Here is a 41578-nt window from a genome sequence, read left to right on the forward strand (position 1 = left end):
GGTGGTGGTATGCGTCTTTTTTTTTTACCCTCCCGGCCGCCAACCCCTTGGGGCCGGTGCCCGCGGTGGCTCGGGGGGGCCACGGCCACAGAGGTTCCGCCTGTCCTGCCGGGTTCCTGTCCTACGTCCTACCGGGCCCCAGCCCTACGCGGTCCCTGTCCTTCACGGTCCCTGTCCTACACGGTCACCGGTCGGGCCTCGGCCGTCTCGGCGATCTCCTTCTCCTCGGACCTCACCGCCCGGAGCAGGACCCACGGCGTCGCGATCTTCCAGACCAAGTACGCGGCCGAGGGAAGCGCGTAGGCGAGAAGTCCGTTCCAGGCCAGCGGTCCGGTCCGGTTGAGGAAGACGAAGGCGCCCGGGACGAGGAGCACCCCCAGCACCATGCTGAGCCAGCCGTACCAGCGCGGGAAGATCGGTTCCGCACGGTCGTCGATGAACGACGCGTAGCCGATCGACCAGACCTGGAGCACGAAGATGCAGGCGTTGCCCACGAACATGAGCCAGAAGGTGTCGGTCATCGCGGACAGGACGTCTGCGGTGTGGATTCCCGGCCGGTAGGCCGCGGCGGCGAGGATCGCGAGCGGGAAGAAGAACCCCAGCGGTGCGACCACGCCCGTGGTGAGCTGGATCATGGAGAGCAGGCCCCAGCCCCCTTCGACCCGGCGGAGCTGGAGGCTCGTCACGACGACGTAGGGGTACTCGAACGGGACGAGCAGCACCATCAGCGCGACACAGGTGAGGATCCCCGTGCGGTGGTCCTCGAGGAACGTGACGATATCGTCGGGGCTCTCCGTCGGACTCATCGGCGGAGTGATGTGGCCGATGGTGAAGGCGGCGAGGAAGCCCACCATCAGGACGACCCCGCACCACACCGACACGCGTTCGAGTCTTATGTAGAGGTCTTTCTTCATCTGCGGCTCCTTGTGTCTACCGGCCTGTCTCGTCCCAGCCGACGAGCCTGTCGAGCAGCAGTGCCTCGCTCGACAGGTAGTCGCCGTATCCGCCCCGGAAGAACAGCAGCGGGGTCTTCATCGACTCGACGCGCAGGTCGCGGACCCGCCCGACAACCAGCAGGTGATCACCGATCTCGACGGCTTGCTCCACGGTGCAGTCGACCCATGCGACGACCCCGTCCAGCACGGGATCTCCCAGCGGTGACGCCCGCCAGGTCACGTCCGCGAACCGTTCCAGCGCCGGACCGGAGGCCAGCTTCCGGGACAGCCGTTCCTGGTCGCCCGCGAGCGCGTTGGCGCAGAAGCGGCCCGCGGTCCTGATCGTCCGCAGGGTCGTGGAGGACCGGTCCGCCAGGAAGGACACCAGGGGCGGGTCCAGGGACACGGAGGTGAAGGTGCCGACGATCATCCCGTGCGGCCGGGCGCCCACGTCCGTGGTGGTGATCGCGACCACGCTCGTGGGGAAGTTGCCCAGGACGTCACGGAACCACCGCCCGTCGACCGCGGCTGCGGTGGCGGCTGCGTCTACGTCTACGTCCGCGGTGGCGGCTGCGGTGGCGGTCGGGTCCGCCGTCGCGGTCGGGTCCGCCGTCCGGGAGTGGGCCGCCGTCCGGAAGTGGGCCGCCCCGTCGCTCATATCAGGATGCGCATCGACTCGGGCAGCTCAAGTCCCATCTGGGCCAGGGCGTTCGCGTGGTACGCGGCGCCGGGCACATGGATCATGTGCTGAAGCCCGACGTGCGCGTCCCGCCAGAACCGCTGGATCGGGTTGCCCCGCCGGATCGCGTTCCCGCCGGACCGCGCGAAGATCTCGTCCAGGGCGGAGACGGCCCGCCAGGCACAACGGACCTGATTGCGCCGTACGTTCGCCCGGTCCTCGAGGGTGATCGGCCGGCCTGCCTCCACCTGGTCGTACAACCGGCTGATCCCGTCGATGAGTTGCACGCGGGAGGCGGCGATCTCCGCCGCGGCCTCCCCGGCGGCGTAGAGGACGTACGGGTCGTCGCGCACCTGGACGCCGGTGACGGCCACCCGGTCGCGCTGCTGGGCCAGGTGGACCGCGAGCGCGCCCTCGCAGATGCCGATGACCGCCGCGGTGATCCCGAGCGGGAACATCGAGCTGAAGGGCAGCTTGTACAGGGTGTCGGTCAGCCCGACCGCCTCCGCGGCCGCTCCGTCCTGCACCGCCTCCTGCCTGATGACGCGGTGTCCGGGAATGAACGCCTTGTCCACGACGACGTCCTTGCTGCCGGTGCCCGACAGTCCGATGACGTCCCAGGTGCCGTCGACGATCTCGTAGTCCGAGCGGGGCAGCACCACGTGCAGCACCGTGATGGGCCCGGCGGGCTTGCCCCTGCCGTCCCCCAGGAGCGCGCCGAGGAAGTCCCAGCCGCAGTGGTCGCTGCCCGAGGAGAACGGCCAGCGTCCGCTCAGCACATAGCCGCCGTCCACCGGTTCGGCGATGCCGTTGGGCATGTAGGGCGAGGCGATCCAGGTGTCCGGGTCGTCGTCCCACACCTCGTGGGCGAGCCGGGGGTCCATCTGGGCCAGCTCCCACGGGTGGACCCCGACGACGCCGCACACCCACCCGGCGGCCCCGTCCTGCCGCGCCACGGCCATCACCGCTTCGGCGAAGTCCCGTGGATGGGCGCCGAATCCGCCGAACTCCTTGGGTTGGAGCAACCGTACGACCCCCGTGGAGCGGAGCAGTTCGACGGTCCGGTCGCTCAGCTTGCCGAGTGACTCGTTCTCGTCGGCGAGTGCGGACAGTTCGGCACCCAGCTCCTCGACACGACCGACCACTTCATGCGTCACGCCGTACACCTCCTGGTGACTGATCCATCGCGAGTGCCGCGCGTCGCCGGCGGCGGGATGGCCACAGTGTCGGGGCCCGGGACCGGCACCCGCTGCACGCTTTCCGCTGACCGGGACTGAGCCGTCGCCATGCGTGGCACAGGGCCACGGCACGGTGCCGGCGCGGCTGTTCGGGGCCCGGGATCCACACTCCGGCCCCGTGGACGAGGTCGTCGGGACGCCGGGCGACGCCGTGCCGGAGCGGGTCGCGCGCAGTGCCGTCACACTGGTGCGCAAGAACGATGTCGGCCAAAGTGACGACGCCTGCCGCAGCCGTCGCGCTGCCCTGCTCGGCCGACCGGGTGCTGCCCGGGAGCAGACGGAAGCGTCATCGGCGTACGGCTTCGGGGCGGCCGGGGTCCGTGAGGCGGCCCCTGGTGTCGCAGGTCCACGCGGTGACACGGCGAACCGTCGCGGCCACCATCGCGTCCGACGCCCGGCGGCCCTCCGCGGCCGAGGCCCCGGCGGGATCACCGAGGACCCCGGAGGGCGAGACGGCGCGGACGCCCCGGACCCTCAGCTCCGGCAGCAGCGCGGCCAGTGGCCGGGGGTCACCGGCGACGGCGGCGTCGAGTCGCACCCGCTCCGGGGCCAGATGCAGCAGCACGGAGGTCTCGGCGCGGCCGGCGTGCGCGTCCCCGCCCGGTACCTCACAGCCGGTCCAGACGGCGTCGTGGCCCTCGGCGCGCAGCAGTCCGAGGGCCGTGTCGAGGGTGGCCGTGTTGCCGCCGTGGCCGTTGACGAACACGACGCGGTCCGCCCAGCGGGCCAGCGAGCGCACAAGTTCCACGATCACCGCGCGCAGTGCCTCGTGCCCGATCGAGACGGTCCCCGGGAAGTCCGCGTGCTCGCCGCTGGCACCGTACGGGAGCGGCGGTGCCACCAGCGGTGGCCCGTACGGCCGCGTGGCGAGGGCGTCGGCCGTCCGCCGCGCCACGGCGTGGGCGATGACGGTGTCGGTGTCGAGGGGCAGGTGCGGGCCGTGCTGCTCGGTGGACCCGACCGGAACCAGGACGAGCGCGCCGGACGGGACGGCCGGCCAGGCGGCGACGGCCAGGACCCGTGGTGCGGCCTCCGGGGACCTGCTCGGGCGTCCGGGGACGGACATGCTCAGGCGACCGGGGACCCGGTGCCGGCCGGGCCCGCCACAGGAGTGGCCGGTAGGTCCGCGCCGCCCAGGGTCAGCGGGAAGCCCGGAGGTATCACCAGGTCCTCGGGCCCCAGTTCGTGGACGGAGGAGTGCCCGAGACCCAGTACGGCCGAGTCGAGCCCGCCGCGCAGGATGTCCAGCACGTTCTCGACACCGGCCTGACCGTTCGCCGCGAGGCCCCACAGGCTCGCGCGGCCGATCAGGACGGCACGGGCGCCGAGGGCGAGTGCCTTCGCCACGTCGCCGCCACGGCGCACGCCGCCGTCGAGGAGGACTTCGATCCGGTCGCCGACGGCCTCGGCGATGGAGGGGAGGATCCGGACGGTGGCGGGGGTGGTGTCCAGGTTGTTGCCGCCGTGGTTGGAGACGGACAGGGCCGACACCCCGGCGTCGACGGCCCGCTTGGCGTCGTCGACCCGGGTCACGCCCTTGAGGAGCAGGGGCCCGCCCCACTCCTCCACGAGCCATTCGACGTCCTGCCAGGTCGGGGGTGTGGTCTGCATCCACTCGCCGTAGGCGCCGAAGAAGCTGGGCGCCGTGCCGCCGGGAACGCCCATGTTGGGCACGGTGAGATCGGGGAGACGGCCGGACCTGGCGTACCGCCACAGCCACCCGGGCCGGGACAGTGCCTCGGGGGCGAACCGCAGCATGGTCCTGAGGTCGAGTCTGTCCGGGACGGCGGGGCTGCCCCAGTCGCGGCCGTGGGAGAAGGACCAGTCGAGGGTGACGATGAGTGCCTTCGCGCCGGCGGCCCTGACCCGGTCCATGCGCCGTGCCATCGCCTCGCGCGTGCCGCTCCAGTAGAGCTGGAAGAAGAGGTCCGGCCGGGCGTCGGCCACCTCCTCGACGGGCCGGCTCGCGAACGAGCTGAGACCCATGATGACGCCCCGGCTCGCGGCGGCCCGGGCCACGGCCACCTCCCCGTCCGGGTGGACGGCCTGTACCCCGGTCGGCGAGATGAGCACGGGCAGCGCGGTGGGCACGCCCAGGACCGTCGTGGTCAGGTCGCGCCGGGCGTGGTGGCCGACGACCCGTGGGGCGAAGCCCAGTTCGGCGAAGGCCGCCGCGTTGGCGTCGATCGTACGACCGCCCTCCGAGCCCGCGACGAGCGCGCCGTACACCGGCGCCGGCAGCCGCTTGCGGGCCCTGCGCCGGGCTTCGGCGACCGACTCGAACCAGGGGTTCCTAGGCATGTGCCGCGTCCTTTCCGGCCTGCTGCGGGGCATGCCCGGCCAGCGGGTTCTCGTCGCAGTCGGTGACCGGCGGCCGGCGGCCGAGCACGAGATCCACGGTCCTGCGGGAGTGGTCGCCGGACGGCTTGGGCAGCCGGGTTCCGTCGCGCCCGGCCAGCAGCGCCTCACCGTGCCCCCGCACGCACTCGGGGTCGGGGCCGTCCAGCGGCAGCCCGGTGAAGAACTTCGCGGCCATGCATCCGCCCTTGCAGATGTCGTAGAAGGCGCAGGAGGCGCAGGCTCCGCCGTGCTGCGGGGTGCGCAGCCGCCGCAGCAGCTCGGAGCCGCGCCACACCCCGCAGAAGCCGCCCGGCTCGCGTACGTTCCCGGCGAGGAACTCCTCGTGGATGGCGAACGGGCAGGCGTACACGTCGCCGACCGGATCGATCAGGCAGACGACGCGTCCCGCGCCGCACAGGTTGAGGCCGGGCAGCGCCCGGCCGTACCCGGCCAGGTGGAAGAAGGAGTCCCCCGTCAGCACGTTCTCGCCGTGCGCCAACAGCCAGTCGTACAGGGCCCGTTGCTGCGCGGCCGTCGGACGCAGGTCGTCCCAGACGTCGGCGCCGCGTCCGGAGGGGCGCAGCCGGGTCAGCCGCAGTTGGGCGCCGAAGCGGTCGGCCAGCGCCTTGAACCCGTCCAGTTGCGGGATGTTGTGCCGGGTGCAGACCACGGAGATCTTGAAGTCACTCATTCCGGCGACGGCGAGGTTCTCCATCGCCCGCAGCGCCGTGGCGTGCGAACCGGGGCCGCGTACCGCGTCGTTGACGTCGGCGGTGGCGCCGTCGAGCGAGATCTGGACGTCCACGTAGTCGTTACGGGCCAGGCGCTCGGCGGCCTCGGGGGTGATCCGGACGCCGTTGGTGGAGAACTTCACTCCCACCTGGTGTGCCGTGGCGTAGTCCAGGAGTTCCCAGAAGTCGGCGCGGACCGTGGGCTCACCGCCGCCGATGTTGACGTAGAAGACCTGCATGGCCCGCAGTTCGTCGATGACGGCCTTGGCCTCGACGGTGCTCAGCTCGCGTGGATCGCGCCGCCCGGAGCTGGACAGGCAGTGGGTGCAGGCCAGGTTGCAGGCGTAGGTGAGTTCCCAGGTGAGGCAGATCGGTGCGTCGAGCCCGTGCTCGAACAGGTCGACCAGCCGGGACGTGGTGGTCATGAGGTCCTTCCGACGACCATCGACGACCGGACGAGGACGGCGAGGGCCCGGCCGTAGCGGGGCAGTTCGTCCTCTCCGAGGCCCGCGGCCCGGCAGGCGGCACGGGCCGTGGGCGCGTGGGCGAGGCCCTGGACGACGGCCAGGAGCCGGCGGTCCTTGAGGAACGAGAGTCTGCGGGTGCCGAAGTGGTAGAGCAGCGCGCCGAACGGTTCGGGCCGCACCGAGACCTGCGGGTGCAGGTCCCAGGCGCGGTCGAGGTCCGTATCCGTCATACGGCGGCGCCTAGTAGACGCCGCACATGCCGTCGATGGAGATCTCCTCCAGAAGATCCTCGGCCTCGATCAGCGACGGCGGGGCGGCGCCCCCGTCCGCCTCGGCGTCGGCCCGCACACCGGCCCCGGCCCCGGGCCCGGTCTTGAGATCGGCCTCGGTGACGGTCTCCGTGGCGGCCGCGTTCACGGCCTCGGTGACGGCGCCGGTGACGGCCTCGGTGACGGCCACTTCGGACAGGGTGGAGCTGGGTTCGTTCATGCGACTCTCCCTAGGCAGCGCGCGGCGCCGCGGTCGTGTGCCGCGGACCACTCCCGTCGGATGCCCGGAAGGCTCTGGCACCCGGTGTCAGGACTGAAGAGGTTCACGCCGCGACCGAGGAGGTCCGCGCCGCCGACTCGTCGTGCACGTCTGACGCTAGGTCACCGCAACGCCCGGTACCCGGGACGGTCCCGGCTACCGGGACCGACCGGGTACGCCCAGACTGGGCCGATGAGCCCGATGTACAACGACGAAGGACTGATGCTCGGTTCCGACGGGCGGGTGGGGAGCCCCGTGCGGTGCCTGGTGCTGGACGACTGGCACGACGCCGCCGCGAGCCGCGTCGAGGCCGAGGCCGCCCGGCTGGCCGACTCCTTGCCGCTGACCTTCGGCATCGCGACCCGGCAGCCGCCCGACCGGCTGCGACCGCTGCTGGAGGCGGTGACACTGACCCTGGCGGGACCAGGGGTCGGCGCAGGGGCGCGGGAGCTGGTACCCGTCCCCGATCCGCTTCTTTCGTACGCCGAACTGGCACGGCTCGTCGAACGCCGTCCCCGGGCAGGCCTGGCTCTGGGCCAGTTGCTGCGCCAGACGCCACGACTCGGCACCCTCCAGGGCCTGGCGGCCGAGGCCGCGGCGTACTCGATGCTGCTCGGCGGGACGGAGTTCGCGTCCTGGCTCGCCGACCGGGGCACGGCCGAACCGCAAGCGCGCCGGGGTACGCCCCGGGCCTCTCCGGAGGACGGGCCACTGGTCCGGGTCCGGCGGGAGGACGACCGGCTGTCCGTCCTGCTCGACCGCCCGCACCGCCGCAACGCGTTCAGCTTCCGGATGCGGGAGGAACTGTTCGAGGCCCTGGAGCTCGCCCTGCTCGACGCAACGATCGACCGGGTCGAACTGGCCGGTGCCGGACCGGTGTTCTCCGGCGGCGGCGATCTGTCCGAGTTCGGGACGGCCGCGGATCTCGTCGCGGCGTATCTGGTACGGCTGGACCGGGCGCCCTGGCGGCTGATCGACCGGATGCGGGACCGGGTGACGGTCCGGGTGCGGGGCGCGGCGGTGGGCGCGGGTACGGAACTGGCGGCCTTCGCGGGACGTCTGGTCTCCTCACCCGGGGCGTTCTTCCAGTTGCCCGAGGTAGCGATGGGTCTGGTGCCGGGTGCCGGCGGCACGGTGAGCGTGCCGCGGCGGATCGGGCGGTGGCGGGCGGCGTGGATGATGCTGAGCGGCGCCCGGGTGGACGCCGCCACCGCCCGGCGGTGGGGTCTGGTCGACGAGATCGACGACGGCCATGAGGAGTGACGCACTCCCGCCCGACACCCCACCGGCCGGGGCCGCCCGCCCGCCGCTCCAATCCCCCGCGCCGACCCAGACCCACCCGGTCCGAGTCCGCCCACCACCCCAGACCCACCCGCGCCTCACGGCTCGCCCACCACCCCACGCCCGCCCACCAGTCCAGACACACCCACCGCTCCGGGCCCCGCCCGCCGGTCCAAGCCCCCCGTCGGTCCAGGCCCGGCCGTCGCCTGACGACACGCCACGGCACCCCGGCGGCCGGCTTACGGCACGTCTCAGCATCCGGCCGCCTGCTTACGGCACGCCACGGCACCCGGCCGCCGTCGAGGAGATCAAGTCGATGTCCTCCCGGGCCGGTCTCCCGAGGTCAGGCCCGGGGAGCCCGGCACCCGGCGTCACTCGTCCTGCACCGCCGCGCACAGGCCCCCGTCGACGACGATGTCGACGCCGCTCACGAAGCTCGCCCCGTCCGACACCAGGAACGCGGCGACGGCGGCGACCTCGTCGTAGCGGCCGGTGCGGCCCAGCGGCGTGCGCCCGATGAGCTGCCGTACCGACTCGTGCCGGGCCGCCTCCAGCCGGGTGCCCGGGGTGTCGATGGCACCGGGCGACAGGGAACATGCGCGAGCGCCCACCGGCCCGAGCCGCACGGCCTCGGCGCGGGCGAACCGGTGCACGCCGTACGTGGCCCACGGGTACGCCCAGGCGAGATCCTCGACGGCCGGGCCGATCGCGTCGCGGATCCGGTCGAGGAAATCCTCCTGGAGCGGATCGTCGAGAACGGCCGCGACCGCCGGATCGGGGTCGATGTGAGCGATCAGCGGGGACACCGAGGCGCAGTACACGAACGCCGTACCGGCGCCGGCCAGCGGGCGGAGCGCCTCGGCGACCAGCGCGGTTCCGACGAGGTCGACCTCGAGGATCCGGCGCCAGCCGGCCTCCTCCGGCGCGACGTCGTCGGCGTGCACGACCGCCCGCAGCGTGCCGAGCTCCGTGACCCGCTGGGCCAGCCGGGCGAGATCATCCGCGTCGGTGACGTCCGCCGCGAACGGCTCGGCGACGGCCTTCGCGCCCCGGCCGGACAGGTCCTTCGCGACCGCGGCCGCGGCCGCTTCGTTGCGGTCGGCGAGCAGCAGCACGTCCACCATGTCGGCGAGGCGCCTCGCGCACGCCTCTCCCGTCCCGCGACCCGCGCCGGTGGCGATACCTACCGTGGTCATGCGTCACTCCTCACTGGAGACACCCGTCACAGCACGAGTGTCTCGCGGGTGGCGGCGCCCGGACCCGCCCGGCCCCCGGTCGGTCAGCCGCCCCGGCCACGCCCCGGCCGGCCCACGACCACCCTGTACGGCCGCGGCACCCCGGTCCGCCCCTTTGACGTACCGTCTGGTCTAGCAAACCAAGCGATGCCCGGAGTCCGCTTCCCCCGGATCTGCCGAAAAGCCGTCCGTCGTGGTCCCGGGAGTCGCCTTCGACCGACGTCGTCACGTCATGCGGGGAGAGAAGCGATGCCACGACCGCCGGGCCATGGACCGGGCTTCGAGGTCAGACGCCAGAAGATCATCGACATCGCGGCGTCGCTGTTCGCCCAGCAGGGTTACGCGGCGACGTCCATCAACGACCTGGGCCGGGCGGTCGGCCTCGCCAAGGGAGCCCTGTACTACTACATCGGTTCCAAGGAGAACCTGCTCGTCGAGATCCAGTCGCGGGTGATGGGGCCGCTGCTCTCCCGCGCCCGCCAGATCGCGGAACTCGACACGGATCCCCTGCTGCGGCTGCGTCTGCTGTCCGAATCGCTGCTCACCATCATCTTCCGCAGGCTCGACCACATCTGGGTCTACGAGCACGACTACCGCAGTCTGAGCGGCGCGGAGTTGAAAGCTCTGCTGGGCCAGCGGGCCGACTTCGAACAGCTGATCTCGGGGCTGCTCGCGGAGGCCGTCGATCAGGGCACCTTCCGTGCGATGCCGCCACGGCTGGCCACGCTCCAGTTCCTCAATCTGCACAACCACACCTACCAATGGGTGCGGACGGACGGGAACTGGGACGCGTCGTTCCTGTCCCGTGAGTACTGCGCGACCCTGTTCCGCGGCTTCGGCGCACCCGACCACGCCCTGCCGAAGCTCGAGGAACAGGCCGAGACGTTCAAGCGCGACCGCCCCGACCTGCCGCTCGACCCCGAGGCGGGCTGGAACCTCCTCTCCCCGACCGCCTCCGAATGACGAACGGGCCCGCGACGCGCTACCGCTGCCGCGCTGGGGGCTCTTCGCCATCACGTCCGTGCTCGTGGCCGACGGCTGACACCCGGCGCGGGTTGCGTCCCGCTGGGGAAACCGGACCGACTGCCCGCAGGAGTGATGAAGAAACCAGGTGAATCGGCCGTGTGTACTTCGATTTGCCGGGCACAAGGAGCGACGGAGGTTGATAACTATGGTTCCCCTGCTTCTTGTTCTCCTGCTGGCTCTGATCCTCTTCGGCGCGGGTTTCGCACTGAAGGCACTCTGGTGGATCGCCGTCATCGTGCTGGTCGTCTGGCTGCTGGGCTTCGTCATGCGCAGTGCGGACACGGGTGGCCGCAAGGGCCGCTGGTATCGCTGGTAACACACCAGAATAAGCAGTCGGCCTGTGGGCTCCGGGAACACCCGGGGCCCACAGGCATGTCCGCTTCAGGACATCTCTCCGGGCAAATGGTGTAACCACTACCTTCACGGGCACCAGGCCTCATGACTGGGGCCCGGTGAAGCAGTGGAACCTGCGCCTCCAACCGCCGGGCTCCAGCCCCCTCCGACACCCCGCACTCGCACCTCACACCTGGCACTTCACACCTGGCACTTCACACCTGGCACCCGGCAGCCGGCACCCACAGCACACCGTTCACAACAGGCCTGGCCAGTCCCCCATGAACCACACGTCGCCGCCCGGTATCGCCGCACACGCTTCGAGAACCTCGGCAAGGTCAAGCAGTCCCGCCCTCTGCCGCTCGTCGGTACAGAAATCATGGTTGGACAGACCCTGGCGGGGCAACCGGCAGGTGCGCCGGCAACAGCCGGTGACGCCGGCCCTGACGGTCTCCGGTCCGGCGGTGCGCACCGAGTCTTGGGACACGTTTTACGCGCCACACGCAACTGCGGGCCACACCCTCGGTGTCTGACAGTGAGTCGGGCCCGTCAGGGCCGAAGAGCGAGAGAGAGCGGGGCAGGTCGTGGGACGGCGCAAGGGCGGCATAGGGATCGCACTCGTCACGGGTGTGATGCTGGTGGGCGCGAGCGCCTGCGGCGGGGGCGGCAGTGACAAGGCGAGCGGCGACGATGCAAAGGCGTCGGGGCACCCGAGTGCCAGCTCCTCGCCGTCACCGACGAAGCCCGCGGGCCCGCCGATGCTGCTGGAGACCATCACCCCGCAGACGGGAACCACGGTCGGCGTCGCCATGCCGATCTCGGTGGTCTTCACGAACCCGGTGGCGGCCAAGGCGCGGGCCACGGTCGAGAAGCACATGAAGGTGAGTGCCTCGCAACCGGTGGCCGGTGCCTGGCACTGGTTCGGCGACAAGCGCGCCGACTGGCGCCCGAAGGCGTACTGGCCCTCCGGCACGACCGTGAAGGTCGACGCTGACATGACGGGCGTCGCCAACGGCAACGGGCGCTTCGGCGTGCGCAACTACACGCACACCTTCAAGATCGGTGACGACGTCCGCGCGGAAGTGTCGGTGACCGGCCACACCATGAAGGTGACCCGGAACGGCACGGCCCTGCGCACCCTGTCGATCAACGCGGGCAGCGCCGAGTATCCGACGTGGAACGGCACGATGGCCGTCATCGACAAAGAGGAGAAGGTCCACATGACCTCCTGCAGCGTCGGTATCAGCTGCGACAAGGGCAGCCCCAACTACTACGACCTGACGCTGCCCTGGGACGTCCACCTGACCCAGTCCGGCACATACGTGCACTACTCGACCGGCGACCCGAATCCGGGCAGCGGCAGCGCCCGCGGCTCGCACGGCTGCGTCCACCTGTCCATGTCGGACGCCAAGTGGTTCTACGGCCAGGTCAAGCAGGGCGATCCCGTCACCATCAGCGGCTCGCCCCGTGCCAAGGCCCCGGCCGACAACGGCTACGCCGACTTCAACCTGGGCTGGAACGAGTGGCTCGTGGGCAGCGCCTCCGGGGAGGGCACGACCGCAACGCTGTGATGCGCTGCGGCTGCGGCTGCGGCTGCGGCGGTCAGCACCTGGCGATGCCGACCTGCTCGGCTCGCACCTGACTCGCGGAGAAGATAAGTCCTGATCCACAGCGGTTCCGCTACTCGCGACGGACCGGCTGAAGATCATCGATCAGGCATCGTCCAGAAAAGCAGCTCGAAGCCTCCCGCATGAGCACCGCTGACACGCTTCGGCGGCGCCGGCAGCCGGATCGATGGATACCGCGTTCTGTCGGGCCGTTGCGGCTCAGCCGCGTGGCCCTGCGCCGTGCAGGAGGGTGTCGATGACGAGCGTGGCCTGTGTGTCCGGGTCCTGTGCGGCAGGGTCCTGCTCCACTCCGGGCCTGTTGATGGCTTCGTTGAGGAGGGCGTAGTACACCTGCCGCGTCCACTCCAGGTCTGCGTCCGGGGCGAGCAGCCCTTCGCGCTGTGCCCGGTTCATGAGGTCGACGGTGTGGGTGTTGATCTCGTCCCAGAGGGCGGCTGCGGTGGGGGTGTGCGCCGTGGCGTGGCTGAGGGTGAAGCGCCAGGTGTTCTTGACCCGTAGGACGTTCGCCGTCACCCGGTGCAGCGCCACGAGTGCGGGAGCGGCGTCCGGCCGGGCTTCCTCGATGGCGTCGACGAGCTGCTGCTTGGCGGAGACGGCGAGCGCCTCCAGCAGTGCCTGCCGGTTCGCGAACCGGCGGTGAACAGTGATCCTGGTCAGCCCCGCCGCCTCGGCGACCTGTTCCATGGAGGCGCCGGCGTCCTGGGCGAAGACCTGCTCGGCCGCCTCCAGAATCGCGCGCACACTGCGCTCGGCATCTGCCCGCAGTGCTCGGCCCATGTCTGTCTCCTGTCTGGTTCGCTACTCAGTCCCTTCTAGAGGATACGCGAACGCTACGAATATCTCGTTAATTGATTCTTCAGTGTCGCAACTCTGGAGATAGTTGATACGTTAGCGACACGGATAAGAGATCGCACCACACCGCCGTAGCAGTCGCCCGCACGGCCGTCGCTCACGACCGACACCCGCCCGCCGCCGGAGAAGACCCCCGACCCCGGCAAAGAATTGACATGCCCACAACAAAACTAGGCGCCCTGCATCTCCCGACGCTCCGCGGTGGCGCTGGCCACCATGTCGGTCGTCGCCGCTGTGGCCGGCGCCGCGCCGAGTGCGGCGACAGCAGTGAGCGACAGCTCGAGCGTCACCCGCCACCCGGTCACTCAGACGCAGAACACCCAGAGCGCCGCCACCGCCTCCAACCTGCGCATCAAGGCCCCCCAAGAACTCCCACCTGCTGGCCGAGCACCTCCCCAACGAGCAGCTCAGCATCTACCCGAACGCCGGCCACGGGTTCCTCTTCCAGTACGCCGCCAAGTTCGGCGCCGAGGTGAACGCCTTCCTCGACCGCTGATCGCGTCTCCGCCGAGACACGGTCACCGACGAGAAGCAGTCGGGCGCTTGCCGGGTGTGCAGTTACTCGGCAAGCGATCCGACATATCGCCTTGCGGACCGTTGTTCCGAGCCCGGCGGAGCTCCCCCCTGACAGACCGCGCCGTATGCCGACGCCGTCGAGCCTCCTTCCTCCCGCTCTTCCTGCCGGGCACCACCATGGCGTCCTGGATCACCTGCACCCGGATGTCCGCGATCAACTGGGCCTGCCCACCGGGTGGATGGGGCTGAGCCTGTTCAGCCTGTCCGTCGGTCCATGATCGGCAAACCGCGTTCCGGCCGTTTCGTATCCGGGCCGCTCCCGCGATGGGATCTGTCGGACTCGACGACAGCGAATCCGATGCCGGCCCGGCAGTGGTCACCGGCCGCCACGGCCGTCCGGACCACTCCCTGCCACATCGTCGGAACGGGTCCTTGTCGCCGCCGCCCGGTCGCCGGTCGAGCACGGCTCCGCCCACCTGAAGGATCGGCGCCGCCACCCCCGCCTCCCGCCCGGGCGGCAAGGCTGGGCGGACGGCACTACCGATCCCCACCGCGGCAAACCGGCACGGAGGCCACCCTGCCCGCCGGCCGACAGAGACAGGGCGACACGGTCGCCGACCGCGCAGGACGGGCCCTCCGGACCCACCGCCTCACCCGCGCCCCCGCGGGCACCCCGCCGGGGGAGATCGCCCGGACCGCCGGAGCCCGCTCGTAGCCCGCTCCGCCGCAGGTCGGCCGGTACGCACCGGTCCCGGCCGGGCGCCTCGGCGAGACCCCGCCCGCCAGCATCGACCCCTCTCTTGACTCCCCACAGGAGATACGTTGACGATACGGATAATCAACTAATTGTTGCTCTTCTGTTGCCGCTACAGATAAACCTGATACATTGGTGAAACCGATTGAGGGTTACCGGAAGCGGCCCCTCTCCACGGCGAAGCACACGCGATCCCTTGAGTCAGGAGTCCGAAATGGCAACGACGACACGACCGGTAGCCCTCGTCACGGGTGCGTCCTCCGGCATCGGAAAGGCAGCCGCGCTCGCGCTGGCCGCGAGGGGCTACGACGTGGTCGGCACCAGCCGCAACACCGCGCACGTCACCCCCGTGAACGGCGTGACCTTCGTCGACCTCGACGTGACCAGCGACGCGTCGGTGACCGCCGCGGTCGGCGAGGTCATCGACCGGTTCGGCCGGATCGACGTCCTGGTCAACAACGCCGGCATCGGCTCGGCGGGCGCCGCCGAGGAGAGCTCCGCCGCACAGGCGCAGGGCCTCTTCGACATCAACGTCTTCGGCGTCATCCGTATGGCCAACGCCGTCCTGCCGCACATGCGCGCCCGGCGCAGCGGACGGATCATCAACATCTCGTCCATCGTCGGCTTCATGCCACAGCCCTACATGGCGGTCTACGCCGCCTCCAAGCACGCCGTCGAGGGCTACTCGGAGTCCGTCGACCACGAGGTCCGCGAGTACGGCGTACGGTCCCTGCTCGTCGAACCCGCCTGGACCAACACCGCGTTCGACGCGGCCAGCGTGCGGCCCGACCAGCCCCTGGACGTCTACGCGAAGCAGCGGCACGTCTTCGAGGAGTACATGGCCGGCGCGGTCAAGGACGGCGACGACCCCGCCGTCGTCGCCAAGGAGATCGTCGCGGCGGCGACCGACGCCAAGCCGAAACTGCGCTACACCGCCGGCGCCATGACCGGACGCGTCCGCACCATGCGCCGCGTGGTCCCCTCCCGCATCTTCGACCAGCAGCTGCGCAAGCTCAACCACCTGCCCGCCTGACCGACCCCATCAGACCCCACCAGCCCCCGCCAGACCCCCGAGAGACAGCGACAGGAAAGCGAAGCCCGCCATGAGCACCTATCAGTCGGACGCGGCCGAGGACCTCACCGTGGAAGGCCCCTCCGCGACGTTCACCTACCGGCGCCTCGGTCCGCGGGGCGGCGTCCCGCTGGTCCTGCTGAACCGGGTCCGCGGCACCCTCGACTGGTGGGATCCGGAGTTCCTGGACCACCTCGCCGCCCGCCATGACGTGATCGTGTTCGACAACGTCGGCACCGGCTACACCACCGGCACCCCGCGGGACTCGGTCGAGGGACTGGCCGACGGCACCGTCGAGTTCATCGAGGCCCTCGGCCTGCCCCAGGTGGACCTGCTGGGCTGGACGCTGGGCGGCACCGTCGCCCAGCACATCACCCGTCTGCGACCCGACCTGGTGCGCAGGCTGGTCGTGGCCGCCGCCAGTCCGGGCGGGCAGGTCCCCGGCGCCCCCGACCCGAACCCGAAGGTCGGCGCCACCATGACCAAGCCCGAGGTCACCGGGGACGACCTGGTGTTCCTGTTCTTCCCCGAGACGGACACCGGCCGCGCCGCCGGATACGAGCACCTCGCCAGGGTGGCCACCCGGCTCGCCACCGGACGCCCCGACGTGTCCGAGGCGGCGGCCATGGGCCAGATCACCGCGATCCAGAAGGACGCGTCGATCCCCTTCGAGCAGGTGCGGGCGGACCTGGCGACCATCCGGCAGCCCGTTCTGTACGCCACCGGCATGCAGGACGCGATGATCCCCGCGCTGGCCGCGTACACCGCAGTCCAGCACCTGCCCGACGCCACCCTCGTCGCCTACAGCGACGCCGGGCACGCCTTCCTCTTCCAGCACGCCGAGGACTTCGCCGGCCAGGTGAACGCCTTCCTCGCCGACTGACTTTTCACACGGACACCGGCCCCACAGGAGTCACGACGAAGTCGGGACGCCCCCCGCACCGAGGAGAGTCACCGTGCAGTTGACCAGCGCCCCGGCGCGCCGGGAGGTCACGCCGCTGGAGCTGTTCTTCGACCTGGTCTACGTCTTCGCGATCGGCCAGCTGTCGCACCGGCTCCTCGTACACCCCACCTGGACCGGCGCCGCTCAGGCGCTCGTGCTCTACCTCGCCGTGTACGCGGTGTGGGCGTACACCACCTGGGCGGTCACCCTCGTCCCCGCCGAGAACCCGCGGACGCGACGGATGCTGCTCGCGGTCATGCTCGCGGGGCTGTTCATGAACGCGGCGATCCCACGCGCCTTCGGCGACGCCGGCTGGGTCTTCGTCACCACCTTCCTGCTCATTCACGTCGGCCGGACGGTATGGCTGCTCACCGTCGGCCTCGACCGGGTCAACCAGGAACATTTCATCCGCGTCCTGGTCTGGTTCGTCGCGGCCGCGCCTCTGTGGCTGATCGGCGCGGCGGTCGACGGCGGCGCGCGGCTGACCTGGTGGGCCACGGCGATCCTGATCGAGCTGGCAGGCACCTGGGCGGCGCATCCGCTGCCCGGCCGCAGGCTGGACTCACGAGAGGTCGCCTTCGCCGGCGGCCACCTGTTGGAACGCGGCCGACTGTTCATGATCATCGCGTTCGGCGAGACGATCATGACCACCGGTACCGCGCTCACCGCGGCGCCGTACGAGCCTATGACCCTGCTGACCAGCGGTGTCGCGCTCACGGGCACCATCGCGTTGTTCTGGCTGTTCTTCAGTCGCTCAGAACACGTCGTCCGCCACTACGAGCGGACCGAGGACCCCATCAGGGCCGGGCGCAGCGGCGTCATCAGCCTCATGGCCTCCGTCGCCGGAATCATCGCCGCTGCCGCGGGCGACGAACGGGTCATCGCACATCCGGTGGAGCACGTCGGCATCACCACGAACCTGCTCCTGTTCGGCGGGCCGGCCCTCTACATCGGGGCGCAGACCTGGCACGGGGCGACCCTGTTCGACGCCTTGAGCCCGGCACGGCTGGTCACGCTGTCCGCCCTGATCGTCGGAGGCGCGGTCACCACGGCGGCACCGGCCTACCTGTCGGCCGTCGTCGCCGCCGTAATCGTCGTCGCGCCGGCCGTGTTCGAAGACCGCCACCAGCCGGGGAGGGCGCGTGCGAAGCCGATCCCATCCCGGCTCCCCACGGCGGTACGCCCCCCGCAACCGACTCCGACCACATCCTCGGGAAACGCGGAAGGACCTCCATGACCAGGGAACTTCTCACGCGGCGAGCACGAGCAGCGGTGCTCGCGGCCGGCCTCGTTTCGCGAGGAGTCCTCGCCGGTTCACTTGGGGAAGCCGTCTCAACGACATGGACTCCCCCTTCAGAGGGCGTGCCGGCCCGCACTGCGGCGGGCGCGGGAGGTCGGCAACCAGTGCACTTTGGCCAGGCCCGGGAGACCCAGCTCGTCGCGCTGCGGCCGTACAGACGCGCCCACGGGTACCTCGCCCCCTGATGCCCGGTCGGCCGTCGGCCGGAGCGGCTCCTTCGGCGACGCCCCCCCCGAAGGGATGAAGATCTACGGTCATCCGCGTGTCACAGCCGTCTCGTCTGCACACTTCCAGGTGGCCGCGTGGCCGTGCGCAGCCGGTGGGGGAACGGGCGGGGCGAACCGGAGCGGCATGGCTACCGCCGCCGGAACCCGGGGGAACAGGGGGCAGGCGTGGCACGAAGCGTTTCACTCAAAGGCAGGGCACGCTACTGGTTCGACACCACTTTGGCACGTGGCACCCCCGCGCTCGTCGGCTGGCTGGCTCTGGGCTGCCTCGTCGTCGTCTTCCCGGTGAGCGCCGTGCTGGTGTGGACGGACCCACATGCGCCCGCGTCCCGTTCGGGGAGGCTGGCAGCGATCTGGCGTCTCACTGGAGAGACTTTGCGGCTCGGCGGGGCGACAGGCCCGCTTTTGCGCGTGTTGTTGTCAGTACTGCTCGCCCTGGTCGCTCTGGTGTATGTCTCCACCCTCGTCGGTCTGATCACCACCGGGCTCACCGAGCGGCTCACCGCGCTGCGGCGGGGCCACTCCACCGTCATCGAGCAGGGGCACTCGGTAGTGCTGGGCTGGTCGGAGCAGGTGTTCACGGTGGTGAGCGAACTGGTGGCCGCCGACGCGAATCAGCGGTATGGCGCGGTGGCAGTACTGGCGGACCGGGACAAGACCACGATGGAGGAGGCCCTCTGCAGAAAGGTGGGAACCACCGGCCGTACCCGGCTTGTCTGCCGTAGCGGCTCCCCCACCAACCCCGACCTGCTCGCCCTGACCAACCCCGGCGCGGCCAGTTCCGTGCTGGTGCTGCCCCACGACGATCCGTCAGCGGACCCGGAAGTGGTCAAGACGCTGCTGGCACTTCGGTCCGCCCTCGGCGAGGATGAAGGTCCGCCCGTCGTCGCCGCCGTCAGAGACGACCGGTACCGGCTGGCGGCCTCCCTCGCCGCGGGAACACGCGGGATTGTCCTGGAGAGCGACGCGATCACCGCCCGGCTGATCGCCCAGTGCGCCCGCCGACCTGGACTCTCCCTCGTGTACCGCGACCTCCTGGACTTCGCCGGAGACGAGTTCTACCTCACCTTCGACCCGGCCCTGATCGGCCGCTCCTTCGGCGACACGCTGCTGGCCTTCACCACCTCCAGCGTGGTCGGCCTGCTGCGTGACGGCAGGCCCACGCTGAACCCGCCGCCCCAGACCATGATCGGCCCCGGCGACCGGCTGATCGTCATCACGCGGGACGACGACACCGCACGGCACAGCGACTGCTCCGGGCTGGTCGACGAGTCGGTGATGACGCCCTGGCAGCCGGCGAACGCCCAGCCCGAACGGGTCCTGATCCTCGGCTGGAACCGGCGGGCCCCGCTCATCGTCGAGCAGTTCGGCCGGTGTGCCGTGCACGGCTCGGTCATTGCCGTGGTGGCGGACCACAAGGAAGTGACGGCCGAGCAGGTACGGGACGCCGGCTCAGACTTCGCACCCCGGCTGACGATGACCTTCCGGCCTGGAGACGTCACCCGGCCCGAGACACTACGGTGCCTTGAGATCGACTCGTACGACAGCATCGTCGTGCTTGGGCCGGACCCCGTGCCGGGACAGCAACCCGACGACGCCGACAACCGGACCCTCGTCACGCTCCTCGTTCTGCACCTGCTGGAGCAGGAAAGCGGACGGGAGTTGCCGGTGGTTACCGAGATGACCGACGACCGCAACCGGACGCTCGCGCCCATCAGCCCCGGAGCCGACGTCATCATCAGCGGAAAAATCATCGGCTTGCTGATGACCCAGATCTCCCAGAACCGCCACCTGGCCGCCGTGTTCGACGAACTGTTCTCCCTCACAGGCAGTCAGATCCACCTGCGACCAGCGGCGTCGTACGTCCTGCCCGACTGTGAGACGTCCTTCGCCACAGTCGTCGCAGCGGCGCGGCAACGGGGCGAATGCGCCATCGGTTACCGCCGCCACGACCGGGCCGCGGCCGTTCCCGACCACGGAGTGCGTATCAACCCGGACAAAGGCGAGCGACGGCGCTGGAGCGATCGCGACGAGGTGGTCGTGATCACGCAGGACTGACGCAGCCCCTCACAGCATGATGGCGGTGATGCCGACCATCGAGCCGGCGGCCGGGGACGGACTCGGCGGTTCAGCCGAGAAGGTCCTCAGACCGGTCTGACGCGGCCACGGCGAACGCGCCCTCGGACTTACCTTCTGGCCGTGTGCCGGTGGTCAGGTGATGTTGAGGGTGGTGATGCCGGTGGCTTCAGTGATCCCGGTGGTCAGGAAGACGGCCCCCCTCGCACGCCCATCCTCTGGCTCCTGTCTTCTGGCTCCTGGTCAGCGCCTCCAGTTCAGTACGTCTGGTCCTGCGTCGGTCTCGAAGTCCTCCTGCCACTGCTGTGCCATGGCTTCCTGAGTCTCCACGGCGCCGGCACAGCCGCCAAGATTACTCATCCCGTTCTACCGGCGGTGAATCCTATTTACTGCTCCAGCAATTTCAAGGAAAACCCGCTCGCCCCAAAAAGGGCGGAGTGAGATACATAGGACATTGATCAAGGACTCACGTTTTCACCTACGCAGGGTCACTCATTTGCCGCGCATCCGGAGGAGGGAAGCGGTGTTAGAGGGGTATGACGAACGCAAGGTCTCAGGGCCTGCCTCAACGCAACGCGAGGACGGATGATCTGCCTGTGGTCCGTGATCTGACGGTGGGGAAATACACTTTCCTCCCTCGTGCGGCGCACTCGACGCTCCCGGTACAGGCCACCACGGTCGGGGACGGCGCCTGGGCCGAACATCTGATTACCGAGCCACTGCTTCGCGATTTGTTCGGGCTGCTGGAGGCAATCCAGGAGGAACTCAATTCGCGGTGGAACGGCCAGGGAAACCTTGGCCGTAACGCGAACAGCGCGTGACGGGGACGCATTTCCGTGAATCATGACTATGTGAATCCTTCCTTTGCGCAGCCTGAGTGGTATGCCGACGCGTACTCTTCCGGGGCGGGGACTGGCTGGAACGGGGGGCCTGCGGACAACGTCCCCGCAGGGGTTCCCCTGACCGCGCCGGACGCGGGCTGGGACCCGGTCGAGGAACTTGCCTATCTCCTGCAGGAGGCTGTCCCCGCGGAGCAGCCGGCCAGGGTGCCGCCACCTCGCAGCGAGCCCCCATCCGGCGTCGACTTCACCGACCCGATGGAGAACCTCGCGCAGATCACCGCTCAACTGCCGCCCACCCGAAGCTCGTCTGCCGGGCATCGGAAGATCCCGGGTCGAAAAGCCCGGCTGAAGTGGTTGCAGACCGGCAGCTGCGTCATCGTCGCGCTCGTTGCTGTCATCGTGGCGATGGTCAGCGTCTTCGGCGGCATGGTGGCCTACCGGCCGCTGCAGAACATCACGTCCGGAACGGGTGTCGGAACAGTACCGTCGTGGCCTCTACTCGTGTACGGCCCTTGGATGGTGGCCTCTCTCTCCATCATCCGAACTGCCCTCCATCAGCGCCGAGCCGTGCACTCATGGTTCATCGTTCTGTTCTTCTCGTCCGTCGCGACGATGCTGTGCGTAGCGCAGGCAGACAAGACCCTCACCGGTATCGCCGGGGCCTCCCTGCCCGCCCTCGCGTCCCTCGCATGCTTCCAGCAACTCGTCCGCCAAATCACGATGACCCTGCCACCGCGGCAGGCCACGCGCCGCCACCGCCAGTAGCAGACCAGTCCAGCGGCACGTGGAGGGCTCGCTGTGTGGGTGTCCGTTCCTGGTCGCGCCCGCCGGCCGCACCCGCCCGCTGCTGGCCGAGGCCGCGACCGTCATGATCTTCTGCCTGGTGGCCACGCTCCTGGTCGCGATCTCGGCGCTGACTGCCAGGCCCTGCTGTCTCTCTGGGCGTCTCCCCGATGCATGGTGAACCCGTACACCACGCCACCACCCTGTGCGCGGTCGGTTCCAGGTCGTGGTCGCTGTAAGCGGCGCCAAGGATCTCGTCCCGGGCATGCGCATGCACGGTGCCCCTCCGGCCGGCACTTGATCTTGACCGCCCGGCGGGCTGTCGCACGGCGAGCGTCCGATCCGGGGGCGTGGCTGGGGTGCCCTCTGTCGGCGTGTTCAGCATTCCCGAGGCGCGGGCCGGCTGAGAGTGAGGCCCCGGGCTGTCGTCTTCCGGGGCCCCAGGCCATGTCGCAGCTATTGCAGCGGCGCCCGGCGGCTGGGCCCGCGGCGAGCCGGAGACGCGTCCGTCGTCGGCAAACGGGTGCACCCCGGATGGCCATCGCGAGTGTGGCGCCGTGGCGGGGAACCGATGGACCGTGGTGCCGGATCGGCCGGCACGCCGTGAGAGAGGAACCGCACGATGGAGCAGTCGGAACTGGAGAGCAAGGTTCAGACGCTGGAGACGGGTCTGGCCGTTCAGGAGGCGGCCATGGCTGGGGCGCAGGCCACGCAGGCGGCGACCCAGGCGGGGATGACCTCGACGTTCGGCGCGACGCAGGCGGGGACGTGGTCGGTCATGGCCGTCGGCAGCGTCGCGCTGGTGGTGGGGATCTTCCTCGGCCTGGCCATCGCCAAGGACTGACGGCCGGTCCCGCCCTACCGGGAGCCGCCTCGTCCGGCTTTGCGCCGCCCCCGGCTGGTGTGCGTCCGGGCCCGTGCCGGACCACATCCGGGGTCGCGGCGTAGGCCCCGCCCTGCCCTGTACGCGGGGCAGGGCGGGCACGACAGTCAGCCGCGGGCCGAGGTTGGGCCGGGGTCTGCGGGCGAGCCCGGGCGGGGCATGGGCAGCATGTGGAGGGGGCTTGGAACGAGCCCCCTCCTCGGTACAGCCCGGACGGTGTGGCCTGGTTGGCGCTCCAGACGCCAGCGGCTGGCGAGGGTGGCCACGACCAGGGTCGCCGCGGTCGTGGCCAGGAGATCCGCGCCAGGCGAGGGAGAAGGCGGAGGAGGATCCGCGTCTCGCGCCGGTGTACGCGCCGGAGGCAGCAACCTCCAGAGCCCCGCCGCCGAGTGTCCGGGGCGGGGCGATGGAGGCCGGAGAGCCGGGCTGTGGGGTTGTGGGGCTCTCCGGCCTGGAGGTGCGGTCAGACGTTGGCGCAGATGGCGTAGACGCTGATGCCGACCGTGCTGTAGCTGTTCTGCCGGCCGAGGGCGACCCAGCCGGTTGCGTCGTCGGTGGGGAAGCTGCCGACGAGGATCGCGTCGTTGCCCTGGGCTTCGGCGCCTCCGCCGATCACGTGCTTGCCCGCCGGGCAGTAGACGGTGCGGCGCTGGAAGTTCGGCACGTTCGCGTTGGGCAGCTTGACGATCTGGTAGCCGTCGACGACCCGGGCCTGTGCGGGTGCGCTGGCGGGGGTGTGGTCGGCGGATGCCTGGGCGGTCCAGCCGATACCGGTTGCCAGAGTCAGCGCCAGCGCGCTCGCGGTGAGGGCCCTCGTACCTCGCATGTGTCTCCTCCTGGTCCTACAGGACGCCTTGGACGGTGTCCCGTTGCAGACGCCAACGCTGCCGGACGCCGAAGGGCGCAGGCGGGGGATCAGCGATCAAACTCCCTGATCGGGGGAGGCCGGAGTGAGGGAGCACTTGGGGCGCGTGGGCAGCGCGGCCGCGTCCGGCCCGCCCGGAGGCACTCGGCAGCCTGCCGCGCCCGCTCAGGTCGTCCCTTCCCTGGAGCGGTCAGGCGAGCGTCTCCAGCACGAAGCCGTGGGCGGCCAGGTGCCGGCGGGGGCGGTGAGTTCGTACACGGTGAAGATGACCCGGCAGTGCGGGGCGTGGGCCTTGATTTCGCGGGTGTGAATGCGTCCTCGGACTGCGCCCGGACCCGCACGCGGGTGCTGACCTTTTCGCTGAAGATCGTGTCGCGGGATGCCGCGTCCCGTGCGCGCGTCGAGCTGGAACTGGAGTTCCTGGGTGAGGGTGGAGCATCGGGCGTACCCGATGCGAATGTCCGCGCTCGGGGAACGATCACCTGTGCAGCAGGCTGGGCCTGTCCCTCGGCTCTACTCCCGTGGAGGCTACGTGCCGAGAGTCGCCCACTGCCGTTCCCTGCGCCCGCACCCGGGAGCGCGGTCGTCACCGGACCAAGGGTGCGGGTGGTACGGCATGCGCGGGGCCGACGCGTTCGATGGCGACAAGGGCGGCGTCGTCACCCAGGTTGCGGCCGGCGTGGGTGAGGAGGTCGTTGCGCAGGTAGCGAAGAAGCGCATCCGGCCCGTGTCCGGACCACGCGGCGAGCCGTTCGGCCAGGGGGTAGAAGTCGCCCTTGCTGTTACGGGCTTCGATGACCCCGTCCGTGTAGAGCAGGACGATGTCTCCCTCGGCAACGGTGAACTCCTGCGTCGAAAAGGGGGTCGTCATGTATCCGGTCAGCCCCAGAGGCGGCGCCGGCTGCCGCACTTCCAGCTCGCGGACCTTGCCCCGGGCCCATAGCAGTGGCGGTGGGTGGCCGCAGTTGATCACGGAGACGGTCGCGGTCTGGTCCGGAATGTCCAGGACGGCTGCGGTGGTGAAGGCCTCCAGGCCATCCATGCCGTCGGTCCAGTCGCCTGGCGTGTCGAGGTCCGAGGAGACGGCGTCCTCGAGGAAGGCCATCAGAGCGGGCAGCTCGGGCTGCCGGTGCGCTGCGGCCCGGAAGGCGCCCAGGAGGCGGGCGGCGTCACCGATCGCCTCCAGCCCCTTGCCACGCACGTCACCGATGAGGACTCGGGTGCCGTGCGTGGTGCGGGCCGTGGCATAGAGGTCTCCGCCGATCTGCGCCTCGGCCTCCGCGGCCAGGTAGACGGAAGCCAGACGAAGGGGACCGATCCGGCGCGGCAGGGGCCGGAGCACGACCTCCTGGGCCGCCTGAGCCACCGAACGAAGCTGGACAAGCTGCCGCTCGTGACGCTCGCGCACGTGGGCGAGGAAGGTCACCAATACGGAGATCAGGGCCAGGGCGAGGATCTGGAGGGTGTGATTGAGATCCGTCAGGCTGGTACGTGTCACGGCGACCGTGACCTGAGCGAGCACTGCGATCGCACCGACCAGGGCTGTCGTACGGGGGCCGGCGAACGACGCCGTGATCGCGGGCGCCGCGACCAGGAAGGGACCGACGTGAACCTCGGGAGGAGCAAGGATGTCCACAACCGTGATGACTGCGATCAAGGTGAGGGGCAGGGCAAGCCGACCGCCCGGCGCGTTCCGCGACCAGATCACACGTCTCGATTGCCGACTGAGTTCCACATCTCCTGAATACACCTGTGGTCCCGCTTGTCGGCAGGACAGCCTCGTGCGCCGTGCCAGCTCTACCCACCCGGCGGGCGGGCCGAGCTCCCTGACTCGCCCCGCTCGGCCTGCGACCTGGGCCTGTCCGGTCTCACCAGTGAAGAAGGACCTGCTCGATGGCGAAGCCGGGGCCCATGGCGGTCACGAGACCGGGGGTGCCTGCAGGCGGGGGCGTTTTGAGTGCCGTTTGCAGGACGTCCAGGACGGAGACGGATGAGAGGTTGCCGTGGGCTGCGAGGGAGTGGCGGGTGAGTTCCAGCGCTTGCGGGGGCAGGCCCAGAGCTCGTTCGACGGCGGTAAGGACTCTGGGTCCGCCACCGTGCATGATCCAACTGCCGATCTGGTCGGGGGTGAGGTTGTGGCGGTTGAGGAAGTCGTGAACCGCCTTGGGCATGTACTCCTCGGTGAGTGTCGGGACCTCAGGGGCGAGGAGGATCTTGAAGCCGTGGGAGCCGATGTCCCAGCCGAGGGTGTCTTCGGTGTCCGGAAGGAGCCAGCTGTGGGTGTCCGTGAGCTCAGGGCCGGCCGCTGTTCCGGGCCGGAGCGGGCCGACTGCCACGACTGCGGCGGCGCCGTCACCGAAGAGGCCGCCGGCGACGGCGTTGGCCATGGAGGTGTCCTTTTGCCGGTAGACCAACGAGCAGAGCTCGACTGCGAGAAGGACGGCTACGTGGCCGGGGTAGGCACGCAGGTAGTCGTGGAGGCGCGCCAGGCCCGCAGCCCCTCCGGCGCAGCCGCTGCCGAACAGTGGGATGCGTTTGACGTCCTGCCGTAGCCCCACTCGGTGGGCGAGCCGGGCTTCGAGAGACGGCACGGCCAGACCCGTGACGGTGGTGCTGACCACGGCGTCGACCTCTTGCGGGTCGACGCCTGCCGTGTGCAGGGCTTCGGTGATCGCCTCTTGCCCCAGCTCGAGGGCGGTGTCGAGCCAGACGCGGTTGGTTTCGGTGAAGTCGTCGCGTGCCATGAGATCGAGGAGTTCGTCCAGCGGCAAGGACATGTGACGGGCCGTGACTCCGGCATTGGTCTGCACCTTGCGGGCCAGGTGCGTGCGTGCCGCGGATCTGGTCGGCATGCGCGCGATCAGTGCGTCGGTGAGTTCTGACTGCGCGTAGTGGTGGGGAGGGAAGACCGTGTGCAGCCCAGCCACCCGGGGGCCGCGCGTGTCCGGGTCCGGGGTGCGCGCTCGCGTCGTCGGTGTCATGTGTTCAACCGTTGTCCTTCCCCGCGGTCGCGGGTGCCGGCATCGAGGGTCTGGCTTCGGGGGCGTCCACTAGCAGGGCGGACACCACCGAGCCGTAGGCGAAGACCAGGACGGGGAAGAGTAGTGGCGCGGCCAGCAGTTCGGCCCTGCGCAGATCCCGTTCGATGGAGGCGTCCATGGCGCGCTGGGTGAGCACCGCGCCGCCGGCTTGCACTCGCAGTCCCGGGACCGCTGCCCGGGCGGCGGCCTCCATTCTGCGCACGGTCATACGGGTCGGCGCCTCCTGGTCGTGCCTGTCGGTCGCAGGGCACTAGGCAGCCTCGAACAGCAGCACGGCGTTTTGCCCGCCGAAGCCGAACGAGCAGCTGATGCCCGTCCCCGCGGTCAGCGGGCGCGGATCGGCGGACACGATGTCCAGCTTGTGGTCGCCGTCCTGGGACTCGAAGTTGGCCACCGGAGGGATGCGGGCATGGCGCAAGGCGAGCACGGTGTAAGCCGCTTCGATCGCACCGGCTGCTCCGAGGGAGTGGCCGATGACGCCCTTGGGGGCTGTGACCGGTGGTGCCTGGTCGCCGAAAATCCGGGTGAGGGCGGCCGCCTCCAGAGCGTCGTTGGTCGGGGTGGATGTTCCGTGGGCGTTGATGTGGCCGATGTCGCTCGGCCGGCACCCCGCGTCCTGGAGCGCGGTGGTCACGGCCTGAGTGACCCCCCGGCCTTCGGGGTGCGGAGAAATGGGGTGGTGGGCATCGGCACTGGCTCCGTAACCGCGCAGCAGGGCATGGACGGGGGCGCTGCGGGAGCGAGCGGCGGCCAGGGGCTCGAGCACCAGCACTGCGGCGCCCTCGCCGAGGACGAATCCGTCGCGTGCGGTGTCGAACGGTCGGCTGGCCAGGCCGGGTTGGTCGCGACGTCGGGACAGGGCCCGCATGCGTGCGAAACAGGCGGCCGTCATCCGGGAGCGGGCGGACTCGGCACCGCCCGCCAGCACGACGTCGCATGTTCCCGACCGCAGCAGGTCGCGTGCGACACCGATCGCGGTGGCGCCTGAGGCGCAGGCGGTGGAGACGGTGAAGTTCGGGCCGCGTGCTCCCAGATCGATCGCGATTTCACCGGCTGCCATGTTGGGGTTGCTGCGCGGCACGGTGAGCGGGGAGACCCGGTCGGGGTGGCCTGTGGAGAGGTGCTGGAAGGCGCTCTCGTAGGTGCTCAGGCTGGTGCCTCCGACGCCCAGCACGACTCCGACCCTCTCAGCCCGCCAGGTGTCCGGGTCGAGAGCGGCGTCGCGAACCGCGCGACGAGCGGCCGCCAGGGCGAAGTGGATGAAGTCGTCCAGGCGCCGCGTGAGCCGGCCGAACTCCGCTTCGGGGTCGAACCCGGTGATCTGACAGGAGAAGTCGACCGGCAGTCCTTTCAGGACAGGATCGGGGGCCGCCGTGGACCGGCCCGCGCAGAGAGTGGCCCAGTTCTCGTCCGGGGTGAGTCCCGCCGGGGTGATCAGACCGAGCCCGGTGACCGCGATGTCAGTGGGCATCATGGAAACCCCGCGCCGCTTCGCCGAGCGTCGCGGACGGTGAGAGGTCCAGGGTCTCCTCGGCGAGGATGATCCCGAACTCTTCCTCCGCCGCCACCACGAGTTCCATCAGGGACAGAGAGTCCATCCCCAGGTCCTCGAAGGTGGTGGTGGCGCTGAGTTCGTCCGGGCGCACGGGCACCTTCAGGTGCTTGGTCAGCAGGGTGACAAGGAGGTGGGGCAGCTCCTGCCGCCCCACCGGCACTTCTGCGGCCGGTTCGGCTGAATGCGTCATGCGATGTTTCCCGTCTGGTTGTGCGTCAGGCGGACAGCCTGCTCACGTCATCGGTGTGTCGCGCCGGCGTTCATGCGGGCGTATAGCTCACCCGCGCGTGCAGCCTGCGTCTGCAGGTGCTCCACGTGCAGGCCGATCCGTTCTTGCGCCTGCTGACCGACCGGGCCGAGTCCGGGCATCCCCAACACCCCGAGCGCCCGTAGCAGCGGCAGAACCACGTGCTCGTGATGGATCGCCAGGTTGAAGATGCCCGCCGCCGCCACGCGCGCGGCCCGCGCACGGAAGCCGGCGATGGCCGCGCCGGGCATCTGGAAGCCGCACAGAACGTCGGCCAGAGCGGCCATCGCCTCGTCGGGGAACAGCCGCATGGCGTCCTGGTACAGCCCCCGGTAGAACAGCATGTGCAGGTTCTCGTCAGTCGCGATGCGGGCCATCAGTGCCTCGCCCGCCCGGTCGCCACACAGGGCGCCGGTATTGCGGTGTGCCTGTCGGGTCGCCAGCTCCTGAACACTCACATAAGCCAGGCAGTGCAGCGGCGACATCCAGTCGGCGCGCCATCCGGTGGCCATGTGGCTCATCCGAAGGCGTTCCAGAGCGACAGGATCCACCGCGCGGCACGCATGGATGTAGGCCCGCAGAGCGGCCGCGTGGCGGTCCTCCTCGGCTGTCCACCGGTGGACCCATGCGCCCCAGGCGCCCTCGCGCCTCAGCCGGGTGGCGATCTCGAAGTGGTAGCTGGGCAGGTTGTCCTCGGTCAGCAGGTTGATGACCAGGGCGTCCTGCACGGCCCGCGGCAGCCTCGACTGCTGCGGCTCCCACGCCGCGCCGTCCAGCGGCCCGTCGAAGTCCTCCGCCTTGCTCCAGGGCACGAACTGGTGGGGCAGCCAGTCCCGTGCGGTTGCCAGATGCCGCTCCAACAAACGCTCGACCGACGGCTCCAGGTCCCCAAGCACACGCTCCGCCTCGGCAAGGGCCACGGCACTCCCCCTCCTCGCTGTGCTGGTCTGTGGACGATCCTCCGTGTGAACGCGCGAGCAGAAACCAGGAAACGATCTTCCACTCGATCGAGCGAGGCATCCTGCGCTGACCCATGTCTCCCCCGACCGACGGTGATGGTTGTCCTTCACACAGCCGGCAGCACGAGCCCCTCCCCCTGGGGCAGCAGTCGAACGGCGTGAGGGAAGGAAAACCGTGAATCACCCCAGCCTCTTCGGTCTGCCCGTAGGACTGCTGGTGCTGCTGTCAGCGGTCGCCGTCGAGCGCCTCACCGAGTTGTGGCTGTCCTGGAAGCACGCCCGCTGGGCGAAGTCGCTAGGAGGGCTGGAGTTCGGGCGAGGACACTTCCCGTTCATGGTCGCCGCGCACGTCGGACTGTTCGCCGGTGTCCTGACCGAAGTAGCCTCCGGGCCGCGGCACTTCGTACCGCTCGTAGGCGGACCTGCCCTGTGCGTGCAGGTACTGGTGCATGCCGGCCGCTGGTGGTGCGTACGATCCCTTGGCCGTCACTGGAACACACGCGTGATCGTCGTCCCGGGACTGCCCTTGGTGCGCCGTGGACCCTACCGTTGGTTCCGACACCCCAACTACCTCCTCGTCGCCGTCGAGGGCGTCACCCTTCCCTTGGTCTTCACCGCCTGGATGACAGCTCTGCTCTTCACCACTGCCAACATGGCGATCCTCACCGTCCGGCTCCGCATCGAGAACGTCGCCCTGCGACTGGCGGCATGACCGGCGCCGAAATTCGGGGGACAGTTCGGCCGGCACCCTCGTCGGAGGCTCGTAGAACATGCCGTCCGCTGCCTGGTGCTCCGCCGGCGCCGGCCGGCCGACTCTTCCACGCGGGTGACCAGCTTGTGCCAAGCGAAGGAATGGCTGCGCGCCACGATGCCGAATCCCAGCCCGGCGTGTCTGACTCGTGAAGGTTCAGGCCTTTGAGTGAACGGCGGCCGGGAAACCGGCGCCACGCATCCGCCCCTCTCGAGGAGGACATCCCCCATGACCATCCGCCGTACTCTTCAGCGCGTCACTGTCGCCGCCGTCCTGGTACCCGCCTCGCTGGGCGCGCTGGCGTCCCCCGCCCGAGCGGCGCAGCTGCCTTCGGCGTGCCAGACGACCATCGCCGAGTTCCAGGACAAGCTTCCCGTCCAGCAGTTCACCGTCCCCGACAAGGTCAAGAGCACCCTCCTGCAGGAGCTTCTCATGCTGAGCGAGACCGACCAGCAGAAGTTCACCGAAACCGCCTGCAGCGCCTGGAACCAGTGGGCCACCGCGAACGCGACGGCCGTGGCGAAGGACCTCGACACCCGCTACCAGAACACCGACGGTCTCGTCTGCCAGAAGTTCGTCACCGCGACCATCGGAACGCTCAAGAAGTACTCACCGAGCATCCCGGCGGCGACCCGTCCCCTGGAGACCGTGGCCAAGAAGGTGTGGAGCAACGCCATGCAGAAGCTCTCCGCCGACGCCTCCAACACCTCCTGCCAGCAGTCGTACAACAACGTCAAGGTCGGCTGGTAACACACACGCCAGACAGGCGCCTTCACGCGGCCCCGGGTCAGGAGCAGGCCCCGTCTTCGATCGCGACGTGCACGACCTGGCCCGGATCGACGTGAACCTCGCTGCCAAACGCGTCTGCCAGTTCCTCGGCGGGCGGAGCCGGTTCAGGGGGTCCTCCCGAAGTCCGTCCGACCCGCGAGCTCATCGACGCCTTCAGCAGCCGTCTGCCGGGCCACACGCCCGAACAGAAACGGCAGCCGGCCCGCCTCACCAACCGCGAACGCGAAACACTCACCGCCATCGCGACCCGTTGGAAGCAACACCGAGATCGCCGCACGTCTCTCTCGCCGAGTCCACCGTCAGGTCACACGTGAGCAGCATCCTCACCAAGGTCGGGGTCCGGAACCGGGTCCAGGCCATGATTTTCGCCTACGACGCCGGCCTCGTCAGGCCTGCCTGAGCCTGGCCGGAGGACTTCGTGGCGGGCTCGGACGCCGGTTCCTGGGTCGGAGGAGCCGGACGGCGCCTTCTTGGCCACAGCAGCGAGCCCCCGAACGCCATCAGAGCGACCAGGGCGAGGGCAGGGCCGCCCAGCGTGAGGACGCGCTGGAGAGAGGTCGCGGCGGCGTATCCGACACCCGCTTCCGCTGTGGCCCACACACAAGCGGCGACGACGCTGTACGGAGCGATGCGCCGGTAGGGCAGGCGGGTGACGCCCGCGGAGTGCGGGGCGAGGGTGCGCACCACCGGCAGGAAACGGGCCACGAAGACCGCTCGGCCGCCGTGGCGCGTCATCAGCGTCTCGGCCCGGCCCCACGCGGCATCCGGGACGCGACGGCCCATGTGGCCGTCGCGCAGGCGGTCACCGAGGTACCTGCCGGTGCGGTGGGCGAGGAAGTCACCCGCCACCACGGCACCGGCTGCGGCTGCGATGACGAGGGGAAGGTTGACGTGTCCGGTACGGGCCAGCGCGCCGGCCGTCAGCAGCAGGGTGAGCGTCGGGACGAAAGCGCCGACGAGAAGGACCGACTCGGCCAGGACCGCAGCGGCCACCACCGTGTACGCCGCGGCCGGCGAGAGGTGGCCGAGGATGCCGGAGAGCGCGTTCACCGACTCGCCCCGTCCGACCGCGGCGCGAGCCGGTCCGCGGAGACGAGTGGGCGTCGCAGCTGCCAGACGTGGGCGGGGGGAAGGTTGGCCCACACCGTCCAGCGGCCCGTGGCGTAGGTGCGCTGGTAGGTGGCCATGATCTCGTCCACAGCGGCGTGGCGGCGGGCTTCTGTCCGCGAAGCCGTCAGGGCGCGGGCCTTGCGGGTGCCGAGGTAGGAGAAGTAGGTCAGCGTGCCGCCGGGGTGGAGAAGTTCCAGGTAGCGGGCCATGATGCGCTCGACCTGCGCGGGCGTGAAGTTGGTCAGGGGCAGCCCGGAGACGATCACGTCGTACCGCTGGTCGGTGTCGAGCTGCTCGACGTAGGTCTGATGCACGGTCACCTGCGCAGACGTGGCTGTCAGATGCGGGTGCGTGGTGACGAGACGGCGCAGTCGCGTGGCGAAACGCGGGTTGGCCTCGACGATGTCCAGGCGGCTGCCCCGGGACAGCCGCGGTATCAGGGCCCGGGTGACCGGGCCGGTGCCGGCGCCGGCTTCCAGGACTGCCAGCGGGTGGGGCGCCTGAGCCCGTACGGGGTCGGTGAGCACGCGGGCCAGAGCCTTGCCGCTGGGGGCCACGGCACCCGTGGTGCGCAGATCACGGGCCGCCTCGATCAGGAACATCCAGCCTTCGGCATTGCGCTGCGTAAGGACACGGTCGTGGGAGGTGGTCCGGTCGTTCATGGAATTGACGCTAGGGAGCCGCGCCCGGCATGGAATCCGCCGTTCTGCGACGGCTTCCCCCTACGAAAGTAGGGGGTGGACATCATCGATCGTCAGACGGAACAGCGCAGCGGTCTGCCTAGGATGGCGCAGGTGAGCAGCAGAGCAAGCCGCAGATGGGCGGCCTACGGGCGTGGGGCTCTCGTGGCCCTGTGCGTACTGGCCGCCGTGCTCAACGACGTGGCGACCCAGGGGCGCTACCTGGCCCCCGTCATGGCCACAGCGCTGGTGTGCGGAGCGGCCCTGCTCGTGCCCCGGCTGCGATGGCCCGCTGCTCCGTTGTTGGTCACCGTGGCCACGGCATGGTGGGGATCGTTGCTGCTGCCCATGCTGGCGGTCGTCCTGTACGACCTGGCCGTGGACCGCCGGGCGCGGATGGCGGTGGGCTGTGCTGTCGCCGCGCTGGGCGCCAACCTGTTCGGCTACCGGGCCACCTCCCTGTGGACGGGCCAGTCCTACGCGGCCACGGTGCTCCTGCCGGTTCTGGCCGTGCTCGTCGGGCTGTGGCTGGGCAGCCGGCGCCGCCTGCTCCTGGCGCTGGCAGCCGACGTCGAGCACCTGGGCGTCGAGGCGCGGCTGCGCGAGGAGGCGGCCCGCGTCGCGGAACGGTCCCGTATCGCCGCCGAGATGCACGACGTCCTGGCCCACCGCCTGAGCCTGATCGCCCTGCACACCGGTGTCCTGTCCACCAGGAGCGACACACTGCCCGCACCGGTCGCCGAACGCCTCGGACTGGTCCGCACGACGTCCGTCGAGGCACTCACCGATCTGCGCGACGTGCTCGGTGTGCTGCGCGACCCCGACCCCGACGCCACGCCGACCAGCGCCGCCCTCACGCCGATGATGCGGGAAGCAGGGGAACTGGCCGACGAGGCCCGCGCCGCCGGCCAGCACATCGAGCTGACCACCGACGGCCTTCCCGAGCGGGCTCCCACCACCCACCGTCTGGCCGTGTACCGCATCGTCCAGGAAGCACTGACCAACGCCCGCAAGCACGCCGACGGCGCTCCGGTGACCGTACGCATCGACTACGGGCCGCCCGCCACACTCGTCGAGGTCACCAACCCCCCTGGCACTCCGCGCACGGACACCGTCGGCAGCGGGTACGGACTCGTCGGCCTGCGCGAACGCGTCACCGCCCTCGGCGGGCACCTGTACTCCGGACCGGCCGGCGCGGGTGCCTGGCGGCTGGCGGCACGCATCCCCCACCCCGCCGGCACCGAACAGAAGGGCACCCGCCCATGATCCGCACCATGATCGTCGATGACGACGCCCTGGTCCGCCTCGGCCTGGCCGACCTCCTGGACGGCGACCCGGGCATCGAGGTCGTCGCCCAGGCCCCCGACGGACTGAGGGCCATCGAACAGGCCACCGCCCACCGCATCGACGTCGCCCTCGTCGACGTACGCATGCCCCGCATGGACGGCATCACCGCCACCGCCCGCCTGCGAGCCCTCCCCAACCCGCCGAAGGTGATCACCCTGACCACCTTCGACCTCGACGAGTACGTCTACAACGCCCTCGCCGCCGGAGCCGACGGCTTCCTGCTCAAGGACACCGACCCCGCCGAAATACTGCGCGCCGTCCACCTGGTGGCCGCCGGCTCGGCCATGCTCCACCCCACCGCGGCCCGCCGACTCATCGACCGCTACCACGCGGCCAACCAGCCGGAAGCAACCGCTGCCAGGGCCCGGCTGGACCGGCTCACCCCCCGCGAACGCGACGTGCTCACCCTGCTTGCCCGGGGCGACACCAATGCCGACATCGCCACCCGCCTCGCCATGCGGGAGAGCACCGTCAAGGCCCACGTCAGCCGTGTCCTGACCGCGCTGGAAGTCACCAACCGCGTACAGGCCGCCCTGCTGGCCCGCGACGCGGGACTCACAGCCTGACGAGCGGCGGCCGGAAACACCGAATGCGAGGTCCGACAGCCCCGACGCCGCGCCGAAGCCAGTCGAGCCGCCGCTGCCTACCGCAGCCCTGCTGCCGCGTGGGCGCGGCCTTGGCGGGCGGGCAGCGGACAGCCCGCCAAGAAGGCCGCGTCGGCCACCTCGGCATGATCCCCTGACATGCCGAGCAAGGTGAGCTTCGCGAACGCCGCCAGGCCATCCACTCAGGGCGTCCACGACGTCGGCGTCGACGCGTGCGTCGAACAGGTCGAGTGCGGACGGGCTCCGGAGCCGCGCCGCCTCGCGGATACCGGCGGGCGTGACCTCGAGCGCGGTGACGGTCAGCTGCCGCAACGGCCCGTCCTGCGCCAGTGGTCGCCGGCGGACTCGACTACGTGCCGGGTGCGCGCGGTGGCCCGATGGATCTGCGCGCGGATCGGGGGCGGCGGGGACGGGCCGGTGCGGACGTCGCGGACGGCCTGGCGGACCACATCGCGCACCGTCGGCTCGTCGAGGGCCTGGAGGCCGCTGCGGGCAACAGCGATAGATGTTCTGGGGGGCTGAGGCGGGTGCCCCGGCGTGAGCGGTCAGCGGTCAGCGGTCAGCGGTCAGCGGTCAGCGGTCAGCGGTCGATGCTGGCCATGTTGGCTTCGTCGTGGCGTTCGCCCGCGGCGGGCGTGAGGGTGTTCAGGCGGTCGAGCTGAGCGGGAGTGAGTTCGATGGCGTCGGCGGCGGTGTTTTCTTCGACGCGTGCGACACGGCGGGTTCCGGGGATGGGGGCGATGTCGTCGCCGCGGGTCAGCAGCCATGCCAGTGCGGTCTGTGCCGGGGTGGCGCCGATCTCGGCGCCGATGGCCTGTACTTCGTCGACGATGCGCAGGTTGCGCTGGAAGTTCTCGCCGGTGAAGCGCGGGTTGGTCTTGCGCCAGTCGTCGTCGGCGAAGTCCTCGACCGTGCGGATCTGCCCCGTCAGCAGGCCGTGGCCGAGCGGCGAGTACGGAACGAACCCGATGCCCAGCTCGCGCAGCAGCGGGAGGATCTCGGCCTCGACGTCGCGGGTCCACAGGGAGTATTCGGTCTGCAGCGCGGCCACCGGATGCACGGCGTGCGCCCGGCGGATCGTCTCGGGGCCGGCCTCCGAGAGTCCGATGTGGCGCACCTTGCCCTCGGCGACCAGCTCGGCCAGCGCGCCGATGGTCTCCTCGATGGGCGTGTTCGGGTCGACGCGGTGCTGGTAGTAGAGGTCGATGTGGTCGGTGCCGAGCCGCAGGAGCGAGCCTTCGACCGCGGCCTTCACGTTGCCGGCGCTGCTGTCGATGACGCCGGGGCCGTCGCCGGCGTGGGAGACGAGACCGAACTTCGTCGCCACGACGACGTCGTCACGTCGGCCCCTGATGGCCTTGCCGACGATTTCCTCGCTGTGGAAGGGGCCGTAGATCTCGGCGGTGTCGATGTGGGTGACCCCGAGGTCCAGCGCCCGGTGGATGGTGCGGATCGACTCGGCGTCATCGAGCCCCCCGCCCGTGGTGTACGTGCCGGCCATGGTCATGGCTCCCAGACCGATGCGAGAGACATCGAGCCCGCCGAGTGTTACGTGCTTCATCAGGTACTCCTTGTTGTAGTGGCCGTCCGGCCCCCCGGAATTCGTCCCGGCAGCCGGACGCGCAGGGCCGTCCGTCGGGGGATTTCGAGCTGGCCACTGTCAGGCGAGGGCCGACGTTGTGGTTGCCAGGGACAGGCGGCGGATATGTGTGGGCTGAACCGGCTGTGCCGCGTCAGTGCTGCTGGGCAGCCGGCTCCAGAACGAGAACCGGGATCTCACGGTCTGTCCTTTTCTGGTACTCCGCGTAGTCGGGGAACGCCTCGACGGCTCGGGCCCACCACACGGCCTTCTCGTCCCCGGTCACCTCGCGTGCCAGCATGTCCTGGCGCACCGGGCCGTCCCGCAGCTCGACGCGGGGGTCGGCCACCACGTTGCGGTACCAGACCGGGTGCTTGGGGGCTCCTGCCATGGAGGCGACCACGGCGTAGGAGCCGTCGTGTTCCACCCGCATGACCGGGGTCTTGCGGATCTTGCCGCTCTTCGCGCCCAGGGTGGTCAGGATGACGACGGGCAGGTCCCGGAGCTTCTCGTCTTCTTCCCGTGCGACCAGGACACTCAGCGTCGTTCCTTGCGTACCGCCGGAGCTTTCGTACAGCTCCACCTGGTCACGTACAAACTGCGCCTTGCTCGGCTCGTACTCGCCCTTGAGTGGCATGTTGCCTCTCTCCATGCTGTCGAAGACTGCGCCCGGCAGCGGTCCTCAGCCTCTGCCTCGGGCGCGGGATGTGCTGCTCAGGCGTGGGCGTCGTCGTAGGTCAGGGCGCCGCCCAGCTCGCGGGAGGCCTCGGCCTGGGCGAGGAGTTCCTTCGCCTTGGCCTCGGCGGCCTCGATGGCGTCTGCGCCGGCGACGAACCGCTGCAGGGGCTTGTCCTGGTCGGCGATGGTGAGCAGGGCGCGGGCGAGCTTGGCGGGGTCGCCGGGCTGCCGGCCGTTCATGCTCTTCATGCCCTCGATCCTCGCGGCGGTGCGCGGGGCGTAGTCGTCGATGGACAGCTCGGGCCAGTTGGTGGAGCCGTCCACGAGGAGTTCGGTGCGGAAGTAGCCGGGCTCCACGACGGTGGTGTGGATGTTGTAGGGCTCGACGTCGTGGCGCAGGGACTCCATCCAGCCCTCTTCGGCGAACTTGGAGGCGGCGTAGGCGGAGGTGAACTCCATGCCGACCAGTCCGGCGGTCGAGGTGATGGTGATGATGTGGCCGGCGCGCTGCTTGCGCAGGATGGGCAGGATGGCGCGGGTGACGTTCATGGGGCCGAAGAGGTTGGTCTCGAACTGCCGGCGCATCTGCGCCGGCGAGATCTCCTCGAAGTAGCCGGTGAAGAGGTTCCCGGCGTTGTTGATGAGGACGTCGATGCGGCCGAAGCGGTCGACGGCGGCCCGCGCGGCGGCCTCGGCGTCTTCGAGGCTGGTGACGTCGAGCTTGGTGACCAGCAGGTTGTCCCGCGGCCCGCCGAGGGTCTTTTCTACCTCTTCGGGGCGGCGGCCGGTGGCGACGACCTGGTGGCCGGCTGCGAGGGCCTCGCGGGCGATGTCGGTGCCCAGGCCGCGTCCGGCACCGGTGATGAGAATGACCTTGCTCATGGGGGTCCTTTCAGGCGTCGTGATCTGACACCTGGTGTGTGCGGAGAGGTGATGCGGGCAGCGCCGACAGCGCTGCGGAGAGGGCTTTGCGACCAGCGGCACAAGCGCCACCTGTCTGAGCCGTTCGCACCGCCGCGGGCGTTGCACCACCAACGAAACCGGCTGTCACGCGCACGTGGGAGTCCCTGATGAGGGGGTCACTGACAGGGACCCCCAGCCCGGCGGCAGGGCTCGTAGAGTGAAACGCATGGCAGGCAGAAACGACCCACAAGGCAGTAATCGCGACATACGTGATGATTTCCGCGCGGAGATCCGGGAATTCCTCGGCACGCGCCGGGCCAGGGTCACCCCCGAACAGGCCGGGCTGCCTCTCTACGGCGGAGAGCGGCGACGGGTCACCGGGCTGCGCCGCGAGGAGGTCGCCCTCCTCGCGGGCATCTCCAGCGAGTACTACACCCGGCTGGAGCGCGGCAACGCCACCGGCGTCTCTGAGAGCGTCATCGAAGGCATCGCACAGGCGCTACAGCTCGACGAAGCCGAACGCATCCACCTGCTCGACCTCCTGCGCGGCGCCGGCACGACCCGCCCGCCACGCCGCCGACCCGCCCAGCAGCGCGTGCGGCCCACCGTGCGGCGCGTCCTCGACTCGATGACCGGCACACCCGCCTTCGTCCTCAGCGGACGCGGAGACATCCTGGCCGCCAACCACCTCGGACGCGCCCTGTTCTCTCCCGTCTACGCCGACCCAGCCAGGCCCCCCAACAACGCCCGGTTCGTCTTCCTCAGCCCGCACGCGACAGAGTTCTTCCGCCACTGGGACGAAGTCGCAGGCGACACCGTCGCCATGCTGCGCGCCGAGGCGGGCCGCGACCTCTACGACCGGCGGCTCTCGGACCTGATCGGGGAACTGTCCACCCGCAGCGAGGAATTCCGTCGCCGCTGGGCGGCCCACAACGTCCGGATGCACACCACCGGCGTGAAACTCCTCCACCACCCGGTCGTCGGCGACCTCGACCTGCCCTTCGAGACCTTCCCACTCGGCGACGGCCCCAGCCAGGTCCTCCTCACCTACACCGCCGAGCCCGCCTCACCCTCCCAGGACGCCCTGAACCTGCTGGCCAGCTGGGCCGCGACCAACAACGACATCGAGCGGGTCACGCCGGCCAACGACTCCGAGCCGGCCGACTCGGCCGAGCCACCCGACTGAACGACGAGCCACGCGTGTCGATCCGCGCAGGATTCTGGTGGGTGCCATCCAGCCGCGATGGCTGGTTCGGAGAAGTCGGGGCGCAGGTCCAACTGTCCGGTCTCCGGGCGGAATTCTTCGTGACTGGCGGCGTTGGTCGTCGCTGGAGACCAGCCAGGGCATCGACGCCGGCAAGAAGATCGAAGGCCCGAGCGGCACCTGATCACCGACACGCTCGGTCCGGTGCCGGCCGTCCTGGTCACGGCCGCGAACGTGCACGACACCAGATGCCGGCGGCGACGGCCCGCCTACTCGCGACGGTCAAGCAGGCGAAGACCGTCCGCGTGGGCCCGCGACGGGGCTACGGACCGTCAGGCCCGGCACGACCTACGCCCCGTCGGCCACGGCCCGGGCACGGTGGTACCGGTGGCTCTGACAAGGGCGGGCCGGCACGCCGGAGGGACCGGCAGGCGGACAGCACGCATCGGCCTGCTGTCCGCCGGAAACAGCGCGTCGAGCGTCCTCGCCGTCAGGATGACGGCCTACCGCAAGGCAAAGTGGACACCTGCCTCGGCAGGTAGGCAGGGGCGACGGCCCAGGCCGGCGGCGCCGGTACCGGGGCGGCGTGGTCTTTTCAGTCCGTTTCGTGTGCGCCGGCGACGGGGCCGCTCTCGTCGGTTCGTGTCCCCCGGCCGGGACCCCGGCTGAGCGACCCTTCGCTGTGCGGTACCTCCGCCTCGTCACCGTGCGGCGCGTCGGCGAGCGTGAGGTCGTGCTCCGCCAGGGCCCCGAGCAGTGACTCGGTCTGCAGGCTCATGGGCGCCGAACCAGCCGGGTTGAGGTAAAGCACATGCTCGGCCGGGAGCCGGTTGACGAGGTCCCTGCACGACATGACCTCGAAAGCCAGCTCACCCGCGGTGTCCAGATGCGGTTGCGCCGTGAAGGCGGGGACCACGGCCGTGCCGTCGGGGGCCGCCGCAGTGACCAGGCTGCCGTCGGACCGGCAGAGCACGGCCAGTTCCGCCCTGGCCAGCGCGCGCATCACCTCGTCGCCCGAGCCGTATCCGGTGACGGCTCGCTGGACTGCCTCATCGACGGGATCCGTGGGCGGTTTCCAGCCGAGCGCTGCGGGCGAGGGACGGTACTCCTCGTTCTCCTGCCACTCCACGATGTCCCCGGCCTGGTCGGAGCGCCACTGGCCCACGACGGCCCAGACGGGCGGCGGCGCGTCGCCGTTCCAGGCGGGGTCGACCATGCCGAGCCAGTGGTCGGGGGCCGCGCGGGCGGCCTGCAGGATGTCCTCCGGCGGCTCGGGCATGACGGGATCGTCGGCGGTGGTGTCCGAGGTGGTCGTGTTGTCGCTCTCGACGGTGGTCACGGTGTCGCTGATGGGGTCGCTCCGATTTCGGTCAGTCGGTCCGGCAGGCGCCGACGCTTGGCCGACAGGTTTGAGGGGGCGTTCGCCGCCCGGCGCCGGTCGGTGCCCCGGCCTCTGTGGCGCGGCCGGGGCACCGTCCTTTCGGGGTGTTGTGCGGCTAGCCGAGGGAGTCCGGCATCGCGTCGGAGCGGGTGCCCCAGGTCGACGTGTCCTGCCTGAGCAGCTGCACGACGCCCTCCTCCTCGGTGTTCTCCTCTTCCGGGTCGCCCTCGGATTCGTCCGGGCTGACGGTGGCCGAGTCGGGCTCGTCGCCCGGATCGCCGTCGCCGTTCCCGCACCGGACCTCCTCCGCCTCGACGAACGCGACGCCCGAAGGAGCCTGGGCAGTCCGCTGTGCGGGCCGCCAGGTGGTCAGTTCCGGGCCGTCGGCGTAGGCCGTCGACGCTCCCGGGTACGGAGCGACGGTGCGCTCGGCCAGCCGCGCCGCGGTTCCCTCCTCCGCGTCCCAGATCGCCGGGTCGGTGACGGTGTAGCGGGAGGAGCCGACTTCCTCAGCGCTTTCGTCGGCGGTGGCGCGTCCCGCGAGCGACAGCAACAGCGGAGCAAAGCCGGCGGCGGCCAGATCCCACGCCGAGACGTCTTCGGTGTCCTCGTGTTGTGCCACTACGGGGACGCGGTCATCGGGCAGCGCGCCGGGGGCCTCCGGCGACTCCTCGGCCGCCGGGACCACCGGTTCTCCCGCCGTGGCGTAGGCCGGCCCCATGCCGGCGTGCCGGTCATGGTCCGTGCCCGGCGTCGTAGACGCGCCGTCAGCGGATCTCTCGCCCACCGGCGCGGCAAAGGCCGGCGCGGGACCGGCCTCCGTCAGCCCGTACAGGGCGGCGCCACCGGCCACCGCGCCCGCGGCCGAACCCAGCTCCTCGCCGGTGTCCACCGACATCTGCGGCACCCAAGAGGCGGCTGCGTCCAGCAGCCCGGAGCTGTCCGGCCGTTCGCGCCCGTCGCCGCTCGCCGTCCCGGCGCCCGCGCCCGACGAGCCCGTGCCGGGCATCATCGGCACCGGCGCCCACGCCCCTCCGGCTCCGGACTCCGCGGACGGCGAGGCACCCTCCGCGTCCGGCAGCACGGCACCCGCACCGGTCAGACCGACCCCACCCGACGGCGCACCCGCAACCGGAAGGGCCTCCTCCGAAGCACCCGGCAGCGCCTCCTCGACCCACGGCACCACACCCTCACCACCCAACAGACCCGCCGCGT

The 41578-nt window shown here is 70.4% G+C and carries 42 protein-coding genes and 1 pseudogene; 18 read left to right on the forward strand and 25 right to left on the reverse strand.

Translation table 11 applies throughout. The features are described from left to right. Positions 1-176 precede the first annotated feature (176 nt). From ACFWBB_RS10305 to mftA, 8 genes are all read right to left on the reverse strand, one after another. On the reverse strand, positions 177-914 hold the full coding sequence (locus ACFWBB_RS10305; protein ID WP_385269149.1) for a hypothetical protein: 738 nt from the start codon (positions 912-914) through the stop codon (positions 177-179). Positions 915-930: 16 nt separating this feature from the next. After that, positions 931-1593 (reverse strand): flavin reductase family protein, encoded by a 663-nt coding sequence (locus ACFWBB_RS10310; protein WP_385269151.1) that lies wholly within the window; start codon positions 1591-1593, stop codon positions 931-933. Beyond that, positions 1590-2771: a hydroxylase gene (locus ACFWBB_RS10315; protein ID WP_385269153.1), complete on the reverse strand. Its 1182-nt coding sequence runs from the start codon at positions 2769-2771 to the stop codon at positions 1590-1592. Before ACFWBB_RS10315 ends, ACFWBB_RS10310 begins: the two co-directional genes overlap by 4 nt. A gap of 367 nt (positions 2772-3138) precedes the next feature. After that, positions 3139-3918, reverse strand: coding sequence for a mycofactocin biosynthesis peptidyl-dipeptidase MftE (mftE, locus tag ACFWBB_RS10320; protein ID WP_385269155.1), 780 nt, complete (start codon positions 3916-3918; stop codon positions 3139-3141). Between the two features lie 2 nt (positions 3919-3920). Next, positions 3921-5153 (reverse strand): pre-mycofactocin synthase MftD, encoded by a 1233-nt coding sequence (mftD, locus tag ACFWBB_RS10325; protein WP_385269157.1) that lies wholly within the window; start codon positions 5151-5153, stop codon positions 3921-3923. Further along, entirely contained in the window at positions 5146-6348 is a 1203-nt protein-coding gene (mftC, locus tag ACFWBB_RS10330) for a mycofactocin radical SAM maturase (protein ID WP_385269160.1), read from the reverse strand. The genes mftD and mftC overlap by 8 nt, the downstream gene beginning before the upstream one ends. Further along, positions 6345-6620: a mycofactocin biosynthesis chaperone MftB gene (gene mftB / locus ACFWBB_RS10335; RefSeq protein WP_385269162.1), complete on the reverse strand. Its 276-nt coding sequence runs from the start codon at positions 6618-6620 to the stop codon at positions 6345-6347. The genes mftC and mftB overlap by 4 nt, the downstream gene beginning before the upstream one ends. Positions 6621-6630: 10 nt before the next feature. Continuing rightward, a complete protein-coding gene (gene mftA / locus ACFWBB_RS10340) occupies positions 6631-6879 on the reverse strand; it encodes a mycofactocin precursor MftA (RefSeq protein ID WP_385269164.1) in 249 nt (82 codons plus the stop codon). A gap of 231 nt (positions 6880-7110) precedes the next feature. Between mftA and ACFWBB_RS10345 the strand changes: the two genes are divergently transcribed. Beyond that, complete coding sequence (locus ACFWBB_RS10345; protein ID WP_385269166.1) at positions 7111-8181, forward strand: enoyl-CoA hydratase/isomerase family protein; 1071 nt, start codon at positions 7111-7113, stop codon at positions 8179-8181. 389 nt (positions 8182-8570) lie between these two features. On the opposite strand, the gene ACFWBB_RS10350 is transcribed toward ACFWBB_RS10345, so the two are convergent. Continuing rightward, on the reverse strand, positions 8571-9395 hold the full coding sequence (locus ACFWBB_RS10350) for an SDR family oxidoreductase (protein ID WP_385269168.1): 825 nt from the start codon (positions 9393-9395) through the stop codon (positions 8571-8573). Between the two features lie 288 nt (positions 9396-9683). On the opposite strand from ACFWBB_RS10350, the gene ACFWBB_RS10355 reads away from it, so the two are divergent. From ACFWBB_RS10355 to ACFWBB_RS10365, 3 genes are all read left to right on the forward strand, one after another. Next, complete coding sequence (locus ACFWBB_RS10355; RefSeq protein WP_385269170.1) at positions 9684-10397, forward strand: TetR/AcrR family transcriptional regulator; 714 nt, start codon at positions 9684-9686, stop codon at positions 10395-10397. A gap of 208 nt (positions 10398-10605) precedes the next feature. Then, positions 10606-10776 (forward strand): DUF5670 family protein, encoded by a 171-nt coding sequence (locus ACFWBB_RS10360; RefSeq protein WP_030933194.1) that lies wholly within the window; start codon positions 10606-10608, stop codon positions 10774-10776. 649 nt (positions 10777-11425) lie between these two features. Next, the gene (locus ACFWBB_RS10365) at positions 11426-12364 is read left to right on the forward strand and encodes an Ig-like domain-containing protein (RefSeq protein ID WP_385269271.1); all 939 of its coding nucleotides are present in this window, start codon (positions 11426-11428) and stop codon (positions 12362-12364) included. Positions 12365-12619: 255 nt separating this feature from the next. Here ACFWBB_RS10365 and ACFWBB_RS10370 read toward each other — a convergent pair whose 3' ends face one another. Continuing rightward, complete coding sequence (locus ACFWBB_RS10370) at positions 12620-13198, reverse strand: TetR/AcrR family transcriptional regulator (RefSeq protein ID WP_385269173.1); 579 nt, start codon at positions 13196-13198, stop codon at positions 12620-12622. 1559 nt (positions 13199-14757) lie between these two features. Here ACFWBB_RS10370 and ACFWBB_RS10375 point away from each other — a divergent pair. The 8 genes and pseudogenes from ACFWBB_RS10375 to ACFWBB_RS10410 all read left to right on the forward strand — a co-directional run bounded on the left by ACFWBB_RS10375 (position 14758) and on the right by ACFWBB_RS10410 (position 22630). Further along, positions 14758-15576, forward strand: a complete 819-nt coding sequence (locus ACFWBB_RS10375) for an oxidoreductase (RefSeq protein WP_385269175.1) — start codon at positions 14758-14760, stop codon at positions 15574-15576. Positions 15577-15646: 70 nt separating this feature from the next. Beyond that, on the forward strand, positions 15647-16498 hold the full coding sequence (locus ACFWBB_RS10380; protein ID WP_385269177.1) for an alpha/beta fold hydrolase: 852 nt from the start codon (positions 15647-15649) through the stop codon (positions 16496-16498). A gap of 73 nt (positions 16499-16571) precedes the next feature. Continuing rightward, entirely contained in the window at positions 16572-17795 is a 1224-nt protein-coding gene (locus ACFWBB_RS10385) for a low temperature requirement protein A (RefSeq protein WP_385269179.1), read from the forward strand. A gap of 455 nt (positions 17796-18250) precedes the next feature. Next, entirely contained in the window at positions 18251-20143 is a 1893-nt protein-coding gene (locus ACFWBB_RS10390; RefSeq protein ID WP_385269181.1) for an NAD-binding lipoprotein, read from the forward strand. A gap of 614 nt (positions 20144-20757) precedes the next feature. Beyond that, the gene (locus ACFWBB_RS10395; RefSeq protein ID WP_385269183.1) at positions 20758-20982 is read left to right on the forward strand and encodes a hypothetical protein; all 225 of its coding nucleotides are present in this window, start codon (positions 20758-20760) and stop codon (positions 20980-20982) included. 15 nt (positions 20983-20997) lie between these two features. After that, positions 20998-21768, forward strand: a complete 771-nt coding sequence (locus tag ACFWBB_RS10400; protein WP_385269185.1) for a DUF2637 domain-containing protein — start codon at positions 20998-21000, stop codon at positions 21766-21768. A 49-nt stretch (positions 21769-21817) separates the two neighbouring features. Next, positions 21818-21922 (forward strand): annotated as a pseudogene (locus ACFWBB_RS10405) (ABC transporter permease); the annotation flags it as partial. 486 nt (positions 21923-22408) lie between these two features. Beyond that, on the forward strand, positions 22409-22630 hold the full coding sequence (locus tag ACFWBB_RS10410) for a hypothetical protein (protein WP_385269187.1): 222 nt from the start codon (positions 22409-22411) through the stop codon (positions 22628-22630). Between the two features lie 502 nt (positions 22631-23132). Here ACFWBB_RS10410 and ACFWBB_RS10415 read toward each other — a convergent pair. From ACFWBB_RS10415 to ACFWBB_RS10445, 7 genes are all read right to left on the reverse strand, one after another. After that, positions 23133-23495: a hypothetical protein gene (locus ACFWBB_RS10415; RefSeq protein WP_385269189.1), complete on the reverse strand. Its 363-nt coding sequence runs from the start codon at positions 23493-23495 to the stop codon at positions 23133-23135. A 625-nt stretch (positions 23496-24120) separates the two neighbouring features. After that, positions 24121-25191 (reverse strand): PP2C family protein-serine/threonine phosphatase, encoded by a 1071-nt coding sequence (locus ACFWBB_RS10420; RefSeq protein ID WP_385269191.1) that lies wholly within the window; start codon positions 25189-25191, stop codon positions 24121-24123. 211 nt (positions 25192-25402) lie between these two features. Further along, positions 25403-26515 (reverse strand): type III polyketide synthase, encoded by a 1113-nt coding sequence (locus tag ACFWBB_RS10425; RefSeq protein ID WP_385269193.1) that lies wholly within the window; start codon positions 26513-26515, stop codon positions 25403-25405. A 4-nt stretch (positions 26516-26519) separates the two neighbouring features. After that, complete coding sequence (locus ACFWBB_RS10430; protein ID WP_385269195.1) at positions 26520-26783, reverse strand: MMPL family transporter; 264 nt, start codon at positions 26781-26783, stop codon at positions 26520-26522. A gap of 42 nt (positions 26784-26825) precedes the next feature. Continuing rightward, complete coding sequence (locus ACFWBB_RS10435) at positions 26826-28046, reverse strand: beta-ketoacyl-[acyl-carrier-protein] synthase family protein (RefSeq protein ID WP_385269273.1); 1221 nt, start codon at positions 28044-28046, stop codon at positions 26826-26828. Beyond that, the gene (locus tag ACFWBB_RS10440; protein WP_385269197.1) at positions 28036-28320 is read right to left on the reverse strand and encodes an acyl carrier protein; all 285 of its coding nucleotides are present in this window, start codon (positions 28318-28320) and stop codon (positions 28036-28038) included. Before ACFWBB_RS10440 ends, ACFWBB_RS10435 begins: the two co-directional genes overlap by 11 nt. A gap of 47 nt (positions 28321-28367) precedes the next feature. Continuing rightward, complete coding sequence (locus tag ACFWBB_RS10445; protein WP_385269199.1) at positions 28368-29297, reverse strand: acyl-ACP desaturase; 930 nt, start codon at positions 29295-29297, stop codon at positions 28368-28370. 214 nt (positions 29298-29511) lie between these two features. Between ACFWBB_RS10445 and ACFWBB_RS10450 the strand changes: the two genes are divergently transcribed. The 3 genes from ACFWBB_RS10450 (at position 29512) to ACFWBB_RS10460 (ending at position 31276) form a co-directional block, all read left to right on the forward strand. Next, positions 29512-30048, forward strand: coding sequence for an isoprenylcysteine carboxyl methyltransferase family protein (locus ACFWBB_RS10450; RefSeq protein ID WP_385269201.1), 537 nt, complete (start codon positions 29512-29514; stop codon positions 30046-30048). 267 nt (positions 30049-30315) lie between these two features. Next, on the forward strand, positions 30316-30837 hold the full coding sequence (locus tag ACFWBB_RS10455; protein ID WP_385269203.1) for a hypothetical protein: 522 nt from the start codon (positions 30316-30318) through the stop codon (positions 30835-30837). 349 nt (positions 30838-31186) lie between these two features. Further along, positions 31187-31276, forward strand: coding sequence for a hypothetical protein (locus ACFWBB_RS10460; protein WP_385269205.1), 90 nt, complete (start codon positions 31187-31189; stop codon positions 31274-31276). Here ACFWBB_RS10460 and ACFWBB_RS10465 read toward each other — a convergent pair. Continuing rightward, complete coding sequence (locus tag ACFWBB_RS10465; RefSeq protein WP_385269207.1) at positions 31246-31926, reverse strand: DedA family protein; 681 nt, start codon at positions 31924-31926, stop codon at positions 31246-31248. The two genes, ACFWBB_RS10460 and ACFWBB_RS10465, sit on opposite strands and share 31 nt — an antisense overlap. Beyond that, the gene (locus ACFWBB_RS10470; protein ID WP_385269209.1) at positions 31923-32648 is read right to left on the reverse strand and encodes a class I SAM-dependent methyltransferase; all 726 of its coding nucleotides are present in this window, start codon (positions 32646-32648) and stop codon (positions 31923-31925) included. The genes ACFWBB_RS10465 and ACFWBB_RS10470 overlap by 4 nt, the downstream gene beginning before the upstream one ends. A gap of 123 nt (positions 32649-32771) precedes the next feature. On the opposite strand from ACFWBB_RS10470, the gene ACFWBB_RS10475 reads away from it, so the two are divergent. Both ACFWBB_RS10475 and ACFWBB_RS10480 read left to right on the forward strand, forming a co-directional pair. After that, the gene (locus ACFWBB_RS10475; protein WP_385269275.1) at positions 32772-33932 is read left to right on the forward strand and encodes a sensor histidine kinase; all 1161 of its coding nucleotides are present in this window, start codon (positions 32772-32774) and stop codon (positions 33930-33932) included. Beyond that, a complete protein-coding gene (locus ACFWBB_RS10480) occupies positions 33929-34579 on the forward strand; it encodes a response regulator (protein WP_385269211.1) in 651 nt (216 codons plus the stop codon). The genes ACFWBB_RS10475 and ACFWBB_RS10480 overlap by 4 nt, the downstream gene beginning before the upstream one ends. A 338-nt stretch (positions 34580-34917) precedes the next feature. Here ACFWBB_RS10480 and ACFWBB_RS10485 read toward each other — a convergent pair whose 3' ends face one another. From ACFWBB_RS10485 to ACFWBB_RS10500, 4 genes are all read right to left on the reverse strand, one after another. Continuing rightward, entirely contained in the window at positions 34918-35076 is a 159-nt protein-coding gene (locus tag ACFWBB_RS10485) for a hypothetical protein (RefSeq protein ID WP_385269213.1), read from the reverse strand. Between the two features lie 122 nt (positions 35077-35198). Continuing rightward, positions 35199-36179: an aldo/keto reductase gene (locus ACFWBB_RS10490; protein WP_385269215.1), complete on the reverse strand. Its 981-nt coding sequence runs from the start codon at positions 36177-36179 to the stop codon at positions 35199-35201. A gap of 172 nt (positions 36180-36351) precedes the next feature. Then, a complete protein-coding gene (locus ACFWBB_RS10495) occupies positions 36352-36834 on the reverse strand; it encodes a nitroreductase family deazaflavin-dependent oxidoreductase (protein ID WP_385269217.1) in 483 nt (160 codons plus the stop codon). 77 nt (positions 36835-36911) lie between these two features. After that, positions 36912-37757 carry an SDR family oxidoreductase gene (locus ACFWBB_RS10500; RefSeq protein WP_385269219.1) on the reverse strand — a complete coding sequence of 282 codons (846 nt, stop codon included), beginning with the start codon at positions 37755-37757 and terminating at the stop codon, positions 36912-36914. Positions 37758-38004: 247 nt separating this feature from the next. Here ACFWBB_RS10500 and ACFWBB_RS10505 point away from each other — a divergent pair, with 247 nt between their 5' ends. Then, the gene (locus ACFWBB_RS10505; protein WP_385269221.1) at positions 38005-38964 is read left to right on the forward strand and encodes a helix-turn-helix domain-containing protein; all 960 of its coding nucleotides are present in this window, start codon (positions 38005-38007) and stop codon (positions 38962-38964) included. A 613-nt stretch (positions 38965-39577) separates the two neighbouring features. Here the strand turns inward: ACFWBB_RS10505 and ACFWBB_RS10510 are convergent. Continuing rightward, positions 39578-40321, reverse strand: coding sequence for a type VII secretion system-associated protein (locus ACFWBB_RS10510; protein ID WP_385269223.1), 744 nt, complete (start codon positions 40319-40321; stop codon positions 39578-39580). Positions 40322-40478: 157 nt separating this feature from the next. After that, positions 40479-41578, reverse strand: a 1100-nt coding sequence (locus ACFWBB_RS10515; RefSeq protein WP_385269225.1) for a hypothetical protein, incomplete at its 5' end; no start/stop codon positions are given.

The organism is Streptomyces sp. NPDC060000, from assembly GCF_042737375.1.
Lineage (GTDB): Bacteria > Actinomycetota > Actinomycetes > Streptomycetales > Streptomycetaceae > Streptomyces.

What these genes read in the sequence shown, in the direction of transcription:
- ACFWBB_RS10440 (WP_385269197.1), bottom strand. Translation starts at nt 28,320, where the DNA reads ATGACGCATTCAGCCGAACCGGCCGCAGAAGTGCCGGTGGGGCGGCAG.
- mftD (WP_385269157.1), bottom strand. Translation starts at nt 5,153, where the DNA reads ATGCCTAGGAACCCCTGGTTCGAGTCGGTCGCCGAAGCCCGGCGCAGG.
- ACFWBB_RS10310 (WP_385269151.1), bottom strand. Translation starts at nt 1,593, where the DNA reads ATGAGCGACGGGGCGGCCCACTTCCGGACGGCGGCCCACTCCCGGACG.
- ACFWBB_RS10355 (WP_385269170.1), top strand. Translation starts at nt 9,684, where the DNA reads ATGCCACGACCGCCGGGCCATGGACCGGGCTTCGAGGTCAGACGCCAG.
- ACFWBB_RS10480 (WP_385269211.1), top strand. Translation starts at nt 33,929, where the DNA reads ATGATCCGCACCATGATCGTCGATGACGACGCCCTGGTCCGCCTCGGC.
- ACFWBB_RS10505 (WP_385269221.1), top strand. Translation starts at nt 38,005, where the DNA reads ATGGCAGGCAGAAACGACCCACAAGGCAGTAATCGCGACATACGTGAT.
- mftB (WP_385269162.1), bottom strand. Translation starts at nt 6,620, where the DNA reads ATGACGGATACGGACCTCGACCGCGCCTGGGACCTGCACCCGCAGGTC.
- ACFWBB_RS10370 (WP_385269173.1), bottom strand. Translation starts at nt 13,198, where the DNA reads ATGGGCCGAGCACTGCGGGCAGATGCCGAGCGCAGTGTGCGCGCGATT.
- ACFWBB_RS10350 (WP_385269168.1), bottom strand. Translation starts at nt 9,395, where the DNA reads ATGACCACGGTAGGTATCGCCACCGGCGCGGGTCGCGGGACGGGAGAG.
- mftA (WP_385269164.1), bottom strand. Translation starts at nt 6,879, where the DNA reads ATGAACGAACCCAGCTCCACCCTGTCCGAAGTGGCCGTCACCGAGGCC.
- ACFWBB_RS10415 (WP_385269189.1), bottom strand. Translation starts at nt 23,495, where the DNA reads ATGCGAGGTACGAGGGCCCTCACCGCGAGCGCGCTGGCGCTGACTCTG.
- ACFWBB_RS10425 (WP_385269193.1), bottom strand. Translation starts at nt 26,515, where the DNA reads ATGACACCGACGACGCGAGCGCGCACCCCGGACCCGGACACGCGCGGC.
- mftE (WP_385269155.1), bottom strand. Translation starts at nt 3,918, where the DNA reads ATGTCCGTCCCCGGACGCCCGAGCAGGTCCCCGGAGGCCGCACCACGG.
- ACFWBB_RS10475 (WP_385269275.1), top strand. Translation starts at nt 32,772, where the DNA reads ATGGCGCAGGTGAGCAGCAGAGCAAGCCGCAGATGGGCGGCCTACGGG.
- ACFWBB_RS10375 (WP_385269175.1), top strand. Translation starts at nt 14,758, where the DNA reads ATGGCAACGACGACACGACCGGTAGCCCTCGTCACGGGTGCGTCCTCC.
- mftC (WP_385269160.1), bottom strand. Translation starts at nt 6,348, where the DNA reads ATGACCACCACGTCCCGGCTGGTCGACCTGTTCGAGCACGGGCTCGAC.
- ACFWBB_RS10455 (WP_385269203.1), top strand. Translation starts at nt 30,316, where the DNA reads ATGACCATCCGCCGTACTCTTCAGCGCGTCACTGTCGCCGCCGTCCTG.
- ACFWBB_RS10365 (WP_385269271.1), top strand. Translation starts at nt 11,426, where the DNA reads ATGCTGGTGGGCGCGAGCGCCTGCGGCGGGGGCGGCAGTGACAAGGCG.
- ACFWBB_RS10500 (WP_385269219.1), bottom strand. Translation starts at nt 37,757, where the DNA reads ATGAGCAAGGTCATTCTCATCACCGGTGCCGGACGCGGCCTGGGCACC.
- ACFWBB_RS10360 (WP_030933194.1), top strand. Translation starts at nt 10,606, where the DNA reads ATGGTTCCCCTGCTTCTTGTTCTCCTGCTGGCTCTGATCCTCTTCGGC.
- ACFWBB_RS10495 (WP_385269217.1), bottom strand. Translation starts at nt 36,834, where the DNA reads ATGCCACTCAAGGGCGAGTACGAGCCGAGCAAGGCGCAGTTTGTACGT.
- ACFWBB_RS10430 (WP_385269195.1), bottom strand. Translation starts at nt 26,783, where the DNA reads ATGACCGTGCGCAGAATGGAGGCCGCCGCCCGGGCAGCGGTCCCGGGA.
- ACFWBB_RS10490 (WP_385269215.1), bottom strand. Translation starts at nt 36,179, where the DNA reads ATGAAGCACGTAACACTCGGCGGGCTCGATGTCTCTCGCATCGGTCTG.
- ACFWBB_RS10305 (WP_385269149.1), bottom strand. Translation starts at nt 914, where the DNA reads ATGAAGAAAGACCTCTACATAAGACTCGAACGCGTGTCGGTGTGGTGC.
- ACFWBB_RS10410 (WP_385269187.1), top strand. Translation starts at nt 22,409, where the DNA reads ATGGAGCAGTCGGAACTGGAGAGCAAGGTTCAGACGCTGGAGACGGGT.
- ACFWBB_RS10435 (WP_385269273.1), bottom strand. Translation starts at nt 28,046, where the DNA reads ATGCCCACTGACATCGCGGTCACCGGGCTCGGTCTGATCACCCCGGCG.
- ACFWBB_RS10380 (WP_385269177.1), top strand. Translation starts at nt 15,647, where the DNA reads ATGAGCACCTATCAGTCGGACGCGGCCGAGGACCTCACCGTGGAAGGC.
- ACFWBB_RS10345 (WP_385269166.1), top strand. Translation starts at nt 7,111, where the DNA reads ATGAGCCCGATGTACAACGACGAAGGACTGATGCTCGGTTCCGACGGG.
- ACFWBB_RS10470 (WP_385269209.1), bottom strand. Translation starts at nt 32,648, where the DNA reads ATGAACGACCGGACCACCTCCCACGACCGTGTCCTTACGCAGCGCAAT.